38 protein-coding genes, 1 tRNA gene, 3 rRNA genes, 1 other RNA gene, 1 pseudogene and 2 riboswitches are annotated in these 43,292 nt (G+C 51.8%); of the genes and pseudogenes, 34 read left to right on the top strand and 10 right to left on the bottom strand.

Going from position 1 to position 43,292, the window contains the following annotated elements; genetic code table 11:
• The 11 genes and pseudogenes from FCN15_RS18185 to FCN15_RS18135 form a co-directional block, all read left to right on the top strand.
• Window positions 1-126: ribosomal RNA gene (locus FCN15_RS18185) — 23S ribosomal RNA — on the top strand; the annotation flags it as partial.
• A gap of 232 nt (window positions 127-358) precedes the next feature.
• Window positions 359-475, top strand: a 5S ribosomal RNA gene (gene rrf, locus FCN15_RS18180).
• A 128-nt stretch (window positions 476-603) separates the two neighbouring features.
• Window positions 604-693, top strand: a pseudogene (locus FCN15_RS18175) (ATP-dependent Clp protease proteolytic subunit); the annotation flags it as partial.
• A 268-nt stretch (window positions 694-961) separates the two neighbouring features.
• Complete coding sequence (guaB, locus tag FCN15_RS18170; RefSeq protein WP_138496401.1) at window positions 962-2,419, top strand: IMP dehydrogenase; 1,458 nt, start codon at window positions 962-964, stop codon at window positions 2,417-2,419.
• Window positions 2,420-2,527: 108 nt separating this feature from the next.
• Window positions 2,528-3,985 (top strand): D-alanyl-D-alanine carboxypeptidase family protein, encoded by a 1,458-nt coding sequence (locus tag FCN15_RS18165; RefSeq protein ID WP_138496399.1) that lies wholly within the window; start codon window positions 2,528-2,530, stop codon window positions 3,983-3,985.
• A gap of 150 nt (window positions 3,986-4,135) precedes the next feature.
• Complete coding sequence (pdxS, locus tag FCN15_RS18160) at window positions 4,136-5,020, top strand: pyridoxal 5'-phosphate synthase lyase subunit PdxS (protein WP_203232179.1); 885 nt, start codon at window positions 4,136-4,138, stop codon at window positions 5,018-5,020.
• A 50-nt stretch (window positions 5,021-5,070) separates the two neighbouring features.
• Window positions 5,071-5,640 (top strand): pyridoxal 5'-phosphate synthase glutaminase subunit PdxT, encoded by a 570-nt coding sequence (gene pdxT / locus FCN15_RS18155; protein WP_138496395.1) that lies wholly within the window; start codon window positions 5,071-5,073, stop codon window positions 5,638-5,640.
• 123 nt (window positions 5,641-5,763) lie between these two features.
• Complete coding sequence (gene serS / locus FCN15_RS18150; protein ID WP_138496393.1) at window positions 5,764-7,047, top strand: serine--tRNA ligase; 1,284 nt, start codon at window positions 5,764-5,766, stop codon at window positions 7,045-7,047.
• A 70-nt stretch (window positions 7,048-7,117) separates the two neighbouring features.
• Window positions 7,118-7,206, top strand: a tRNA-Ser gene (locus FCN15_RS18145).
• Window positions 7,207-7,411: 205 nt separating this feature from the next.
• Window positions 7,412-7,555 carry a small acid-soluble spore protein P gene (locus FCN15_RS18140; protein WP_138496391.1) on the top strand — a complete coding sequence of 48 codons (144 nt, stop codon included), beginning with the start codon at window positions 7,412-7,414 and terminating at the stop codon, window positions 7,553-7,555.
• A 330-nt stretch (window positions 7,556-7,885) separates the two neighbouring features.
• A complete protein-coding gene (locus FCN15_RS18135; RefSeq protein ID WP_138496390.1) occupies window positions 7,886-8,800 on the top strand; it encodes a YitT family protein in 915 nt (304 codons plus the stop codon).
• Window positions 8,801-8,883: 83 nt separating this feature from the next.
• Here FCN15_RS18135 and tadA read toward each other — a convergent pair whose 3' ends face one another.
• The gene (tadA, locus tag FCN15_RS18130) at window positions 8,884-9,375 is read right to left on the bottom strand and encodes a tRNA adenosine(34) deaminase TadA (protein WP_138496388.1); all 492 of its coding nucleotides are present in this window, start codon (window positions 9,373-9,375) and stop codon (window positions 8,884-8,886) included.
• 332 nt (window positions 9,376-9,707) lie between these two features.
• Between tadA and FCN15_RS18125 the strand changes: the two genes are divergently transcribed.
• Window positions 9,708-12,005, top strand: coding sequence for a sensor histidine kinase (locus FCN15_RS18125; protein WP_238996743.1), 2,298 nt, complete (start codon window positions 9,708-9,710; stop codon window positions 12,003-12,005).
• A gap of 4 nt (window positions 12,006-12,009) precedes the next feature.
• Window positions 12,010-12,714: a 23S rRNA pseudouridine(2604) synthase RluF gene (gene rluF, locus FCN15_RS18120; protein WP_138496386.1), complete on the top strand. Its 705-nt coding sequence runs from the start codon at window positions 12,010-12,012 to the stop codon at window positions 12,712-12,714.
• Between the two features lie 149 nt (window positions 12,715-12,863).
• Here rluF and motB read toward each other — a convergent pair whose 3' ends face one another.
• Window positions 12,864-13,694, bottom strand: a complete 831-nt coding sequence (gene motB / locus FCN15_RS18115) for a flagellar motor protein MotB (RefSeq protein WP_138496384.1) — start codon at window positions 13,692-13,694, stop codon at window positions 12,864-12,866.
• Window positions 13,678-14,478 carry a flagellar motor stator protein MotA gene (gene motA, locus FCN15_RS18110; protein WP_138496382.1) on the bottom strand — a complete coding sequence of 267 codons (801 nt, stop codon included), beginning with the start codon at window positions 14,476-14,478 and terminating at the stop codon, window positions 13,678-13,680. The genes motB and motA overlap by 17 nt, the downstream gene beginning before the upstream one ends.
• 178 nt (window positions 14,479-14,656) lie before the next feature.
• Here motA and FCN15_RS18105 point away from each other — a divergent pair, with 178 nt between their 5' ends.
• Both FCN15_RS18105 and FCN15_RS18100 read left to right on the top strand, forming a co-directional pair.
• Window positions 14,657-14,950 (top strand): hypothetical protein, encoded by a 294-nt coding sequence (locus FCN15_RS18105; protein ID WP_138496380.1) that lies wholly within the window; start codon window positions 14,657-14,659, stop codon window positions 14,948-14,950.
• 82 nt (window positions 14,951-15,032) lie between these two features.
• Window positions 15,033-15,332, top strand: a complete 300-nt coding sequence (locus FCN15_RS18100; protein WP_138496379.1) for a 4a-hydroxytetrahydrobiopterin dehydratase — start codon at window positions 15,033-15,035, stop codon at window positions 15,330-15,332.
• 147 nt (window positions 15,333-15,479) lie between these two features.
• Here the strand turns inward: FCN15_RS18100 and FCN15_RS18095 are convergent, their stop codons facing one another.
• The 5 genes from FCN15_RS18095 to FCN15_RS18075 form a co-directional block, all read right to left on the bottom strand.
• Window positions 15,480-15,989 (bottom strand): GNAT family N-acetyltransferase, encoded by a 510-nt coding sequence (locus tag FCN15_RS18095; RefSeq protein ID WP_138496377.1) that lies wholly within the window; start codon window positions 15,987-15,989, stop codon window positions 15,480-15,482.
• A 416-nt stretch (window positions 15,990-16,405) separates the two neighbouring features.
• Complete coding sequence (locus FCN15_RS18090; RefSeq protein WP_138496375.1) at window positions 16,406-16,882, bottom strand: C40 family peptidase; 477 nt, start codon at window positions 16,880-16,882, stop codon at window positions 16,406-16,408.
• 4 nt (window positions 16,883-16,886) lie between these two features.
• A riboswitch (cyclic di-AMP (ydaO/yuaA leader) is annotated at window positions 16,887-17,024 on the bottom strand.
• A gap of 308 nt (window positions 17,025-17,332) precedes the next feature.
• Window positions 17,333-17,827: a C40 family peptidase gene (locus FCN15_RS18085; protein WP_138496373.1), complete on the bottom strand. Its 495-nt coding sequence runs from the start codon at window positions 17,825-17,827 to the stop codon at window positions 17,333-17,335.
• Between the two features lie 5 nt (window positions 17,828-17,832).
• Window positions 17,833-17,972: riboswitch (cyclic di-AMP (ydaO/yuaA leader) on the bottom strand.
• 247 nt (window positions 17,973-18,219) lie between these two features.
• On the bottom strand, window positions 18,220-19,044 hold the full coding sequence (locus FCN15_RS18080) for a hypothetical protein (protein ID WP_138496371.1): 825 nt from the start codon (window positions 19,042-19,044) through the stop codon (window positions 18,220-18,222).
• A gap of 13 nt (window positions 19,045-19,057) precedes the next feature.
• Window positions 19,058-21,058, bottom strand: coding sequence for a M1 family metallopeptidase (locus FCN15_RS18075; protein ID WP_203232178.1), 2,001 nt, complete (start codon window positions 21,056-21,058; stop codon window positions 19,058-19,060).
• Window positions 21,059-21,181: 123 nt separating this feature from the next.
• Here FCN15_RS18075 and FCN15_RS18070 point away from each other — a divergent pair, with 123 nt between their 5' ends.
• Window positions 21,182-21,691, top strand: a complete 510-nt coding sequence (locus FCN15_RS18070; protein ID WP_138496406.1) for a YwhD family protein — start codon at window positions 21,182-21,184, stop codon at window positions 21,689-21,691.
• A gap of 84 nt (window positions 21,692-21,775) precedes the next feature.
• Here FCN15_RS18070 and FCN15_RS18065 read toward each other — a convergent pair whose 3' ends face one another.
• Window positions 21,776-23,785: a transglycosylase domain-containing protein gene (locus tag FCN15_RS18065; protein WP_238996744.1), complete on the bottom strand. Its 2,010-nt coding sequence runs from the start codon at window positions 23,783-23,785 to the stop codon at window positions 21,776-21,778.
• 227 nt (window positions 23,786-24,012) lie between these two features.
• Between FCN15_RS18065 and FCN15_RS18060 the strand changes: the two genes are divergently transcribed.
• The 3 genes from FCN15_RS18060 (at window position 24,013) to argS (ending at window position 27,579) form a co-directional block, all read left to right on the top strand.
• Window positions 24,013-25,233 (top strand): YCF48-related protein, encoded by a 1,221-nt coding sequence (locus tag FCN15_RS18060; protein WP_138496367.1) that lies wholly within the window; start codon window positions 24,013-24,015, stop codon window positions 25,231-25,233.
• Between the two features lie 241 nt (window positions 25,234-25,474).
• Window positions 25,475-25,894 (top strand): YwiB family protein, encoded by a 420-nt coding sequence (locus FCN15_RS18055; RefSeq protein ID WP_138496365.1) that lies wholly within the window; start codon window positions 25,475-25,477, stop codon window positions 25,892-25,894.
• 2 nt (window positions 25,895-25,896) lie between these two features.
• Entirely contained in the window at window positions 25,897-27,579 is a 1,683-nt protein-coding gene (gene argS / locus FCN15_RS18050; RefSeq protein ID WP_138496363.1) for an arginine--tRNA ligase, read from the top strand.
• A 141-nt stretch (window positions 27,580-27,720) separates the two neighbouring features.
• Here argS and FCN15_RS18045 read toward each other — a convergent pair whose 3' ends face one another.
• Entirely contained in the window at window positions 27,721-28,890 is a 1,170-nt protein-coding gene (locus FCN15_RS18045) for a S8 family peptidase (RefSeq protein ID WP_138496362.1), read from the bottom strand.
• A 466-nt stretch (window positions 28,891-29,356) separates the two neighbouring features.
• Here FCN15_RS18045 and rpoE point away from each other — a divergent pair, with 466 nt between their 5' ends.
• The 15 genes from rpoE to FCN15_RS17970 all read left to right on the top strand — a co-directional run.
• The gene (rpoE, locus tag FCN15_RS18040) at window positions 29,357-29,920 is read left to right on the top strand and encodes a DNA-directed RNA polymerase subunit delta (protein WP_138496361.1); all 564 of its coding nucleotides are present in this window, start codon (window positions 29,357-29,359) and stop codon (window positions 29,918-29,920) included.
• 441 nt (window positions 29,921-30,361) lie between these two features.
• Window positions 30,362-31,969, top strand: coding sequence for a CTP synthase (locus FCN15_RS18035; protein ID WP_138496360.1), 1,608 nt, complete (start codon window positions 30,362-30,364; stop codon window positions 31,967-31,969).
• Between the two features lie 247 nt (window positions 31,970-32,216).
• A complete protein-coding gene (locus tag FCN15_RS18030) occupies window positions 32,217-32,594 on the top strand; it encodes a response regulator (RefSeq protein ID WP_138496404.1) in 378 nt (125 codons plus the stop codon).
• A 193-nt stretch (window positions 32,595-32,787) separates the two neighbouring features.
• Window positions 32,788-33,642, top strand: a complete 855-nt coding sequence (gene fba / locus FCN15_RS18025; protein ID WP_138496359.1) for a class II fructose-1,6-bisphosphate aldolase — start codon at window positions 32,788-32,790, stop codon at window positions 33,640-33,642.
• Between the two features lie 181 nt (window positions 33,643-33,823).
• Window positions 33,824-35,077: a UDP-N-acetylglucosamine 1-carboxyvinyltransferase gene (locus tag FCN15_RS18020; RefSeq protein WP_138496358.1), complete on the top strand. Its 1,254-nt coding sequence runs from the start codon at window positions 33,824-33,826 to the stop codon at window positions 35,075-35,077.
• A 192-nt stretch (window positions 35,078-35,269) separates the two neighbouring features.
• Window positions 35,270-36,628: a transcription termination factor Rho gene (rho, locus tag FCN15_RS18015; RefSeq protein ID WP_138496357.1), complete on the top strand. Its 1,359-nt coding sequence runs from the start codon at window positions 35,270-35,272 to the stop codon at window positions 36,626-36,628.
• Between the two features lie 61 nt (window positions 36,629-36,689).
• On the top strand, window positions 36,690-37,967 hold the full coding sequence (locus FCN15_RS18010) for a radical SAM family protein (protein ID WP_138496356.1): 1,278 nt from the start codon (window positions 36,690-36,692) through the stop codon (window positions 37,965-37,967).
• A gap of 119 nt (window positions 37,968-38,086) precedes the next feature.
• Entirely contained in the window at window positions 38,087-38,284 is a 198-nt protein-coding gene (gene rpmE, locus FCN15_RS18005) for a 50S ribosomal protein L31 (RefSeq protein WP_138496355.1), read from the top strand.
• Between the two features lie 129 nt (window positions 38,285-38,413).
• Window positions 38,414-38,681: signal recognition particle sRNA large type (ffs, locus tag FCN15_RS18000), an RNA gene on the top strand.
• Window positions 38,682-38,999: 318 nt separating this feature from the next.
• The gene (gene dnaX / locus FCN15_RS17995; protein WP_138496354.1) at window positions 39,000-40,784 is read left to right on the top strand and encodes a DNA polymerase III subunit gamma/tau; all 1,785 of its coding nucleotides are present in this window, start codon (window positions 39,000-39,002) and stop codon (window positions 40,782-40,784) included.
• Window positions 40,785-40,844: 60 nt separating this feature from the next.
• Window positions 40,845-41,156, top strand: coding sequence for a YbaB/EbfC family nucleoid-associated protein (locus FCN15_RS17990; protein ID WP_138496353.1), 312 nt, complete (start codon window positions 40,845-40,847; stop codon window positions 41,154-41,156).
• Between the two features lie 133 nt (window positions 41,157-41,289).
• Window positions 41,290-41,889, top strand: coding sequence for a recombination mediator RecR (gene recR / locus FCN15_RS17985; RefSeq protein ID WP_138496402.1), 600 nt, complete (start codon window positions 41,290-41,292; stop codon window positions 41,887-41,889).
• A 223-nt stretch (window positions 41,890-42,112) separates the two neighbouring features.
• On the top strand, window positions 42,113-42,421 hold the full coding sequence (locus tag FCN15_RS17980; protein ID WP_138496352.1) for a DUF2508 family protein: 309 nt from the start codon (window positions 42,113-42,115) through the stop codon (window positions 42,419-42,421).
• Window positions 42,418-42,681: a pro-sigmaK processing inhibitor BofA family protein gene (locus FCN15_RS17975; RefSeq protein ID WP_138496351.1), complete on the top strand. Its 264-nt coding sequence runs from the start codon at window positions 42,418-42,420 to the stop codon at window positions 42,679-42,681. Before FCN15_RS17980 ends, FCN15_RS17975 begins: the two co-directional genes overlap by 4 nt.
• Window positions 42,682-42,938: 257 nt before the next feature.
• Window positions 42,939-43,292: ribosomal RNA gene (locus FCN15_RS17970) — 16S ribosomal RNA — on the top strand; the annotation flags it as partial.

Here is a 43,292-nt window from a genome sequence, read left to right as displayed (position 1 = left end):
GCCCCCCTCAAGATGAGATTTCCCAATTAGTAAGACCCCTTGAAGACGACGAGGTAGATAGGCTGGAGGTGGAAGTGCAGCAATGCATGGAGCTGACCAGTACTAATCGGTCGAGGGCTTATCCAAATGGACCCCACAAAGTGAAGAAGAAGCTTCGCAGCGGATTCCGAATACTTTGCGGGGACCCCGAGAACATCTAATTCGAAAATATTGTTTCGTATCCAGTTTTCAGGTGATCAAACCTGAGTATTCATGAAATTCATCGGCACGATTCGTGATCGACCGAATTTCATGAAAGAGAAGATGGTTGATATTTTCTCGAAGCGATTTCGAGGAGCGGAGGCTCCGAAAAATCATGTTTGGTGGCGATGGCGGAGGGGTTCCACACGTATCCATCCCGAACACGACCGTTAAGCCCTCCAGCGCCGATGGTACTTGGACCGCAGGGTCCTGGGAGAGTAGGAAGCCGCCAAGCAATCTAAAGACACAGTCTCCATAAATGGAACTGTGTCTTTTTGCGTTTCTTACGTATTTTGTTGAACATATTTTTCTAAATAGTTGGAGGACCGTCAGCAAGCGTTACCCTGCGTATTGTCGGTATCCGAACAGATTGAACAAGATATGGACCGAGATTTCTTCTTCTCAGCGGAGGAAGCTAAGGCGTATGGAATCATCGACAAGGTCATCTGCTAAGGGTGACCTTGCATCACAGAGCCTTAACCTGGCGGGGTTAAGGCTTTCTTTTTTGATAAAACCTGTAATAATGTGCACCCTACATAGACACAAGTTCGCTTGCTGTGAGCTTTGTCTTTGACGGATTCTCATAGCCTTGACAGCCCATATCCCCTTTGCTAAGATTGCAATAATATATTTTTGCAAGGGTGCAGCCCGGGTTTATTTTATTAGGGAAATCGGCTTTTGTAAGGAAAATAGAGCGATCATTTAAGGAGGATTTTTTGAGGTGTGGGAGAACAAGTTTGCTAAAGAAGGATTAACGTTTGACGATGTTTTGCTGATTCCGCGTAAGTCGGTGACTTTGCCTAAAGAGGTGGATGTGTCCACGCAGCTGAGCAGCAGCGTAAAGCTGAACATTCCGCTGATCAGTGCAGGCATGGATACCGTGACGGAAGCAGCTTTAGCGATTGCTATTGCGCGTGAAGGCGGCGTCGGCATTATCCATAAGAATATGCCAATTGAGCAGCAGGCCGAAGAAGTTGACCGGGTTAAACGTTCGGAAAGCGGCGTAATTACCAACCCGTTCTATTTGACACCAGATCATCTGGTATCCGATGCTGAACGCGTGATGGGCAAATTCCGCATTTCCGGTGTGCCGATTGTGGACGAGCAGCAGAAGCTGGTTGGTATTCTTACAAACCGTGACCTGCGCTTTATTCATGATTACAACATCAAGATCAGCGAAGTGATGACCAAAGAAAATCTGGTGACTGCACCGGTCGGGACGACCCTTCAGGAAGCGGAAATTATTTTGCAGCAGCACAAAATCGAGAAGCTCCCGCTTGTTGATGATAACAATGTCCTTAAAGGACTTATTACGATTAAAGATATTGAGAAGGCAATTCAGTTCCCTAACGCTGCAAAAGATGCACAGGGCCGTCTGTTAGTCGGTGCTGCTATTGGCATTTCCAAAGATACATTTGATCGTGCAGACGCTCTCGTTAAGGCGGGTGTGGACCTGATCACGGTTGACTCTGCGCATGGTCACCATATCAATATTATTGATGCGGTTCGCAGCCTGCGGGAGCGTTTCCCGAATTTGACCATTATGGCCGGCAACGTTGCGACTGGTGAAGCGACCCGCGAACTGATTGAAGCTGGCGCTTCCATCGTTAAGGTTGGTATTGGTCCAGGTTCCATTTGTACAACCCGCGTCATTGCAGGTATCGGCGTACCGCAGATCACAGCGGTTTACGATTGTGCAACGGTTGCCCGTGAATATGGTGTACCTATCGTTGCTGACGGCGGTATCAAGTACTCTGGTGAGATTACGAAAGCAATTGCGGCTGGTGCGCATGCTGTGATGCTCGGAAGCTTGTTTGCCGGTACGGATGAAAGCCCAGGCGAATCGGAGATTTATCAAGGCCGTAAATTCAAAGTCTACCGTGGTATGGGTTCCATGGCAGCCATGAAGCAGGGCAGTAAAGACCGCTACTTCCAGGACGATGACAAGAAGCTCGTACCAGAGGGCATTGAGGGCCGCGTGGCTTACAAAGGGCCTTTGTCTGACACTATTCATCAGCTGATCGGCGGACTCCGCTCCGGTATGGGCTACTGCGGAACCAAGACGCTGGAAGAACTGCAAAATGATACGGAGTTTGTGCGGATTACGGGTGCAGGTCTGCGTGAAAGCCATCCGCATGATGTACAAATTACGAAGGAAGCTCCAAACTACTCCTTATAATCGTAAGAGTGGGAATAACTGCTAGGACGGACCGGGCATAGAACGCCTGGTCTGTCTTTTTTTTGCTGTATGGCCTGTGATAGAATAGAAAACAGTTTAAAAGAGAAGATGAAGGGAGTAAATGTTTTGAAATCAACGGATACCAAGCAAAAATGGACCAAACAGCGCAAGTTTAAGAGAGCTGTTGCTATTATTCTATTAATTCAGATGCTGACTGCCGCCCCTGCGGTTTCCATGGCTGAAGGGTCGGATGCAAATACATCAACTACTAATGCTGCAACTACAACGAATACGTCTGCAGATACTTCGGCAAATACCTCTAATACAGCGGCAGCTCCTGCTGCAGACACTGCAGCTGAGGTTGTTATGCCGATTGTGCCTCAGCTTGCGGTGAAATCAGCGGTTTTGCTGGAGCCGACAACAGGCCAGATCCTGTACTCCTTTAACAGCGAAGAGGCGCTTCCGCCTGCAAGCATGACAAAGATGATGACCGAATATATTGTCGCGGAGCAGGTTAAAGAGGGCAAGCTCAGCTGGGATGACATGGTCACTGTAAAAGAGAATGCAGCGGAGCAGATCGGTTCGCGGGTATTTTTGGCACAAGGTGAACAATATACTGTCAAGCAGCTGTACATCGCGATGGCTGTAGGCTCTGCCAACGATGCTACGGTTGCTTTGGCTGAGCTGGTGGGCGGAACAGAACAAAACTTTGTGAAAATGATGAATGACGAGGCCAAGCGGATGGGCCTGCCGACGGCTTATTTTGCCAACTCAACGGGTCTAAGCATTGCGGATATGCCGGAAGCCTACCGGCCTGACAGTACAAAGGAAACGGTAATGTCGGCGATGGATGCGGCTATTTTGGCTAAATACATTGTTGACGATCATCCGGATTTTTCCCAATTTACAACGATTCCTTCCTATAAGCTGCGCGACCGGGATACAGATCCGATCATCAACTATAACTGGATGCTGCCGGCCAATGCTTCTAATACGTATTTGAAGCAGTTCGCCTACGAGGGTCTGGACGGGATGAAGACAGGCCATACATCGGCTGCCGGCCAGTGCTTTACTGGTACTGCTGTCCGCAACGGGGTACGGCTGATCAGCGTGGTCATGGGGGCGAGCACTGAGGCGACCCGTTTTACGGAAACAGCGAAGCTGCTGGATTACGGCTTTAATAACTTTGAGATCAAGAAAACCATTCCGGCTAAGTCGACCATTGATTCCGCCAAAACCGTAAGCGTGAAGAAGGGCAAACAGACCTCTGTACCGCTTGTGACCGACCAGGACGTTAATTTTGTTCTTCCTAAAGACGTTACTGGCGCTCCGTCCGTTACTGTAAACCTGACTACCAAAGAGCTTACAGCACCGGTGAAAAGCGGCACAAAAGTCGGCACAGCCACTTATTCTTATAAAGTACAAGGCTCCAATACTCCAATCCAAAGAACCGTTAACTTGGTAACGTCGCAAGAGGTGGAGAAGGCAGGCTGGTTCAAGCTGTTCATGCGCGCCATCGGCGACTTCTTCCATGATCTGTTCGGCAGCGTTAAAAACTTGTTCTAACTCTGAATATAACGGCTCAAATCCGACTTCAATGATTGTATATTGAGCAGGTTTCATGTAAAATTTAAAGTTAGATTAAAGGATGGAATTTTTATTCTCCGCAGGTGTAAAGAGCCATAGGGAGTAAATGATCTATATAACGGGAGGTTAATTATGAAGACAGGAACACCTACAGTTAAAAGAGGCATGGCAAAAATGCAAAAGGGCGGCGTCATCATGGACGTCATGAATGCTGAACAGGCGAAAATTGCTGAAGCAGCAGGTGCCGTTGCGGTTATGGCTTTGGAGCGTGTACCTTCCGATATTCGTGCAGCAGGCGGGGTTGCGCGTATGGCCGATCCTACTATTATTGAACAAGTAAAAGATGTGGTATCTATTCCGGTTATGGCCAAAGCCCGCATCGGACATTATGTAGAGGCTAGAGTGCTGGAGTCCTTGGGCGTTGACTATCTCGATGAGAGTGAAGTTTTGACCCCTGCTGACGAGGTTTACCATATTGATAAACGTGAATTCACGGTACCTTTTGTCTGCGGTGCTAAAGACCTGGGCGAAGCGCTGCGCCGGATTGGTGAAGGAGCTTCCATGATCCGTACGAAGGGCGAGCCGGGAACAGGCAACATTGTTGAAGCTGTACGTCACATGCGTCTGATTAACAGCCAGATCCGTAAAGTGCAGAACATGTCGAAGGACGAGCTGTATGCCGAAGCCAAAAACCTTGGCGTACCTTACGAACTGCTGTTTGAAGTTCATGAAAATGGCAAACTGCCGGTCGTAAACTTCGCTGCAGGCGGGGTTGCAACTCCAGCAGACGCTGCTTTGATGATGCATTTGGGTGCTGACGGCGTATTCGTAGGCTCCGGTATTTTCAAATCGGAAAATCCTGAGAAATTTGCACGTGCGATCGTTGAAGCTACAACGCATTACACGGACTACAAACTGATCGCTGAAGTATCCAAGAACCTGGGTACACCAATGAAAGGGATTGAAATTTCCACACTGGCAGCGAACGAGCGTATGTCCCAGCGCGGCTGGTAAGCTGAAGGGTATCACCAAAACAGCTGTTTAGAGAGAAAGAAGGTACCTTCATGAAGATCGGAGTGTTGGCGCTTCAGGGCGCCGTTGAGGAACATATACGAAGCATTGAAGCTGCTGGCGCAGAAGGTGTAGAGGTTAAGCATGCAGAACAGCTCGGAGAGCTTGATGGACTCATCATTCCCGGCGGGGAAAGCACCACAATCGGCAAGCTGATGAGAAAATACAGCTTCATCGAACCTATCCGTCAGTTTGCGGCTGAAGGCAAGGGTCTGTTCGGCACCTGCGCTGGTCTGATCGTTCTGGCCGAATCCATCGAAGGCGGAGAAGAGCCGCATTTATGTTTGATGGATATTACGGCTTCCCGTAATGCCTTTGGCCGTCAGCGGGAGAGCTTTGAGACGGACTTGGACGTGAAGGGGATTGATAATCCTGTTCGGGCTGTTTTTATCCGTGCGCCTTTGATTACGAAGACAGGTCCTGAAGTGGACGTGCTGTGTACGTACAAGGATGAGGTTGTAACGGCCAGACAGGGTAAAATCCTTGTGACCTCCTTCCACCCGGAGCTTACCGATGATTTCTCTTTGCATCAATATTTCTTGGATATGATAAAGGGCGGGTAATTTCACCGATCAGAGGGAAGAAAGAACCTGCCTGGCGGCACAATAGAGGGGCGGGGGCAATTCCGCTCCTTTTGCCTTGAATTTTTACTTTATGCCTATGGTTCTGATTTAGGAGGGTAACCCATGTTGGATGTCAAAATTTTGCGTAATGACTACGGTCGTGTAGAAGCCGCTCTTAAAGCGAGAGGCAAATCGCTCGATTTGATCGCTGACTTTCCAAAGCTGGATGAGAAACGCCGGGAGCTGCTGCAGGAGAGCGAACAGCTCAAGAACCGCCGCAACGTCGTTTCGGGCGAAGTGGCCAAGCTGAAGAAAGCGAAAGAGAATGCGGATGACCTGATTGCGGAGATGCGCCAGGTTGGCGACCGTATTAAAGAGCTGGATGAAGAAGTGCGGGAGCTGGAGACGCAGATCGACCAGCTGACGATGAGCATTCCGAATATTCCGAGCGAAAGCGTACCTGTAGGTGCTTCTGAGGAAGATAATGTGGAAGTGCGCCGCTGGAGCGAGCCGCGCCAGTTCTCTTTTACCCCTAAAGCGCATTGGGACATTGCTTCTGAACTAGGGATCTTGGATTTCGAAGCGGGGGCGAAGGTCACAGGTTCCCGGTTTACGTTCTACAAAGGTTTGGGGGCGCGTCTTGAGCGTGCTTTGATTAATTTTATGATGGATCTGCACAGCAACGAGCATGGGTATGAAGAGGTTTTGCCGCCGTATATCGTTAATCGGGACAGCCTGTATGGAACCGGGCAGCTTCCTAAGTTTGAGGAGGATTTGTTCAAATTAACGGACAGCGATTATTATCTGATCCCAACTGCTGAAGTACCGGTTACGAACTACCATCGCGATGAGATCCTGGATGGCGCCGATTTGCCGCGTTATTATGTGGCTTACAGCTCCTGTTTCCGTTCTGAGGCGGGTGCGGCCGGACGCGATACACGCGGATTGATCCGTCAGCACCAGTTCAATAAGGTAGAGCTGATTAAGCTTGTTCACCCTGATACTTCCTATGAAGAATTGGAGAAAATGACAGGCAATGCGGAACGCGTGCTGCAGCTGCTGAATCTGCCTTACCGGGTGCTGAGCTTGTGTACGGGGGATATGGGCTTTACAGCTGCCAAAACGTATGATCTGGAAGTATGGCTGCCGGAGAGCGGCATGTACCGCGAGATTTCGTCCTGCTCGAATGTAGAGGATTTCCAGGCCCGCCGGGCAAGCATCCGTTTCCGCCCTGATCCAAAGTCGAAGCCGGAATTCGTGCATACGCTGAACGGCTCCGGCTTGGCTGTAGGACGCACAGTTGCCGCTATTCTGGAGAATTATCAGCAGGAGGACGGCAGCGTGGAAATTCCGGAAGTGCTCCGTCCGTACATGGGCAGCATTACACACATTACCAAGAAGAAATAAACTTGATATTACCTTAGTGATATGATAAAATCTAATTCGTTACGTTGTTCTTAACGATGAAGATTTTATTGGAGAGATACCGAAGCGGTCATAACGGGGCGGTCTTGAAAACCGTTAGGGTGCAAGCCCACGTGGGTTCGAATCCCACTCTCTCCGCCATACATACACATTAGCGCCGCAGTCCTTTGGGACTGCGGTTTTTGATTTTTAATGGCACTCCATCCTGCGCTTGGTATAGAACCCGCCTAATCTCCGCATGTTACTAAGGAAGGGAAGCGGGGAGAAGGCGCATGTCTTTGCTGCCGCGGTCCCTTTTACATGGATAGGCAATAATGGTTCTGTGAACACGGAGGAGGGCTTAACGATGAGCAAACCAAGAAGCATGCCTGTACCAGGCGTACAGCCTAAACAGGAACGGCGCAAGGGCAGCGGAGGTCCCGAGCCGCTGTCAGGCTCCAAGAAAGTGAAGAACCGGAATCACGTCGACCATAACAATCCGGAAGGTTAATAAACCGGATCGGCCCGCTTCTTCATCTGAGGGAAGCGGCGTTATGCTGTGCGGTTCAAGCGGAATTGAGAAGGAAGTTTGAGTGGGCCGGGCCGGCATTAGCCGGCCTATTTTACTGTACATAAATGTTATCCTTGCTAGCGGAATTATACTGGTAATTGCATTTTGTTAAATTTATATTCATGTAAAGCAACTTAACGGAGGACATCAGGCCAATTTAATGTCATAATAATAGAGTAGGGATAAATGTAACCTTCAGGTTATGAATCCTGTATAGAACAGAAGAAATGGGGATGAGATCCAAAATTTATAGAAAAGGAGTGTTATAAAATGTTCCATCTTGCAAATGGCGAACAAGGCTTGCAGGCTGCATCGCTTCCTCCAAAGCAGCATAACAGGCGTTCGCTGGCCAGTATTCTGGCCAGGTGCCTGTTCATTATGGTCGGCGCGGTGATTTATGCCGTAGCACTGGAGCTTTTTCTAGTTCCCAATAACATTACAGACGGAGGCATTACCGGTATAGCGGTAATTGTCGCCCATCTTAGCGGCTGGTCCCTCGGTTTATTCCTGTTTATTCTCAATATTCCCTTCCTTCTTATCGGTTACAAGCAGATCGGTAAAACGTTTGCGTTATCCACATTGCTTGGCATCATTGTCATGTCGACGGTCACCGTTCTGCTCCACCATGTAGACGGCGTAGTAGAGGATACGCTCCTTGCCTTTGTCTTCGGCGGTATCCTGCTTGGTTTAGGCTCGGGTATTGCCATCCGTTTTGGCGGGTCTTTGGACGGAACGGAGATCATTGCAATTTTGCTGGCGAAGAAGCTTCCTTTTTCCGTTGGTGAAATTATTATGGTGTTCAACCTGTTTATTCTCGGCAGTACGGGATTTGTGTTTAACTGGAATTCGGCGTTGTTTTCTATTTTAGCTTACTATATTGCCTCTAAAGCCATTGACATTACGGTGGATGGTTTAAATGAGTCGAAATCGGTATGGATTATCAGTGATCGGATTCAGGACATCGGGGATGCGATTCTAAGCCGTCTTGGACGGGGAGTTACTTACCTATCAGGCGAAGGCGGATTCTCGGGAGATCCGAAGAGAGTGATCTTCTGTGTGATTACCCGTCTGGAAGAAGCGAAGCTGAAAGAGATTGTGAATCATTTTGATGAAAACGCCTTTCTGGCAGTCGGCAACATTCATGACGTCAAGGGCGGGCGGTTCAAGAAACGGGATATCCATTAAAAATAACGATATTAAGAGCCCGCACCAGGGAATCAGCCCCGGTGCGGGCTCTTTGTTATCTGCGACTCTGCGGCTCTGCGGCGCTACCTGCGGCGCAGCCTGCGGAAGAACTCGCTGAGCATGGAGCTGCACTCCTCCTGAAGCACCCCGGACAGCACCTCTGTCCGGTGATTAAAGCGAGGCTCTTGCAGCAGATTCATCAGGGTGCCTGCGCAGCCGGCCTTCGGATCGGCCGTTCCATAGACGACGGCGGGAAGCCGGCACTGGACGATCGCTCCGGCGCACATGGGGCAGGGCTCGAGGGTCACATAGAGCCTGCAGTCCAGCAGCCGCCAGGCGCCAAGGGCCTCGCTGGCCTGGCGGATTGCGATCATTTCGGCATGAGCGGTAGAATCATGCGTGGTTTCTCTAAGATTATGGCCGCGGCCGATAATCTCGTTATTTTTGACGACTACGGCCCCGATAGGCACCTCGCCAATGGCCTCCGCTTTGCGGGCTTCCTCTATGGCGAAGCGCATCCAGTATTCATCGGAATACTCTTCTGATGAGGAGAGAAGGACTTCTTTTTCAGACATGCTTGCAAACAGCTCCTTGCTTCATTTTGTGGATATTATCCAACGAACATTTATTCGTTTGTTAACATGATGTTGATAAACCTGTGGATAAGAGTGGTTTTATGCACATTTTTACTAACAAGGTCTAATAAATTCTGTGGAATTGTGCACAATCTGTGGACAAAATGTTGATGAGTGATGAATATCCTTGCAAAAGGCCCCAGCCGATTGATTCCATTGTAATCTTCGTGAATAGGCTTATCAATCTATAGGCAAATGCCGTCGAAAATTGTATCATGTTAGAGTGAACCAATATTAGCCATCCTGAGTCTGAGTCTGGAGGTGCGGGCAGCTTGTCGATCAAAAGAAAGATGATCCTGTTATTGTTTGTTTCGCTCTCAGCCATGGTGCTGTTAAATATGGTTCTTGTATATAATCATGGCAGGAATACCCTTCGCGGGGACTATGAATCCAGACTGATTTCAGGTACACGGCAGGCCGCGGTTTCGCTGGAACAAAGCCGGTTTGGCTCGAATTATGCTGAACAAGATATGGAGAAAGATTTATATAGAGCCGCACAAACAGCTGCCGGGGAGCTTGCATCGGACTGGTCGAAGGTGACATTAAACCAGCTGACCGATTTGAGCCGAAGGACAGGCGTAAGCGGTTTTTCCCTTTTATATATGAAAGATAGCCAAGTGCAGGCCGGACTGTCCACAGATCCTCTGCGTTTGGGCAAGCCTGTGAATAACTATGCAGATGTTCCCTCGTCGTACTTTCAACCATTCGCCCATCCTCCAGGCCCGCAGGATCATGGCCCTCACTGGACAGATACCTACAGTCAGATTACCGGAACATGGCAGTCAGAGGACCGGATGGGTTTTTACTATGATGGAAGAAGCAATTATATGGTCAATGTATTTATACGGCCTGATGATGCGAACCGGGATTTAACACGGCTGGGATTACCCGCGGCTATGAACCTGTTGAAGCAGAATGATTCCACGATCCTGGAAATCACGGGTCTCAGGATAGAGCGGAATGAACTTCGGCTGATGGAGAGAAACGACTCTTTTCGAGATTTGGTGCTGTATGGAGGCTTTCAATTCCCCGATCCGGCTGTGGATGAACGCATCAAGGCAGCACAAAGAGGACCGGGCCTGGTCACTGACCTTACTCTGAACGGCAAACACTATTTGCAAAGTTATGTCCCGGTTACCCCGCTGGAAGGGCCGGCTTATGTTCTGCGAATGGTTTACAGCTATGATCCGCTTCTAACCGAGCTCCGTTCTTACTTAAAGGTCCACATTCTGGCCTTAGTCATTACGCTGCTGGTGCTGCTGCTGGTGGTCTATATTACTGCAGGGTGGTTGATGCGGCCGTTCAGAAGCATTCTTGCGAAGCTGAAAGAGATGTCCAAAGGCCGGTTTGGACCCTTGCTCCAGCTGAAGAACCGCGATGAGTTTGGCTTGCTGGCCAACCACATTAATGTGCTGGCTGAGAGCTTAAGCGAATACACATCCAAAATGGAGAAAATAAATCTGGAGAACCGCTCCATGCGGGAATACCTGGAATCTGTCATTAACCAGACCGCAGATGCCATCCATTTATCCGATCCCAATTGGCGGATTCTCCGGGTCAATCATGCGTTTGCACAGCTGTATGGTTGGAAGGAAGATGAGATCGCCGGGCGTGAGCTTCCGTTTGTTCCCAGCGGCAAATGGCAAGAATGGGAGGAATGGGAGAGGGAGCTCGCTTCAGGAGAACAGCTGCCGTGGGAGGAGACCCTCCGGCTGCGGAAGGATGGAACTGAGGTTGAGGTCAGCATAAGCCATTCTCCGGTCTTCAATAAAAATGGAACCATCATTGCTTATATCACGATTTCAAGAGATATGACCGAGCATAACCGGATGCAGGAGCTGCTGCGGCGCTCGGAGAAGCTGACGACGGTCGGACAGCTTGCGGCGGGAGTGGCGCATGAAATCCGCAATCCGCTCACGACGCTGCGGGGGTTCCTCCAGCTGCAGCAGCAGACAAAGAAATTCAATTCCCGGCATGTGGATATTATGCTATCTGAACTCGACCGAATTAATCTTATAGTCAGTGAGTTCTTGATTCTGGCCAAGCCGCAGGCGAGTCATTTTCAGGATAAGGATATCAGGTATGTGCTGGGCGATGTGATCTCTTTGCTCGACAGCGAAGCTCATTTGCACGGCATAGAGTTTGTTAGTGATTTCTCGAAGGACCCGGTCATTGTGCATTGCGAAGAGAATCAGCTCAAGCAGGTATTCATTAATATCTTGAAGAATGCCATGGAAGCTATGCCGCGCGGCGGCGGAATCGGTCTAAAGGTCATTAAAGAGGGCGGGCAGGCCTTAATTGGAATTATTGATGAAGGAGAAGGCATCCCCTTCGAGAAGATCTCCAAGCTCGGCGAGCCGTTCTATACAAGCAAGGAGAAAGGGACAGGCCTGGGGCTGATGATCAGTCAGCGGATTATCGAAACCCACAGAGGGACCTTTAATATTAACAGCATGGTCGGATGGGGGACGATGGTCACCATTACTTTGCCGCTGGCGGAAGCTTCAAGCGAAGATCCGGATGGACGGCCGGGCCCGCATCCAGGCAGTAGTGCAAGTCAGGAGGGTTAAACGATTGCGTATCAATAAATGGATTAGCGAGACGGGGTTCTGCTCCCGCCGGGAGGCAGATAAACTGATCGAAGCCGGCAAGGTAACCATCAACGGAGAAGTGGCGGTGCTGGGAAGCCAGGCGGAGGATGGCGATGACGTAAGAGTAAACGGGCAGCGGCTCACAGCCAAACCGGTAGAAGGTGTCTATATCGCCTTGAATAAACCGGTAGGGATTACAAGCACAACCGAGCATCATATAAAAGGCAACATCGTCGATTTTGTCGGGCATGTGCAGCGCATCTTCCCGATCGGCCGTCTGGACAAGGACTCAGAAGGACTGATTCTGATGACAAGCGACGGAGACATTGTGAATAAAATTCTTCGCGCTGAAGGCAAGCATGAGAAGGAATATATTGTAACGGTAGATAAACCGGTAACGCCAAGGTTTATACAGGCCATGTCGGAGGGCGTGAAGATTCTGGGGGAAATGACGCTGCCCTGCAAAGTAACGCGAATCTCCGAGCGGGTCTTCCGGATTATTTTAACGGAAGGCAAGAATCGGCAGATCCGCCGGATGTGCTCTGCTTTAGGCTACAACGTGCGGATGCTTCAGCGGATCCGGATTATGAATATCCATTTGGGCAATTTGAAATCAGGGGAGTGGCGGGACCTCACGCCGCAGGAGAAGCAGGAGCTTGGCAAACAGCTGAATTACAAGCTGCAGTAGCCTGGCAGCAGTAGCCTGCCAATGGAACATCAGCAGGGTTTAATCAATTGCAGTTGTCACATAAGACAAAAGAAAGCCCGGGACGCAAAGTCCCGGGCTTTCTTGCTTTAGTGGCTGTATAAAAGGCTGCGAGTCCATGCCGCGATCACTTAAGGTGTAGAAGAAATCGAGACTTGACTGTCCGGATCCTGATATTTACGGATAATCGAGATTTCAACCCTCCGGTTCTTTGCTCTGCCGGTTTCTGTATTATTGTCGGCAACCGGATGATATTCACCATAGCCGATCGGGCTGAACATTTTAGGATCAAGTTTGTTGTTCAGGAGCAGAATCTCCATGAAATTCCGGGCCCGGGCAAAGCTCAGATCCCAGTTTGATGCAAATTCGTCATTATCAATCGGAACGTTATCCGTATGACCGGAGATCAGGACTTCATAGTCCGGGAACTTCTCCAGCATGCTGGACAGTGATTTGGCCAGCACCTGCGCATCCGGCTTGACGGTCGCACTGCCGGAAGGGAACAGGGCGTTGTCACTGATCGTAATCAGCAGCTGGGACTGGTTCAGCTTGGTGCTCAGCTGGGACGTTAAACCGCTCTGCTTGATATAATTGTCCAGCTGCTGCTTCAGCTTCTCCAGATCTTCCTGCTCCTGCTTGCGGAGCGCATTCTGCTTCTGAAGCTGGCTCATGCTCTGCGTGCTTGTAACAGGTGTGCTTGTGTTCTGGTTATCTTGTTCTTTGGTCGGGGTGTTCTTGGTCGTGCCGTTGAGAGTACTTTGATCCAGAACGCCGACCCCTCCCGTTAAGGCAGCATTAAAAGCTTCACTCATCTCTTCAAACTTCTTGGCGTCAACCGTACTCATACCGTAGAGAACGATGAACAGGGCAAGGAGCAGGGTCATAAGGTCGGAGTACGGGAGCAGCCAGCTTTCGTCGTTATGCTCTTCGTGATGCTCGTGCTTCTTATTCTTTTTGCTCACCGCTGTCCGCCTCCTTATCCTGAAGTTTTGCACGTTCGGCCGGTGTCAGGAATACGGACAATTTTTGCTGAATAGCAATGGTAGATACCCCGGATTGGATGGACAGAAGTCCTTCTACCATCATCAGGCGGATTTCAATTTCACCTTTGGACATACGTTTTAGTTTATTTGAAATCGGGTGCCAAAGGACGTAACCGGTGAAGATACCGAGCAGGGTTGCGATAAACGCAGCCGCGATAGCGTGAGACAGCTTCTCCATGTCACTCATATCCGCGAGAGCGGCGATCAGACCGATAACCGCGCCGAGTACACCCAGCGTTGGAGCGTACATACCGGCCTGGGAGAAGATCAGGGCTCCCGCGCGGTGCCGTTCTTCTGTTGCTGCAATGTCTTCCGCCAAGACATCACTGACGAATTCCTGATCGTTACCGTCTATAATCATCCGCATACCGCTTCGCAGGAAGTCATCATTAATTTCCTCGACTTTGCTCTCCAGTGCCAGCAGACCTTCCCGGCGGGTAATGGAGGCCCACTCGGTAAACATCGTGATGATCTCGCTCTTGCTGAGCATCTTCTTAGGGAACAGCAGGGCTTTAAACAGCTTGGGTACCCGCTTCATATCGGACATTGGGAAGGCAACGAACAGGGAAGCCATGGTTCCCACAAGGATGATGACAAATGCAGCCGGGTTGTTCAGAGCGGAGACCGGAGCCCCTTTCAGGAACATCCCGCCAATGAGAGCGACCAGACCTAAGACTATACCGATTATACTTGAAATTTCCATTCCTACACCTCATCCATGAGAATTGAATCTTTCTATCCTCCCGGCATCCTTCCGGGAAGTGAAACACGAAATGCTTTATCTTTTTTATCGACAGATTTCTGTTATTTTTTAAGGCATTTTTTTGGGTATAATGAAGAATGACCAAAAGCTGGAACATCAGCAGGAGAGGGGTACGAACATGGGAGTTAAACACGGCAGGGATTATGCTTTGATATTGGCAGAATTAACGGAGGCTATGGCGGCTGTACCGGATAGTTATATTTTCTTCGAGATGGAACCGGAGGATTGGGAGCGTCTGCCGCAGGAGGACCGCCGGGAAGTATGGGAAGCGCTTGCGGAGGACCTCTTTTACGGCCTTGGCGAAGAGCCTGTCATCACTGTAGGAAGCGCAGTTGTCATGCATGACGGGGCTGTCCACAGAATAAACGTTTTAATTGGCGAAGAAGAGCTGACCACGATTTCACTTATTTAAAAGTGGTGTGTGCGCTTTGCGGAACGGATGGCTTTTCCTCAGTCTTAATGATAAAATGATGGGATAGTTAGGAGGAATCGAAATGCCATTTTCACCTGAAGAGGTCGAAGCGCATTTGGAGAAGCTGGAAGGCTGGAAGCAGGAGGAAGGGCGCTGGATCGTCCGGAAGTTCAATTTCTCCAGTTATATGAAGGGCATTGCTTTTGTAGCGGAGGTCGCGGCGATATCGGAGGCTTTTGACCACCATCCTTTTATCACTATAGACTACAAGGTGGTTACGCTTCGGTTAACTTCCTGGGAGGAAGGCGGCATCACTGGCGTAGATATTAAAGAAGCTCAGCAGTATAACGAAGCTTATGATAGAATGAACAGTCCGGATTAAATGTTGAATAATCTTACGTCATGGCCGCCCGGCCATCATGCCAAGAGCATCACCCCAATAGCATCATGCACAAGACTTCACGCCAAGAAGCGCATCAACCTGTACGGAGGGTGCGCTTCTTTTTTATTGAGCGGGAATTAAGAGAACTTAAGGACGGGAAGTGGATCCGGAAGGCTGATACACCATGCAGTAAAAAGGCTTCATCCCTGACGGAGTCTGCCGCTCGTACAGATCGGTAATGGAGAAACCGGCTTTCTGGTAGGCGCGGATCGCCCGGTTGTTCCAGGTCAGCACTTCCAGATCAATTTCATGCTCCGGAAAGCGGCGGACCGCCTCCTTAACGATGGCACCCACAAAGGCAGCACCGCGGCCGTGTCCGCACCGTTCAGGCTTCATGCCGATGCCAAGCCGGATCACCCCGACCATAGGAAAATATTGCGCAAATCCGCACAGCTCCCCCTGCTCATCCAGCAAGGAGACATACTGCTCCCGGCGGATCTGCGGATCTCCGAACTCCACCCCAAGCTCCTTCATCTGTTCCCAGGGCAGCCAGCCGTAAATATTATAAGGGGGCTCATACTTCCAAGCGCAGATTTCCGCCCCGTGATGTTCTTCCATCGGTACCACCTGAAAGGAATAACCGCTTTGCTGGTTCATACTCATCCCCCTTGTCAGATCACCAGATTACAGGCAGGCTAAAGACGCCGCAGATTCAAGTTTACTGTACCCGAGAACCGCTGCAATTGCAAAAGTAAAAGTGCCCTGAAACAGGCCCTGATCCTTGTTTCGGGCAGACGGTGCGGGGTAATACATAGGTATAAGCGTATGTGCTGATCAAGACTTCCTTTGCGGAAAAATAATTACAAAATTTCCTCCGCACGCTGGAACCTTTTTCAGAAGTATCACGTTATAAATACAGAATAATGACAGAGCAAGAACAAGAACAAGAAAGAAACGAATACCAGAAAAAAAAAGCCGCAGGCGATTCCGGCAAGAATCGTGCGGCCAACAAGAACAACATGCAGAATGCTCCTCCGCCTGGCAGGGCGGAAGGCCTTGCAGAGCAGAGCTTATTACAGATCTACAGCATAAGTTGTATAAGTATAATTGCTTAACACGCGTTTGGCTCCAACATAACGGTTGGCAAAATAGCTGTTGCTCAGCTTGTCCAGGCGGACGCCTCTTGAAGAGGAGGCATGTGCGAACATTCCGCCGCCCATGTAAATCCCTACATGGGAGACACCGCTGCCTAAAGTGTTGAAGAACACCAGATCCCCGGCCTTCAACTGGCTTTTGGCAACTGCTGTACCTTGTTTGAACTGTGCTTTCGATTGACGTGCCAGTGTTACACCCATCTTCTTAAACACGTATTTCGTAAATCCGGAGCAGTCAAAAGCTCCGTTCCCGGTAGCTCCCATTTTGTAAGGGGTTCCGTAAACGGAATTTACAACTGTGCTGAGGGTGGATGCGGATGCGGTGTTTGCTCCTAATGTTCCTGCGGATAAGAGGAGAGCCAAGCTCACTGCCGCTGCTGCTAAAGTCTTTCTCAAGATGTCAAACTCCTTCCAAGGCCTGCGAGGTTAGCTTGAGGATTCGGTCGAAGGTTCCCTATGACCCTCTGATAGCGAGGTCAATTCACCCATGATTGGTTCCCCCGTTTCCCAGGTGCGGGGAATTCGGCTGGTTATTTTGTGATGGCACCTGACAATGTTACGGACGAATAAGACGTAAACGAACTTGTCCATTTCTGCGGCTTCCGGCAATAATTACAAATTTGTTACCATTACGGACTTAAGTGTAACAAAACGCTAAGAAATTCGCAAGGAATGTTAGCGTTTTCTCTGGTAAATATCTCAAAATCGTCTTTTAGTCCTATTCCTGCCCGCCAGCGGGAAGGATGGACCTAGACCGGTTCAAGAGCCTTGCAGATATTCCGGGCAAAAAAAAACCTTTAAACCATTCCGGCAAGAATGATTTAAAGGGCGGGCAGATGACCCGTCTTATTCGACGTTGTCATCGTCAGCGGAATTGTCCGCGACGGCCTCATAGACGTCATTGCTCATAATGCGTTTGGCTCCAACATAGCGGTTGACATAATAGCTTTCGCTTAATTTGCTGATCGTTACTCCTTTGGAGGAGGAAGCGTGAGCAAATTTGCCGTCTCCTACGTAAATCCCTACGTGGGAAACGCCTTTGCCAGTGGTGTTAAAGAACACCAGATCGCCAGGGATGAGCTCGCCTTTCTGTACTGCGGTACCCATTTTGTACTGGGCGCCTGATTGATGCGGAAGCGTGATGCCGAGCTTTGCGTATACATATCTTGTGAAACCGGAGCAGTCAAAACCATTGGTTGTTGTTCCGCCGGATTTATAAGCTGTACCCAAAGCACCGTCCACCACTTTGTCCAACTGGGTGTCTGCCGCGAAAGCGCTGCCAGAACCCAACGTGAACAATACTGCAAGACCTACCGCTACTGCTGCCAACTTCTTCTTCAAACTGTGTGTACCCCTTCCAATGCCTACGAGGTTAGCTTAAGGATTCGGTAGAAGGTTCCCCCTATGATCACTCCGTTGCGAGATCAATTCACCCAAAGTGGTTCCCCCGTTCCCCTGATGCCTGGGGATTAGGCTTATTCTTTATTAGCATCTGAAGCTAGTTATTCGACATCATTTTCAAGAATCCTGCTACTTAATTAAGAAAGAATTACAAAGTTGTTACTTGTTTGGTTGAGGTCATTGTATCAGCAGAAGGTGCAATTTGGCAACCACTATTTTACCTATTTTTGCTGCCCTAACTAGATGGAGAACGGGGAAAAAGCCCGAGCACAGCCGCTCAGGCTTAGTAGAGAGCGATATAGAAGAAAGTCTTGCAGGCTGTTCGCGGACCCTTATTTATTTGAGCCTTCTTTCCACAAGTGGAACTGGGAGGCCGTATGCCAGATACTCAGGAAGCTGCCGATCAGCGGATAGGTCTGGTGCAGGATCAGTCCGAGTATGCCCGTCCAGATCCAGGAGCCTGCTGTAAACAGGGTGCTGATCAGCAGGGTCAGGCCGCCAAGCAGGAGTGAAATCCAGATGACCTTGGCCAGGTTCTTCAGGCACCACAGAAGGGATGGAGCAAGGCCTGTTCCTGAAAGCCAGCCCAGCAGGGCGTATTCCAGAAGCTTTTTCACCAGGTAGAACCACAGCCCCCAGCCCAGCAGCGCAGCTCCGCTAATCCAGAGGGAATGGTGATCCCCGTTCAGCAGGAGAATAGACCGTCTGTACCCTTCAGGAAGGAGCCACCAGGCAGGGAGCAGCCCCAGAACCAGCTCCGCGAGGAAAAAGAGGCTGACCGGCTTCCAGCGCTTCCGGATCCCTTCAAAGAAGAGCCAGCCCGCCCCGTCGCCGTCCCGCTCCTCAAGCAGGCCGTGGTAAATCCCCGCCCGGATCAGCGGCGTAAGGAGGAGGCGGAGCAGCATCATCCCGGCGAGCAGGCCGCCGTAGAGCCGCAGCTGGCTGCTGTCCTGAAGTCCCATCTGGCCCTCGACAAAGAAGAGCAGCCGGCTCAGTTCGCCGGGTCCGGGCTCGGGATACCGCTGGAGAATCGGGAGGATGGCGGAATGAATGGTTTTGTACAGAAATACGCCCCACAGCAGCCGGTAGAGAAAAAGAAGGATTGCAATGGGCAGCTGCTTGACAGCGCTGCTCCAACCGCTCCGGATATACGTCATCGTTTCATCCTCCTCACCATGACAGCAGTCCAAGCACAGCTTCCATGAGCTTGGTAATGCCCAGATTCCATCTGAAGCTGACCGTCTGATCCACTTCAGCCTTCATATAATTGTTGATATGCTGATTCTCCAGCAGGAGCGAATAAGCCGGGTCGGCCATCACCCAGGAGAGCGGCTGGGAATACTGGACTTTGAATTCAGCCGCAGAGGATTTGCCCTCCCACACCTTGAGGACCTGGTGGCCGTCGCTGAAGGTGAAGAGAACCGGCACTGATGTGGTCGCTGCTCCGCGGCGGCTGATGGATACGGTGGATTCGTAGACCGTGTCACCATTTTGCCCCTGCCTCTGGACGTTATGAATGCTGTCTATGGCGTAATCGGCCATTTTTCCACCATAAACATAGCTGTCAAAGTAATCGCTCCAGCTCTTGCCGGTGACCTTCTCGAGTACCTGCTGAAAATCTTTGGTGGACGGGTGCTGGAACCGGTACTTCAAGGCATAGCTCTTCATCACCTTGTTCATTTGCTTGGTGCCGATCTGCCGCTCGATATCCAGCAGCACCAGCTTGCCCCGGGTGTAGACGTTGAGCGCGTAATTGCGTGAAGAGCCGTATTTCCACGCCGCCTGCTCCAGGGACTGGGGATGAGTAATCATGGCCGCCTGGAGCGTCAGATTCGGGCTTACGCCGTAATCCTTCTCCATCAGCTTGTCTTCAACGTAGGAGGTGAACGCCTCATCGAGCCAGGGCTCCTCAAATTCATTGCTGGCGAGCATGCCGTAAAAATACTGGTGGCCGATCTCATGCACCACCGTCCGCTCCAGATCATAACCCGGCGAGTCACTGGTTGCGCCGAAAGCCGTAATGAGTGTCGGGTACTCCATGCCGCCCGCCCCGTTGCCGTTTGCCGGAGGCACGACGATGGATAACGTGGAATAAGGATAAGAGCCGTAGGCTTTGCTGTAGGAGGCAAGCGCCGTCTTCGCCGCATAGAAATAGCGGTCCTTCAGGTCTTTATGGGCGGGATCGAGATAAAGCTTGATTCTTACACCGGGCACGCTGTCGGAGGAGAAGGGCTCTTCGGCGTAAATGAAATCCGGAGAGGCCGCCCAGGCGAAGTCATGCACGTCGTCGGCGTAGAATTGATAGATTTTGCGCGCATCCTTGACGGCTGCAGGCTTGGTCGGAAATCCGGTGGCAGCGACGATGTACTTCTCCGGCACATTGATGCGCACGCTGTAGATGCCGAAATCGGAATAGAACTCGGAATTGCCGTGATATTCATGCAGGTTCCAGCCCTCCTGCGCCCTGCCCCGGGTTCCGGCCGGTTCGTAGACGCTCATCTTGGGGAACCACTGACCGGCCATGACGAAATTGCCGGCCTTGCCCATCCGCGCGAACACTTTGGGCAGCTTCACCTCAAAGGCAATCTTCAGCGTCAGGGTTTCACCGCCCTGGACCGTTTGCGGCAGGCGGACTTTAACCAGGGTCTTGTCCTTTACATTGCCGTCATCGGGCTGAACATACTGGAGGCGGTGCAGCAGGGAGATCCCGTTTGTCGTCCGGAGGTCGGTCATCGTAATTGAACCCCAGCCGTCTTCAGGCATGGTGTCGCCCCGCAGGACACCGCCGGATTCCTTCATGAAGCTGGAGTCTGCTGAAGAGAAGGCATTTGCATAGAGGTGGAGGTACACTTCATTCACCGGCTTCTTGCCGGGATGCGTCCAGCTGAGCGTTTCCGTCCCGGTGAGCGTGCCGGTCTGCTCGTCAAGCTTCACGTCGATGTGGTATTCGGTGACGCGGTCGCTGAGCACCTGGGCGCTTGGCTGCTGTACGCTTTCCTTTGAAGGGGATGCCGCCGAGTCTGTAAGGGAAGGCTTGGCCTGACCGGGAGCAGAAGAGAACGCAGGCTGGCCGGCCCGAAGCTTCGTTAATCCCCATAACGAACCGCCGAGAAGGAGCAGGGCGGCTGCCAAGAGCATGATTTTTGTAGTCCGTTTCCGTGGAGCAAACATAGATTGATACCTCCCGTTGACAAGCATCTACAGCATGTATATGTTTGTATTTGGAAGATTATTAGTTAAAATAAATTTAATGTACAAGGTGTGACTGGAGCGCCTTAAACCGTGGAGGGAACTATGGATAACACGCCGAATGCGGGGAAGAAACCGCTGAGTCTGAATATTATAAGCAGCAATGAGAAGAGCAAGCACAAAGGGTTTGGAGCCGGCTCCATTGATTTGAACAACGTGTCTCCGGTCATTATTGACGGCGGGGAAGCGAAGATTGACATTGGGGCGATGCATGCGAAGAGCAAGGTGGAGCGCGGCATCAAGTTCTCTGCGAACCGGGAAGACGTGCCGAACGGGCGCCAGGTATGGGTCGTTTGGGTGGCCGTTGACCAGACAGAGGAAGGGAAATGCTACGGCGGGGCGACCGCCTGCGAAATGTGGATTGATACCGAAGCCAAACGCGGCTGGAAAATCCTCGCCGACCACGTCAACAAGCTCGACTATGCCTTAAAGCGCAAAATGATGCTGGATGATCTGGGCAGCGAAGAGAAGGCTGCGCTGAAGAAGCTGCTTGTCAGCCACAACGAGGAATGGTGGGACCGGACGCCGGAGACGTTTAAAGCGGCTTTGAGTTAAAGAATGGACGAATACTTGTTTGGAAAAATAGAAGGGAAGGCTCTCGTCAAATGACGCTGGCCTTCCCTTTATTGTTAGTTCAAGTTAATCCATCCACCACCGCTTCAGATCCTGCCACCAGGAGCGTTTCTGCTCTTTGGCCGGCTCCGGCGCGGTTTCTGCCTTGGCCGGCGGCTGGGCCCCGCTGCAGGTCTCGGTAGGCTCTGTTCCGGCTATGAACACCTCAAGTTCCTTGCCGCCGCTGCAGCCGGCATCGGCGAGCTTGCCCGTAGCGGTATCGATATACGCGCTGACAACGCCCTCCGGGACCGGGAACATTTTGGGCGGTACCTTCTCAAGCGCCTTCTCCGTATAGCGGGCGAAGATCGGCGCAGCTTTGCGGGAGGCGGCCGTATCCAGGGTTTTGCCCTTGTCGTAGCCGACCCAGACGGCCGTTGACAGCTCCGGCGTGAAGCCGACCAGCCAGGCGTCGGTGCTGGTGGTGCCGGTCTTGCCGGCGACCGGGCGCTTCATGAGCGCCGAGACTCGGCTGCCTGTGCCGCCGGTGTCAAAGACGCCTTCCATAATATGCGTCAGCACATAAGCGGCGGCGGGGTCCACCACCTGCTCCGGCTGCTGCTGCGGCGCTTCATAGAGGACATTGCCGTAGGCATCTGTCACCTTGAGCACGGCTATCGGATTCACGCTGCGGCCCTGGCTGCTGATCACGGCAAAGGCGGAAGCCATTTCAAACGGGCTTACCGGCGAGGTGCCGAGCGCAAGGGAAGGGACGGCCTGAAGCCTGCTGGTAATGCCCAGCCTGCGGGCCATCTCAATGACGTTGTCCTCTCCAACAGTCAGCATGGTATTGACGGCGTAAATATTGTCCGAGGCGGCGATAGCCCGCTTCATGTCAATTTCGCCGAGGTATTTTTCCCCGAAGTTCTTGGGGCTGTAGGTCTTGCGGTTGCCATCGTAGTGGAACAGCGTCGGTTCACTGTTGAACCGGCTGGCAGCGGTAAGCTTCTTGGATGCAAGCGCGGTCAGGTACATGATCGGCTTGAAGGACGATCCCGGCTGGCGGGTGGTCGCAAAGACATGGTTATACTGGCTCTTCATATAGTTGGTGCCCCCAACCATGGCCTTCACATAGCCGCTGCGGGGATCAATGGAGACCAGGGCGGTCTCCAGCTCCTCGTCGCTGCCGATGACGGACTGAACCGCCTCTTCCGCCGCGGACTGGGCGTCCGTATCCAGGGTGGTATAGACCTTCAGGCCGCCGTGCTCCAGCAGATTCTCGCTGATGCCGAGCTTGTCCACCAGCACGCTGCGGACATAGTCGCGGAAATAAGGCGCTTTGTCATCGGTTCTCCGCATAGCCGGGGGCTGAAAGCTCAGCATTTGGGCATAAGCTTTGTCTGCTTCTGCCCGCGTGATTACGCCGGTGTCGACCATGGTGCCGAGGACGGTCTTCTGCCGGTCCTTCGCATTTTTCATATGATTATAGGGTGAATAATAGGTGGGCCCTTTCGGAATCCCGGCCAGCATGGCGCTCTCAGCCAGGGTCAGCTCCTTGGCGGATTTGCCGAAATACGTCTGTGCCGCCGCTTCAATTCCGTAGGCCCCGTGGCCGTAATAAATCTGGTTCAGGTACATCTGCAAAATCTCTTTCTTGCTGTACTTCATCTCCAGCTGGGCGGTGTACAAGGCCTCTTTGGCTTTGCGCGTCCAGGTCCGCTCATGGGTTAAATACAGATTTCGGGCGAGCTGCTGCGTGAGCGTGCTTGCGCCCTGGATTTTATCGAAATGCTCCAGATTAACCAGCAGGGCCCGAGCCATTCCTTTAAAGTCAAACCCGATATGCTCGTAGAAATGCCGGTCCTCAACCGCCAGCGTCGCCTGGATCAGGGAGGGAGCGATCTGCTCCAGCTTGACATGGGCCTGATTCTTGTCGGCAGTGGAGAATACAGCTGCGGCTTCTCCTTTGGCATCCAGCATGACCGAATTCTGGTCGGAATCAATAGGCGGGAGTGGAGACTGATATAAATAAATGAGCAGAATGCACAAGGCGGAGACCCCGAGCAGGCCGGCGGCAGCCGCCAGCTTGAACAGCATCTTTAGTCGTCCCGGCCCGGACGGCCGTGCTTTTCTTGATAATCGCTGCATAGAAATAACCTCCTGTCGGATGAACTGTGCGCAAACTGTGCGGCAGCAGGAGCTGGCCTCCGGGAGTTGTGCCCGGCGGTTGTCTTTTTTAGTATTGGGAAAGATTAGAAACGATATTCATTGCCGCTGGCAGGGTTAATGAATAGAATAGACCTAATGAAACCGGAGGTATCGCTATGTCTTGGAGCAAAGCACATTTTCGTTTCGCAAAAATCGTCTCGGCGTCCGCTCTCGTACTGACCCTGTGTCTGCCCCTGACAGGGGGAACCCGGACTGCCGGCACGGCAGAAGCCGCCTCGGCCTCGCCATCGGCAAGTGCGGCTTGCGGAAGCGGCAATCAGGCGCTGCTGCAGGATCTGCAGGCCAAGCATAAGGGAGCGGGGGAGACGCCGCTTCATTTTGCGGACGTTGATTTCCTCAGTGACACGACAGGCCGGGCGGCCGGGAACGGCTTTCTGATCGGCACCTCGGACGGCGGATGCAGCTGGCAGGCCATCTATAAAGGCTCCTGGCAGTTCTCGCAGATTCTGTTTCCGGGTAATGTAAAAGGCTGGGCGCTGGCAGCGGCCCAGGAGAGCGGCCCGTCCTACCTGCTGTCAACCTCGGACGGCGGTTCCCATTGGAAGCGGATAGACAGCGCAGGGAATCTGTCCTTTCTTAAAATCTCCTATGTGGACGGCACTTTATTTGGGTTCACAACTAACGCGGTTTATAAATCGGCGGACCAGGCCAAGAGCTGGAAGAAGATCAGCACGCCGCCGAATACGCGCGCAGGTTCCTTTGAGGATGCGGCCGGCAGCAGGGGATATGTGCTCACCATTGTCCCAGGCGGGGGCTACAAGGTGATGAAGACCACAAACGGCGGAGCAAGCTGGAGCCGGGTGCTTACGATTCCATCCATTTCAAATCATGGAGGAGCGGTATACAGCAGCGGCGGCCAGGTATGGGCGCTCGCCTACGGGGAATCGGGCATGTCCCAGATCTCCTACAGCCTGTATGCCAGCCGGGACGGCGGAACAGACTGGACGCGCGTGATCGCCCAGGATACCGCAGGCGGAGGCCCCGCTCCGGGCAGCGGCAAAGCGCTGGCAGCCAAGGGACCGGCAAGCCCGGGCGGGCACCCCGGCAATATGGAGCTGGTTGGCAGCAGCACTGCTTATCTGGCCGGCGGCTCACCGGCGGGCGGCACTGTGGGGGTAGGCCGTTCCTATAATGCCGGACAAAGCTGGGAGAATGCCAAAGCTTCCATTAAAGGCTATGACGCCCGCATTTCCTTCCCGTCGCAGAAGACGGGCTGGCTCGCGGTCACCAGTGTCTCCTCCAGCGCCGTGTACGTGACGCATGACGGCGGAGCCAGCTGGAATCAGAAATTCCAGCTTCCGGAGAGCGATTCTTGAATTAAAGGCCGCGCTTAATCCTCCCGCAGAACCAGGCGCAGCTCCGCCGGTTTTGCGGGTTTTTTTCGGTTTGAAGCCGCTTTTGAAGGATGAAGCGGATTTTTCCATTTTTCAATTAACGAATGGGACTTGGATCAGGTATAATCAATATTTGACGCAGACCGTACGTCTTAGAACGGAGACTTTGGTTAAGGTTATATGATAGAGTATGATAAAGAGAACAGAAATGGGGATGAAAGCTATGCCAGACAGTCAGGCTGTGGCCATTACCCTCAAGAGCTTTGACGGAACGGATACGTCGGTTCAGCAGCTGCGGGGCGAGCTGGTCCAGGGCGCTTCCGGTATTTATATCCGGTACGAAGAACCGGAGCCTGGCCCGAAGGGCGGCTCGACACGGACGACCGTGCGGATCAGCGGGAACGAAATTAAAGTGCTTCGCCACGGAGAAATCCAGTCGCAGCAGACCTTTGGCGCGGGACAGAGGCATCCCGGCTTCTACCGCTCCCCGTTCACAACCTTTAACCTGTCAACGGACACGAAGTCCGTCGAAATCCGGTTAAACGGAGCGGAGGGCACCTTGGGCTGGGTTTATGATTTATACGTCTATGAGGAACTGGCAGGCCGGTTCACCATTAGTTTGCAAATACAGGAGGAAGCTTGAACATGTCAACTCAAAATCCATTAGAGCAGATCAACCAGGCGGTTAAAAATGCGATCGTCGAAGCCATTACGGCTGCCGGCCTGGCCTCTGCCGAAGAAATCCCTGCCATTACGCTGGAGGTGCCGAAGGACAAGGCGCACGGCGACCTGGCGACCAACGCTGCCATGCAGCTGACCAAGATTGCCAAGAAGAACCCGCGTCAGATCGCGGAGGACATTCTGAAGCATCTGGATTACAGCAAGGCGTCCATTGAGAAGGCCGAAATTGCCGGCCCGGGCTTTATCAATTTTACGATCGGCAAAAGCTATCTGTACCCGGTCATCCCCCAGGTTTACGCCGAGGGCGACAACTACGGCCGAATTCAAATCGGCGGCGGGCAGAAGGTGCAGGTTGAGTTCGTAAGCGCCAACCCGACAGGCAGCCTGCATTTGGGACATGCCCGCGGCGCGGCCGTCGGCGATGCTCTGTGCAACGTGCTTGATTTTGCCGGCTATAACGTGACCCGCGAATATTACATCAACGATGCGGGCAACCAGATCGTTAACCTGAGCAAGTCGATTGAAGCCCGCTACCTGCAGGAGCTGGGACAGGACGCCAAGATGCCGGAAGACGGCTACCATGGCGAAGATATTAAAGGCTTTGCGAAAGAGCTCGTGGCCGAGAAGGGCGATTCGCTTCTCTCCTATGAGCCTGGCGAACGCGCCGCGTTCTTCCGCAAATTCGGCCTGGAGAAAGAGCTGGACAAGATCAAACGCGACCTCGGACGCTTCCGGGTGGGCTTTGACGTTTGGTTCAGCGAAAGCTCTTTATATGAGAACGGACAGGTGGAGGCCTCCCTCGAGGAGCTTCGTGCCAAAGGCCAAACCTATGAGCTGGACGGCGCGACTTGGCTTCGCACGACGGACTATGGCGATGATAAAGACCGCGTTCTTGTGAAAAATGACGGCACCTACACCTACATGACACCGGACGTGGCTTACCACCGCAACAAATACAACCGCGGCTTTGACCGGATGTTCAACATCTTCGGCGCCGACCACCACGGCTATATTCCGCGCCTTAAGGCGGCTATGGAGGCGCTTGGCAATGACCCGGACAAGCTGACTGTGCTGATTGCCCAGATGGTCAGCCTGTTCCAGGACGGCGAGAAGGTAAAAATGTCCAAGCGTACCGGCAAAGCCGTTACCATGGTGGACCTGATGGATGAAGTCGGCGTGGACGCGATCCGCTACTTCTTCACCATGCGCAGCATGGATTCTCATCTGGATTTCGATATGGACCTTGCCATTTCGACTTCTAATGAGAATCCGGTTTACTACGTGCAGTATGCACATGCACGGATCTGCAGCATCTTCCGCCAGGCGGAAGAGCAGGGCATCGCGGTCCCGGCACCGGACAGCGTGCCGTTCCACAAGCTCACGGCGGAGCACGAGTACGACCTGCTCCGCAAGATCGGCGAGCTGCCGGAGGAAATCGCGGCAGCAGCCAACGGCTACGCACCGCACCGCATCGTGCGTTATGTATATGAGCTGGCAGCACAGCTGCACAGCTACTACAGAGCGGAGCGCGTCATCACCGAGGACGCGGAGCAGACCGCTGCCCGCCTCGCGCTGCTCGGCGCGGTGCGGATCACAATCGCCAATGTGCTCAAGCTCATTGGCGTGGAAGCGCCTGAGCGGATGTAATCCCGCGTCGGCGTGCTTATAAAGCGCAGCAAGCCCTGGCCGCCCTCCATCAAGGAGGCGCGGCCAGGGCTTTTTCCGCCTGAACGGGCCTGCTGCAGGCCTGCTGCAGGCGCTGCGGGCGGGCAAGAATAAACGTGCCCGCTAACTCTTTTTCCTGGAGACGCCCGCATTTGTCTGCCTTCTGATAAGCCGATAAGCATCCAGCTCGCCGGCATGCAGCTTCTTCTTATCCTCAAGCAGGGATAAAGGACGGGCGGTGCCGCGGATCAGCGCTTTGATTTCGGCCGGTGTGAGGCCGGGGCGCTTGGCAAGAAGCAGGGCGATGGCGCCGCTGACATGGGAGGTGGCCATCGATGTCCCGTTCATTCTGCGGTGCTTGCCGCCCAGCCAGGAGGAGCGGATCTGATCGCCGGGCGCATAAATATCAATGTAGGGCCCCACATTGCTGAAGGCCGCAGTCCGGCGTTCCCGGTTGGTTGCGCCAACCGAGATGGTTTGCGGCAGCTTGGCGGGATAATCAATGCTGCGCTTCTTCTTATCGTTGCCGGCCGAGGCGACGATCACGACGCCTGCCTGGGTGGCACGGTCCACCACTTCTTCCATGGAACTGCTTTTCTTCTTCATGCCAAAGCTCATGTTGATGATCTGCATGCCGTTCTGCACGCACCAGTCAATTCCGCGGATAATATCAGAGACATAAGCAGCACCGTTATTGTCGAAGGCCTTCACCGGGTAGAGCATCGCGCGGGGAGCAACTCCCGTTATGCCCTCCGAGCCGCCGGCAGCAGCAATGGTCCCGGCAATATGGGTGCCATGGCCATTGTCGTCATACGGCCACTGGTAACGGCTCAGCAGATTGACGCCTCGGGCGAGACAGTACTTGAGATCGGGGTGGTTAAAATCAACACCGGTATCGACTACGCCGATCCGGACATGCAGACCTGTCGTATGGGCCCAGGCCTCCGGGGCACGTATTCGCCTTACGCCCCAGGGAATGCCGGGGTTGATCTGCTTCTCATGGACGGGGAGTCCGTGAACACGTACCTGCGCGTCCTCCTCCACCCGGATCATGCGCCGGAAACGGAGGGGAAGATCGGCGGACAGCAGGCTGCAGGCGAGGCCCTGCATCAGAGCAGAGGGATGAAGCTGCTGGCGAAGAAACGGGTCGAGCCCGGGTACTTTCAGCTGCAGTTCGTGAAGGATCTCCTGATAATGAGACGGATTGCGGAAGGAGAAAATATAGCGGTACCCCTCCTCATTTGAAGGAGCTATTCGTTCGCTCAGAAAGCGGAGCAATTCCGGTATATTCATGCAAAGCAGCCCCCTGACCAAAGCGTGTTGGAGTATTTTATGAAGAGGTCTGGTGCGCTGAATGGGGAACATGCCCGGGTGAAGCGAAATAGGCCTTTATCGGCTACACCGGCTTTTTTCACAGTTACAGGCCCGCTGACCGTGTCATTCTGCAAATGCATACATACGATGGAAGGAGGAGGCTGCAGGGGTCGGCTTCCTTGCAAAAATCCCGGAGCTCGCGGAGGATTCCGCCATGATCCGAACAGGATACAGTCAGCAGAAGCGGGGCGTTTGTTGGCGCTCCGCTTCTTGCTGTTTATATAAGCCGGAAGCCCTGATAAGACTTGCTTTTTCCTTTCAAATAGGTTTTACTATTGTGTGATATGAGTTCGTTAGGTTAAATTAGAGGATGTCCATATTTGCGCACATGCCGTCAGGTATGGACACGCAACCGTTAACATTGCCTGAGAGGAAGTGTCCGTTAGTGAGTACACCGCTCAATTTGAAGATTGATCCGGAGAAGGTTCAAGAGACTCCGATGGTCGATCTAGCATTCATGATTTTGAAAGCAGCCAATACGCCTTATTACTACCGTGATTTGATGAATGAAGTGGCGAAGCTCCGCGGGATGACTGAGGAGCAGCTTCAGGATGCCATTGCACAGCTATATACGGAGATTAACATTGATGGTCGTTTTGCCTGTGTAGGAACGAACCTTTGGGGACTTAAGCGCTGGTACCCGATTGAGAAGTCTGAAGATCCGATTGCCAACGCTTCACGGCCCCGTATCATTAATGATGAAGATGATGATTTGGACGATGAGGATTACACGGACGAGGAAGAAGAATCCTACTCCGCGGACGAGGAAGACTACGATGCGGCAGAAGAAGAGGACGAGGACGCCCTCTTTGCGGATGAAGACGAGGATGCCGAAGTGGAAGACGAGTCTCTGCTGGATGATGAGGATCTGGAAGAAGAGGACTTGGATGAAGAGTCTGAGGAAGAGGACGATCTGGAGAGCGAAGAGGAAGAAGACTTTAAAGACTGATGGATTTGTGCGGCAGATTCCCCTTTATACCGGGGCTGCCGCTCTCTTTTTCCATAAATAAAGGCAGCTGAAGCATTCGGTTCCAGCTCTTATATTAGTCTTGAAGATTCCCTCCAGGTTGCTTGACAACGCAGTATAGGAGCAGTTAAACTATTGCTTGGGCTTATGAATCGGATCTATAAATAAGTTAAGTTTGGAAAGTGCCCCGACCATTTCGGGTGGCGCTTTTTTTGTGTTTTTTTAAGGTTTTTTCATGCGGAACTCCCCCAAGCGTACTCGGTTTAGGCTTTGGAGCTCCTCGTTACTTTTGGGATGGATTACGCGTGATTAGCTGTGAAATGGGTTACGCTAAAGCCTAGTCGGATGAGTTTCTGGATTTGGAAATGATCAATACCAAGTGCCGCTGCCCGGCACTATGTTTATTTAGGAGGTTTTTCAACAGTGGCAAAATATATCTTCGTAACAGGAGGTGTCGTGTCGTCCCTGGGCAAAGGGATTACGGCGGCATCACTCGGCAGACTGCTCAAGAACAGAGGTTTAAAAGTAACGATCCAGAAATTCGACCCCTATATTAACGTTGACCCTGGAACGATGAGTCCTTATCAGCACGGTGAAGTGTTTGTTACCGATGACGGAGCTGAAACGGACCTCGACCTTGGACACTATGAACGGTTTATTGACATCAATCTGTCCAAGAACAGCAACGTCACAACGGGTAAAGTATACTCTTCCGTAATCAGCAAGGAACGCCGCGGCGAGTATTTGGGCGGTACTGTGCAGGTTATCCCCCACATTACGAATGAGATCAAGGAACGTGTCTTCCGCGCGGGCCGCGAAGCCGGCTCTGATGTGGTCATTACGGAAATCGGCGGTACAGTAGGCGACATCGAGAGCCTGCCGTTCCTTGAAGCGATCCGCCAGATCAAGAGCGATATCGGCCGCGATAATGTCATGTATATCCACGTTACGCTGATTCCTTACATTAAAGCAGCCGGTGAAGTGAAGACAAAGCCGACCCAGCATAGTGTAAAAGAGCTGCGCAGCATCGGCATCCAGCCGAACGTCATTGTATGCCGTACGGAACATGAGCTCTCTGCAGACATGAAAGCCAAGATTGCGCTGTTCTGTGATATCGATGCGAACGCGGTTGTTGAGTGCCGTGACGCGAGCACGCTTTATGAAGTGCCGCTTAATCTCCGCGATGAAGGCTTGGACGAGATCGTTGTCAATCATTTGAAATTAACGACTCCAGCTCCGGACATGACCGAATGGGAGAATCTTGTCAGCCGGATCAGCCGTCTGGAGAGAACGGTTGAAATTGCAATCGTCGGTAAATATGTGGCGCTGCATGATGCTTACCTTAGCGTCGTAGAATCCTTGTCCCATGCCGGATTTGATGCGAACGCAGACGTCAAGATCCGCTGGGTGAACGCGGAAGAGGTAACGGAAGAGAATGTCGAGGAGATGCTCGGCGGAATCAGCGGTATCCTGGTTCCAGGCGGTTTCGGAGACCGCGGCATCGAGGGCAAAATCACTACTATCCGCTATGCGCGCGAACGGAATATTCCTTTCTTCGGGATCTGCCTCGGGATGCAGGTGGCTGTTATCGAGTATGCGCGGGCGCTGGCCGGCATGAACGGTGCGAACAGTTCGGAGATCAATCCGCAGACAGAATTCCCGGTCATCGACCTGCTGCCTGAGCAGAAGGATATTGAGGACCTGGGCGGTACCATGCGTCTCGGCCTGTATCCATGCAAGCTGGTTCCGGGCTCGCTGGCCATGGAATGCTACAACGATGAACTGGTGTATGAACGGCACCGCCACCGGTACGAGTTTAACAACAGCTACCGCGAGGAGATCGAACGCGCAGGCTTGCGTATTTCCGGTACATCGCCGGATGGGCGTCTGGTTGAAATCGTGGAACTGCCGAATCACCCTTGGTTCCTTGCGGTTCAGTTCCATCCGGAGTTTACTTCCCGTCCGAACCGTCCGCAGCCGCTGTTCCGTGAATTTGTGAAAGCTTCGCTTAATTACGGCGAGCAGGCTTAAGCTTTTTCAATAGAACGGCCTTATCTCCTTATCGTCACGACCTTTCAGTCTGCTGGCGTATTCCGGATTTGAACCTCCCCTGGCTTCTTTTTCTTGGTTCAGAAGGATTTGGAAAAGGGAAAGCGAATATTCCTTATATAGCAGTTTTTGATAACGTATTGAAGAACGTGTTGAAGAGTGGCGGTATAGGATTTTCGAGGGCATGGCTTTTTGCAGAGCGGATGTGCCGATTCTTGGGGGGATTCTGATGGAACAGAAGAAAGTATTGATTGTCGATGATCAGAACGGAATTCGTATCTTGTTAATGGAAGTGTTCGGAAGCGAAGGCTACAAAACTTTCCAGGCTGCGAACGGCAAAATTGCGCTGGAGATCGTTCAGAAAGAATCACCTGATTTGGTTCTTCTGGATATGAAGATTCCGGGCATGGATGGGCTGGAAATTCTTAAGCATATCAAAGCGGTTAACCCGGAGATCAAGGTCATCATGATGACGGCTTATGGTGAACTGGATATGATTAAGCAGGCGGAGGAGCTTGGCGCTTTAATGCATTTTACGAAGCCGTTTGATATCGACGAAATGCGGATCGCTGTGAATACCCAGCTGAAAGGCAATGCGGTCAAGTAAACAGGACCCCTGGGCAAGGGGTTCTTCTTTCTTGGAAGTATGAAAATTTTCACGAAAATATCCATAGAAATATCACAATCCGTGTAAAAGAAAGCAAAAGCTTGTTTAATATTTCACACAAATTGTGGTATAATATGTAGGTGTGAATGTCGGCTTAAAACATAAAAACTTATCTTTATTAGGAGGATGGACCATGCCATTAGTATCCATGACTGAAATGTTGAACAAGGCACTTGAAGGGAAATACGCTGTTGGTCAATACAACATCAACAACCTTGAGTGGACACAAGGGATCCTCGCTGCAGCACAAGAAGAGCAGGCTCCAGTTATTCTGGGTGTTTCCGAAGGCGCTGCACGTCATATGAGCGGTTTCAAAACCGTTGTAAAAATGGTTGAAGGCTTGATCGAAGACATGAAGCTTACTGTTCCTGTTGCGATTCATCTTGACCATGGCTCCAGCTTTGAAAAATGTAAAGAAGCGATCGACGCTGGCTTTACTTCGGTTATGATCGACGGATCTCACCATCCAATCGACGAGAACATTGAAATGACTAAGAAAGTCGTTGAATATGCACGCGCTAAAGGCGTTTCCGTAGAAGCGGAAGTAGGAACTGTAGGCGGTCAGGAAGACGACGTAATCGGCGGCATTCAATATGCAGACCTGAACGAATGTGTTCGTATCGTTAAAGAAACAGGCATCGACACTTTGGCTCCTGCACTCGGCTCTGTACATGGTCCTTACCATGGCGAACCAAACCTCGGCTTCAAAGAAATGGAAGAAATCCGCGATGCAGTAAGAATTCCTCTTGTTCTGCACGGAGGAACAGGTATTCCTACACACGACATTCAGAAGGCGATCTCATTGGGTACTTCCAAGATCAACGTGAACACAGAGAATCAAATCAACTTCACTGCTAAAGTTCGCGAAGTTCTGGATGCTAATCCTAAAGCCTACGATCCTCGTAAATACATGGTTCCAGGCCGCGACGCCATCAAGGCAACTGTAGTCGGCAAGATCCGTGAATTCGGAACAAACAACAAAGCGTAAAGACTGCACAAGCCGAGCCGTTCCTCCGGGGACGGCTTTCGCATGTTTGAAGGTTTAATTGTTGGAAGTTCGGGGGAAAACACCGCTTTTCAGGCGGTGTCTTTCCCTTTTCTGTGTTTAAGTGGTATTATGGTGAGGTATGACAGAACCTTTTTAGCTATCAGGGGGACTTGTAACCATTATGGAAAAGTTGATGATTGCCGGCGGCCGGCCACTGCGTGGGACAGTACAAATCAGCGGGGCCAAGAACAGTGCGATCGCACTGCTTCCAGCAGCCATACTGGCAGAATCTGAAGTGATTTTGGATAATTTGCCGCAGCTCAGTGATGTTGCGGTTTATACGCATATATTAGAAGAACTCGGCGCAACGGTTGAATGGTCAGAGAACCAGATCAGAATCGACCCGAGCCAGGTCAAATCCATCCCGATGCCTAACGGCCCGGTTAAGAAGCTAAGAGCCTCTTATTATATGATGGGTGCGCTCTTAGGCCGTTTTGGAGAAGCGGTTATCGGGCTTCCGGGGGGCTGTAATTTTGAACCCCGTCCGATTGACCAGCATATCAAAGGGTTTGAAGCACTGGGCGCCACTGTTACGAACGAGCACGGCTCCATCCATCTGCATGCCAAACGGCTGCGGGGAGCCCGGATTTACCTGGATGTCAGCAGTGTAGGAGCAACGATTAACATTATGCTTGCAGCTGCACGCGCGGAAGGCTCTACCGTTATTGAGAATGCAGCTAAAGAGCCGGAGATTATTGATGTAGCCACCCTGCTGAACTCAATGGGAGCGAGCATCAAAGGCGCCGGAACGGAGACGATCCGGATTGAAGGCGTGAAAGAAATGCACGGCTGCAGGCATTCGATTATCCCTGACCGTATTCAAGCAGGCACGTACATGATCGCGGCTGCTGCAACGCGCGGGGATGTTCTGATTGATAACGTCATTCCCAAACATCTTGAAGCCTTAACTGCCAAGCTGATTGAAATGGGAGTCAAGGTGGAGGAGCTTGATGAATCTATTCGGGTTATCGGCGCTCCGTCCTATTCCCATGTTGATGTCAAAGCGCTGGTTTATCCGGGATTTCCGACAGACCTGCAGTCACCGATGACCAGCCTGCTGACCCAGACCGAAGGAGTCAGTGTGCTCAGCGACTTTGTGTACAGCAACCGGTTTAAGCATGTGCCGGAGCTTAGCCGCATGGGAGCCAAAATCCGGGTAGAGGGCAGATCAGCCGTCATCGAAGGCGGGCCTTTGAATGCTGCCAAGGTATCCGCTTCGGATTTGCGTGCCGGCGCAGCGCTTGTCATTGCCGGACTAACCGTACCCGAGGGCATTACAGAAGTGACGGGTGTCGAGTATATCGACCGGGGGTACGATCATCTTGTGACTAATCTCCGTGCCTTGGGCGCAGATGTTTGGCGGCAGAACGATTAACGAAGCAGATACAGGGCGCGTGGAGCAGGAGGAGCCCCATTTCCATGCGCCTCACGCTTTTCCCCGTTATTTTTACAAAAGCGGCATAACTCCTCTCTGCAGCGGGTATAACTATAGTATCCTCTGCTAGTCTCCCAATCTTATAACCTCAAAATCGATAGATACTTATAATTGAATAGGTGGTTTTACACAATGGATCTTCAAATTGCCGATCTGGAAGAGAAGAAGCTTACAGATCTCTACAAGCTGGCTAAACAGTACCAGATTCCTTACTATGGGCAGCTTAAGAAGAAAGAACTGATCTTTGCCATTTTGCGCGCTCAAGCCGAACAAAGCGGCCTTATGTTTATGGAAGGCGTGCTTGAAATTTTGCCCGAGGGTTATGGCTTTCTAAGACCCATCAACTATTTGCCGAGCCCCGAGGATATCTATATTTCCGCATCCCAAATCCGCAGATTTGATCTTCGCACAGGTGATCTCGTTTCCGGTAAGTGCCGGGCTCCGAAAGAGAATGAACGGTATTTTGGTCTGCTGCAGGTAAACGCCGTAAATGGAGAGAATCCGGAGATGGCCTCCGAACGCCTTCATTTTCCGGCATTAACCCCGTTATATCCTCAAGAGAAGCTGGTGCTGGAGAATGCGCCTAATCACCTTTCCACGCGGATTATGGACGTGCTGGCTCCGGTTGGACTCGGGCAGCGGGGGCTGATTGTGGCTCCGCCTAAAGCCGGTAAGACAATGCTGCTGAAGGAAATCGCCAATAGCATCTCTGCGAACCGCCCGGATATCTCCCTCTTTGTCCTGCTTATTGATGAACGTCCGGAGGAAGTAACGGATATGCAGAGATCGGTGCAGGGCGAAGTGGTGGCCTCTACGTTTGATGAGCTCCCGGAGAATCATATCAAGGTTGCTGAATTGGTTCTGCAGCGCGCGCTGCGTCTGGTGGAGCATAAGAAAGACGTTGTTATTCTGATGGACAGCATCACGCGTCTTGCACGGGCTTACAACCTCGTTGTGCCTCCGTCCGGCAGAACGCTGAGCGGCGGTATTGATCCGGCCTCCTTCCACCGTCCCAAGCGCTTCTTCGGCTCTGCCCGGAATGTGGAGGAAGGCGGCAGCTTGACCATTTTAGCAACTGCGCTCGTGGATACAGGTTCGCGTATGGATGATATTATTTATGAAGAATTTAAAGGTACAGGCAACATGGAGCTGCATTTAGACCGCAAGCTGGCTGAACGCCGCATCTTCCCTGCGATCGATATCCGCCGCTCCGGCACTCGCCGCGAGGAGGCTCTTCTTACCAAGGAAGAACTCGACACGCTGTGGAATGTCCGTAAAAATATGAACGAATCCTACGACTTCGTCGAAGGATTCTTGAGAAAGCTGCGCAATTCCAAGACAAACGCCGAATTCATTGCGTCGTTTGATGCACCGCCGGCCGAAAGCGGCGGTGCGGCCAAGCCATCCGGCTCGCCGGCTCAAACACCGCGCCGGACTCGCACGGCTGCCTCTTCGACGTCTTCAGGCTCATCCGCGCCGTCGGGCGTATAAACCATGGACGGCCCGGCTGAATACCCGCCGGGCCGCCCTTTTATAAGGAGAACAATACAATATGTATTTAGTATATGCAGATGAACAAGGGAACGTCTTTGATCACGATACGCTTTACGGCTTGGCCAGAAGCGGGGATATGATCGTTGAAATTATGGAGGATGAGCTCATTCCTCTTCCGGATGGGGCTACGCTCGTCGGGCTGCCAAGCACCCGCCCGGTCGGCATGGATCCGGATACGGGCGAAATGAAGCCGCTGCCTGGCAATCTCCAGGCTGTCGGCGCTTTGCTGCCGCAGGGCTTCACCCGTCTTTGCCTGCCGGGTTACGTCAAAACGGACAAGGAGTATAAACTGCCGCTGTTCGGTTACTCGGCTGTCGTCTGGAAGGACGGCCAATTCTACGTAACCGCAAGACTCAGCGATGATCCGGAGAAATGGAATCCGCTTAACTGCGATCCTCTTGAGCTCAAGGGCAGCGTCAAGCGCCTGAGAGCCGAATATCCGGAGAACCGTCTTTATGAGCATTTATCCAACTGTGCTTTGGGCTATGAATGTTTGACGGCGTCCAACACCTTCCTTAACCGCTGGGAAGGCGCAGTGCCGGTATCCTATTCGTGTAATGCGGGCTGTTTCGGCTGTATTTCTGAGCAGCCGGACGACAGCGGCTTTGTTTCCCCGCAGACGCGGATGAATTTCCGCCCGCGGACGGAGGAAATAGTGGAAGTGATGCTGGAGCATCTGAAGACACCGGAATCCATTATCAGCTTCGGACAAGGCTGTGAAGGCGAGCCCTCTACCCAGGCTAAGCTGATTATTGATGCGATCCGCCAGGTTCGGGAGCGCACGGATATGGGTTACATCAACATCAACACCAATGCAGGCTTAAGCGACCATATCCGAGGCATTGTGGATGCAGGTCTTGATTTGATGCGTGTCAGCACCATTAGTGCGCTTGATGACCACTATAACGCCTACTATAAACCTCGCGGTTATACGCTGGCTAACGTGGAGAAATCGCTCAAATACGCAGAGTCGCAAGGAGTGTATACCTCCATTAACTACCTCATTTTCCCTGGTGTTACGGACCGGGAGGAAGAAGTAGAAGCCATGATCGAGTTTGCACGCCGGACGAAGCTGAAGCTGATTCAGCTGCGCAACCTGAATATTGATCCAGAGAGCTATCTGGGGCTTATCCCGAAAGCCAAAGGCGATATTCTGGGAATGAAGCAGGCTATTGAGATCTTCCAGGAAGAGCTCCCGGATGTGGTAATCGGCTCCTATACCCATGTACCTCCAGCTGAACTGACCCGTGCGAAACGGAAGCCGACGCTTTTATAATTTGCGCGATGACAAACACGGGGATTGTCGGTTTTCTTCGGTGTATGCTATAATTCTGGCTGATTGTCCAATATAACTCTGGGCACGCATGAGGCTCAGGGCGGAAAGAGGTGAAAGTCATGAATTCAGCTATTCAGCCGAAGTACAACATGACCCTGGTAACCTGCGCATGCGGGAACCAATTTGACACGGGTTCAGTAAAACAGGATCTGCGGGTAGAAATCTGCTCGGCATGCCATCCGTTTTACACAGGCAGACAGAAGTTTATGGATGCCGGCGGACGCGTGGAGAAATTCAAGAAGAAATACGGCGTTTAAGTCATCAAGATCTGCCTGCTCTTTTGGAGCAGGCTTTTTTATGCATTACCTGCCGGAGGAAGGGCTGGCAGAATAAGGACCTGCTGGGTCGGTTGCAATTTGGACTGGCATGAGATATACTTATTTTCACCGTGCTAGATGGGGAGGCAGCGGTGCCCTGTAACTCGCAATCCGCTATAGCGAGGTTGAATTCCTGTTAGAGGTCTTGTCGATGTAAGGTCTGGTCCTGTCGGTCAATGTTGACGGTTGGGTCCTCCGCAATGAGTAACTGTGAACCTGGTCAGGTCCGGAAGGAAGCAGCCATAAGCAGTCCCACTCCTGTGCCGGAGGGCAGCCTAGCCCGAGTTGTACCGGCAGGGTGCCGCTTGGATCGCAATGATCAATAACAGGTGCACGGTTTAACTTTCAACCAGCTTTTAATAATTCTCAAGTAAAGTAAATGCATCTCCTGCGGACAGCGGGGAGGTGCATTTTTTATATCCATGAAGATTCCATTACGGATAAGGATGACCCAAAGATCAGGTGGCGGAGTTTTCTGATACGGGTCATTTTGTGTTTTTCTGGTAGTCCCTAGTATAGTATAATAAAGAAAGCAGTCTCGGCTTCGATTGACCATTTACATGTGGAAGGATCCGGGCTGCTAATCGCTGTGCCCAGTACTGTGCGAAGTGCAGCAACTCAACTATCCAAGTTTTGAAAGAAGGTGCCGCATAAAGTGGAGCACGTTGCCTTGTACCGCGCCTGGCGGCCGCAGTCGTTTCAGGACATGGTGGGACAACAGCATATTATTCGCACGCTGCAAAATGCGATCCGCGAAGACCGCCTAGCCCATGCTTACCTGTTTAGCGGCCCAAGAGGCACCGGCAAGACCAGTGCGGCCAAAATATTGGCTAAAGCGGTTAACTGTGAGCATGGCCCGGCTGCTGAACCCTGCAATAACTGCGAAGCCTGCCGCCGTATAACGGCTGGTGCGGTGATGGATGTCCTGGAGATTGACGCTGCATCCAACCGCGGGGTTGAGGAGATTCGGGATTTAAGGGATAAAGTCAAATATGCTCCGACTGAAGTCCGGCAGAAGGTTTATATAATTGATGAAGTTCATATGCTGACTACGGAAGCGTTTAATGCCCTGCTTAAGACGCTGGAGGAACCTCCTCCGCATGTCATGTTTATTCTGGCCACAACAGAGCCTCACCGGCTGCCTGCAACGGTAATCTCACGCTGTCAGCGGTTTGACTTCCGCCGTGTTTCTCTTGAGGAGCAAAGCGAGAGACTGCAGCAAATTTGCCGTGAAGAGGGAATTGAAGCCGAGGATGAAGCGATCGACTATATTGCCCGTTTGTCCGATGGGGGTATGCGGGATGCGCTGAGTATACTCGATCAGATCGCTTCGTTCTCAGAGGGACAAGTATCCTACCAGCAGGTGCTTGAGATGACAGGGGGAATTGCCTCCAGTCAGTTTGCAGAGCTTGCCGGAACCCTGCTTAAAGGGGATATCGGCGGGGTGCTGCAGATTATCGAGCGTATGATGCAGGAAGGCAAGAGCGCTGATAAATGCATGGAGAACCTGCTGTATTACTTTAGGGATCTGTTGATGATAAAAATGGTGCCTAAGGCCGATAAGCTGACCGAACGGGTATTGGAACCAGCGGCATTTTCAGAAATTGCCGAGTCTTTTACTAAAGCCCAGCTGTTTCAGTTTATCGACACGCTGAATCATTATCAGAATGAAATGAAATACGCGTCCCAGCCTCAAATGATATTTGAGGTTGCGCTGCTGAAATTGTGCAGCATTGCGGAAGGCGGCAGCTCTGCGCGCGATGTCTCACGCGAAGCCCTATTTGTTTCTGCGGGCGCCGCTCCTGTGTCTGGCAATTCTGCTTCGGGAGCGGCTGATGCCGGCCAGGTGGATCTGCTCCGGAGGCAGCTTCAGGAGCTTGAGAAGAAGCTGGAGCAGGCGCTTAAATCCGGTGCAGTCAGCGGGGGCGGGGGACAGACTGACAATGCCCGTCCGCGGACTCCAGCACCGCGCATCTCAAGCGCAGCCAAGATTCCTTCCCATATGGACCGTTATCTTGCGAACCGCGGGAGCGAGGAGTTTAAGACGGTTCAGCAGAAATGGAACCTTATTCTTCAGCGTGTCAAAGAAGAGAAAGTCACGATTCATGCCTGGTTTATGAATGGTGAACCTGTTTCCGTCTGGGAGGATGCTGTTCTCGTTGCGTTTAAGAATGATATCCATCGTGAGACTACGGAGAAGCCTGCCAACAAGCAGGTGATTGAACGGGTTCTGGAGCAGCAGCTAGGCAAACCGTTCAGACTGGTAACTATGATGCTGAAGGATTGGAATGATGCGGCTGCCCAAGGTAGCGCAGAGCCGGATAAGGAACCGTTCGAGCTCTCCCACCCGGGTGAGGAGCCTGGCTCTGCCGCTAAGGAGCCGTGGGTGGATGAAGCTGTTCAGCTGTTTGGCGAAGACCTTGTAGTCATTAAGGATTGACGGAAGAACGCTCAGCCAGCTGGTCAACTTAAATATACTTTTCTAAGGAGATGAATGATCATGAATAATATGAATCAAATGATGAAACAGGTTAAGAAAATGCAGGAGCAAATGCTCAAAGCTCAGGAGGAGCTTGCTGATAAACGCGTTGAGGGAACTTCCGGCGGCGGTGTTGTAACCGTAGAAGCCAACGGCCATAAGAAGATTCTGTCCATCGCGATCAAGCCGGAAGCCGTAGACCCTGAAGATGTAGAAATGCTGCAGGACCTCGTCCTGACTGCTGTAAATGATGCATTGGTCAAAGCTGAAGAATTGGCTAACCAGGACATGGGCAAATTTACCGGCGGCATGAAAATCCCTGGATTGTTCTAATTTCAGATTCTGAAGTCTTACCAAAGAAAGCATGAAACTTCGGAGGCAGCCCTGCTTCCGAAGTTTATTCGTAATGGCAGAATTTTTCGGGCAGCTGCCCGGTCTATTTGATAAAGAGAAGGAGAACGCCGCTTTGTACTATCCCGAACCGATAGCCAAACTCATTGACGCCTTTACCCGCTTACCCGGCGTTGGTCCCAAGACAGCGGCCCGCCTGGCCTTCCATGTGCTGCGTATGAAAGAGGATGATGTCATCGACTTTGCCAAAGCTTTGGTCAGTGTCAAGCGCAACCTGCACTACTGCTCCGTTTGCGGCAATATTACAGATACGGATCCCTGCCAAATTTGCCAGGACAAAACCCGTGATCCCTCTGTGATCTGTGTGGTCCAGGAGACCAAGGATCTCGTCGCAATGGAACGGACCAAAGAGTTCGATGGCTACTACCATGTCCTGCAGGGGGCTATCTCTCCGATGGAGGGGATAGGTCCCGATGATATTAAATTAAAAGAACTGTTAACCCGTCTAAGCGATGAGCGCGTGAAGGAACTGATTTTGGCTACGAATCCGAACATTGAAGGGGAAGCTACAGCCATGTATATTTCCCGCCTAGTAAGACCTTTTGAGATCAAGGTGACCCGGATCGCCCATGGCCTGCCTGTAGGCGGCGATTTGGAGTATGCTGATGAGGTTACGCTCTCCAAAGCGCTTGAGGGCCGGAGAGAGCTGAACTAAATAAATACTTTTTTTGCAGATAAGAGGCCGGGAGGCTTCTTTTTTTATGCTCTAAGATACTGGAACCTCCTCCCCAAATACACCCCTGACGTAAAGGTTATTCCCCGCCCCCCAGAAAAAAAGTCCGTTCTAAGTTTGTCCCTTTAACGATATCTATGAATTATGGGCTGGACACAACAGAGGAATTTTCTCAGCCAAACCTATGCGGGAAAGGGAGGATAACATGAGCAAGAGATGGAGTTCTTTGTTCCCCGGAACAATTGGGCGGAAGAAGCTGGAGCAAGAGCAGCAGGAGAGAGAAAGAGTTTATCATGAGGTGTTGAAGGCGCATAAGGAGTGGCAAAGAGCTCAGTTGGCTTTTCAATCCGCACTTGGAAAAGATGAAGTTGACGTGGCGATCTACACGCTGGAAGCAGCGGAGAGACGTTATCAAATTCAGTTAAAAGAAGCAAAAAAACTAAAGCTTAATTATGGGGACCACATTGAACTCCCATGCTTGGGAAATCAGCCGGTAAGGAGGTTGGGATCATGAAACTGATTGCCGCCGGAATCTTGGTATTGTCTGCAGCAGCGATGCTCTATATTTGGATTTCGAAAAAGCTTGGCTTTGCATGGCTTACCCGGCTGGCCCTCCATTTTGTACTGGCCGCTGTAGGCATATATGCCGTTAATTTTGCAGGCGTTCTGCCCGATGTATATATACCGCTTAATCCAGCCACCATAGGAACGGTGCTCGTTTTGGGACTGCCTGGTGTCGGCCTGCTAATCGGATTAAAACTAACTTGGATTTAACAGTTGACGAGCCCTGAAGAAATGTGATACATTATACATCGTCCCTTGAAGCAGTAACCATCGACGAAACAGTCGGTAAAAAGTTTTTTAAAAAAGAGCTTGACTGCTAACTGGGTGATGTGATAATATATAAAAGTCGCCGCTGAGAAAGACGACAGCGACAAACGAAAAGTTTGATCTTTGAAAACTGAACAACGAGTGAGAAATAAACAACGAGTAACAACTCGTCAGATTCAAAATGAGCTACAAACTTTACTTTTATGGAGAGTTTGATCCTGGCTCAGGACGAACGCTGGCGGCGTGCCTAATACATGCAAGTCGAGCGGAGTTATGATGGAGCTTGCTCCCGATTAACTTAGCGGCGGACGGGTGAGTAACACGTAGGCAACCTGCCTGCAAGACTGGGATAACTACCGGAAACGGTAGCTAATACCGGATACGCAAGGGAGTCGCATGATTCCTTTGGGAAAGACGGAGCAATCTGTCACTTGCAGATGGGCCTGCGGCGCATTAGCTAGTAGGTGAGGTAACGGCTCACCTAGGCGACGATGCGTAGCCGACCTGAGAGGGTGAACGGCCACACTGGGACTGAGACACGGCCCAGACTCCTA

Source organism: Paenibacillus pinistramenti, assembly GCF_005869875.1.
Classification (GTDB): Bacteria; Bacillota; Bacilli; order Paenibacillales; family Paenibacillaceae; genus Fontibacillus; species Fontibacillus pinistramenti.
Note: the sequence above shows the minus strand (reverse complement) of the source record. Positions and strands in the feature narration are given on the sequence as shown.

Coding starts and splice junctions, on each gene's coding strand:
- rho (WP_138496357.1), top strand. CDS start 35,270: ATGGATCTTCAAATTGCCGATCTGGAAGAGAAGAAGCTTACAGATCTC.
- fba (WP_138496359.1), top strand. CDS start 32,788: ATGCCATTAGTATCCATGACTGAAATGTTGAACAAGGCACTTGAAGGG.
- FCN15_RS17980 (WP_138496352.1), top strand. CDS start 42,113: ATGAGCAAGAGATGGAGTTCTTTGTTCCCCGGAACAATTGGGCGGAAG.
- FCN15_RS18010 (WP_138496356.1), top strand. CDS start 36,690: ATGTATTTAGTATATGCAGATGAACAAGGGAACGTCTTTGATCACGAT.
- FCN15_RS18080 (WP_138496371.1), bottom strand. CDS start 19,044: ATGACGTATATCCGGAGCGGTTGGAGCAGCGCTGTCAAGCAGCTGCCC.
- FCN15_RS18070 (WP_138496406.1), top strand. CDS start 21,182: ATGGATAACACGCCGAATGCGGGGAAGAAACCGCTGAGTCTGAATATT.
- FCN15_RS18135 (WP_138496390.1), top strand. CDS start 7,886: ATGTTCCATCTTGCAAATGGCGAACAAGGCTTGCAGGCTGCATCGCTT.
- FCN15_RS18165 (WP_138496399.1), top strand. CDS start 2,528: ATGAAGGGAGTAAATGTTTTGAAATCAACGGATACCAAGCAAAAATGG.
- FCN15_RS18095 (WP_138496377.1), bottom strand. CDS start 15,989: ATGAACCAGCAAAGCGGTTATTCCTTTCAGGTGGTACCGATGGAAGAA.
- FCN15_RS18100 (WP_138496379.1), top strand. CDS start 15,033: ATGCCATTTTCACCTGAAGAGGTCGAAGCGCATTTGGAGAAGCTGGAA.
- argS (WP_138496363.1), top strand. CDS start 25,897: ATGTCAACTCAAAATCCATTAGAGCAGATCAACCAGGCGGTTAAAAAT.
- FCN15_RS18140 (WP_138496391.1), top strand. CDS start 7,412: ATGAGCAAACCAAGAAGCATGCCTGTACCAGGCGTACAGCCTAAACAG.
- FCN15_RS18060 (WP_138496367.1), top strand. CDS start 24,013: ATGTCTTGGAGCAAAGCACATTTTCGTTTCGCAAAAATCGTCTCGGCG.
- FCN15_RS17975 (WP_138496351.1), top strand. CDS start 42,418: ATGAAACTGATTGCCGCCGGAATCTTGGTATTGTCTGCAGCAGCGATG.
- FCN15_RS18020 (WP_138496358.1), top strand. CDS start 33,824: ATGGAAAAGTTGATGATTGCCGGCGGCCGGCCACTGCGTGGGACAGTA.
- FCN15_RS18045 (WP_138496362.1), bottom strand. CDS start 28,890: ATGAATATACCGGAATTGCTCCGCTTTCTGAGCGAACGAATAGCTCCT.
- FCN15_RS17990 (WP_138496353.1), top strand. CDS start 40,845: ATGAATAATATGAATCAAATGATGAAACAGGTTAAGAAAATGCAGGAG.
- FCN15_RS18105 (WP_138496380.1), top strand. CDS start 14,657: ATGGGAGTTAAACACGGCAGGGATTATGCTTTGATATTGGCAGAATTA.
- FCN15_RS18065 (WP_238996744.1), bottom strand. CDS start 23,785: ATGCTGTTCAAGCTGGCGGCTGCCGCCGGCCTGCTCGGGGTCTCCGCC.
- FCN15_RS18055 (WP_138496365.1), top strand. CDS start 25,475: ATGCCAGACAGTCAGGCTGTGGCCATTACCCTCAAGAGCTTTGACGGA.
- FCN15_RS18075 (WP_203232178.1), bottom strand. CDS start 21,058: ATGTTTGCTCCACGGAAACGGACTACAAAAATCATGCTCTTGGCAGCC.
- serS (WP_138496393.1), top strand. CDS start 5,764: ATGTTGGATGTCAAAATTTTGCGTAATGACTACGGTCGTGTAGAAGCC.
- rpmE (WP_138496355.1), top strand. CDS start 38,087: ATGAATTCAGCTATTCAGCCGAAGTACAACATGACCCTGGTAACCTGC.
- motA (WP_138496382.1), bottom strand. CDS start 14,478: ATGGAAATTTCAAGTATAATCGGTATAGTCTTAGGTCTGGTCGCTCTC.
- FCN15_RS18030 (WP_138496404.1), top strand. CDS start 32,217: ATGGAACAGAAGAAAGTATTGATTGTCGATGATCAGAACGGAATTCGT.
- tadA (WP_138496388.1), bottom strand. CDS start 9,375: ATGTCTGAAAAAGAAGTCCTTCTCTCCTCATCAGAAGAGTATTCCGAT.
- pdxT (WP_138496395.1), top strand. CDS start 5,071: ATGAAGATCGGAGTGTTGGCGCTTCAGGGCGCCGTTGAGGAACATATA.